Consider the following 55890-nt stretch of genomic DNA (forward strand, 5'->3'; position numbering starts at 1 on the left):
CGGGCGGCGGCCAGCGAGCCGTCGCTCTGGCCCAGGTGCACGCCGACGCCCAGGCGCGCGGCCAGCTCGGCGTCGTCGTTGATGATCAGGTCGGCACCGTACTGCCGGCACAGTTCGCGCAGGGCCTCGGCCTCGCGCAGGCGGCGGGCGGCATCGGCGCTCTTGTCGCGGTATTGCAGCAGGCGCGCGCCGCCTTTGAGAGCGGCTTCGACGTAGGGCAGCAGCTTGCCGTCAGCCAGCAGCTGGCTGTCGGTGATGGCATACAAACCGCGCAGTTTGCTGCTCACGAATGGCCCTTCATAGCGAGAAGTCCAGCGGCAGGCGACGTGGCACATACTGGCCACGGCCGGGTTGCTCGGCATCGCGCAGGGTGCGCCAGGTGTAATCCAGCGCCGAACGCACCGCGCTGACCAGCTCCTCGCCCAGTGCCAGACGGCCTGCCAGGGTGCTGGCCAGGGTGCAGCCGGAGCCGTGGTAGCTGCCGGGCAGGCGCACGCAGGTGAAGGTATGGCTGTCGCCGCCGCGCACATAGAGACGGTTGTGGATGTCGGTTTCGTCGCCGTGACCGCCGGTGATCAGCAGGTGCCGGCAGAAGGGCGACAGCTTCTCGGCGCATTCGTCCGCCGTGCCTTCCGGCAGCTCGGCCAGAATGCGTGCTTCCGGCAGGTTGGGGGTGGCGATGGCGGCGATCGGCAGCAGGCGTTCACGCATGGCATAGCCGACGTCATCCTTGCCCAGCGAGCCACCGCCACCAGCGCGCAGCACCGGGTCGCAGACGAGGGGGATGCCGGGTAGCTGCTGCATCAGTTCTACCACGGTATCGACCATCTCCACCGAGCCGAGCATGCCCAGCTTGACGGCAGCTACCGGCAGGTCAGCGATGATGGCTCGCGCCTGGGCCATGACCCAGGCGCGGTCGAGCACGCGGAAGTCGCTGACGTTGACTGTGTCCTGCACGGTCAGCGCGGTGATCGCCGGTGCGGCGTGACACCCCTGGGCTAGCAGGGCTTCGATATCCGCCTGTAGACCAGCTCCACCACTCGGGTCGTGGCCAGACAAACAGAGGACAACGGGGCGGGAAGGATAGGTATTCATGGCGGCGCAGCTTACCACCAACAGTGCGATAGACCGAAATCGACGTGACTGCCAGGTTCCCCTCTGTACCCCTTGGTATTACTGACAGCATGAACGAGCCGCGAGGCAGATTCAGAACATTTTCTGCAGCACGCTTGTGCTAAATTTCATCACTCCAACCTCCTTAGCGCCTGGAACCGGCTCGTCCCACCGTGCGCCGGAAATATGGTCATCGACGAGTGTGGCAATGCGCTATTTCCTAACCCTGTTATGTCTCTGCTGGGCCCAACTGGCTGGCGCAGTCAGCTTCGACGAGCATACCCGGCAGTTGCCGCTGGGCCGGGAAATTGCGGTATTCGAGGATGTGCGGGGCAATACGGCGCTGACCGACATCACCTCCGCAGCGCTGGAGCCGAGCTTCCGCCGGCATGACAAGGACGTACTCAATGCCGGTTACTCGCGTTCGGTGTTCTGGTTGCGTCTGGATCTTGAATACCAGCCGACGCAGGGGCGCGACAGCCGCGAGTTCCTTTTGGAACTGGCCTACCCACCGCTGGATCAGCTCGATCTGTATGTGCCGGATTTGTGGGGTGGGCTGCAGCGCGTCGCGCAGACCGGCGATGCCCTGCCATTTTCCTCGCGGCTGATCCAGCAGAACAACTACGTGTTTCCCCTGCAGTTCCAGGCTGGCGAGCGCAAGCGCGTCTATCTGCGTCTGCAGAGCCAGGGCTCGATTCAGGCTCCGCTCAACCTCTGGTCGACCCAGGCCTACCTGGAGGCCCAGCCGGGCCGCATCTACGTGCTGGGGATCATCTACGGCGTGCTGCTGGTGATGCTGGTGTACAACCTGTTCATCTACATCAGCGTGCGCGATACCAGTTACCTCTACTACATCCTCTATATCGCTTCGTTCGGCCTGTATCAGGTCTCGGTCAACGGCGCCGGGGTACAGTATTTCTGGCCCGACAGCCCCTGGTGGGCGAATGCCGCGACGCCGTTCCTGATCGGCTCGGCGGCCCTGTTCGGCTGCCAGTTCGCCCGCAGCTTCCTGCACACCGCCGAGCATAGTCCGTGGGTTGACCGCACTCTGCGCGTGATGATGTTTGCCGGCGGCCTGGTCATGCTGCTGTCGCTGGTGGCCAGCTATGCCCTGGCGCTGCGTCTGGCCACCCTGCTGGCGCTGGTGTTTACCCTGGTGATCTTCAGCGCCGGGCTGATCTCCTGGTCGCGCGGCATGCGCGTGGCGCGCTATTTCATCTTCGCCTGGTCGGCGTTCCTGATCGGCGGCCTGGTCAACACCCTGATGGTGCTGGGCTACCTGCCCAACATGTTCCTCACCATGTATGCCAGCCAGCTGGGCTCGGCGATGGAGGTCGGCCTGCTGTCGCTGGCACTGGCTGACCGCATCAATGCGATGAAGGAGGAGCGTGCGCGCATCCTGCAGGAGTCCAGCCGCAAGCTCGCCCTGCTCAACGAAGAGCTGGCCAACAGCAACCGGCTGAAGGACGAATTCCTCTCCACCGTGACCCATGAGCTGCGTACGCCGATGAACGGCGTGATCGGTTCGCTGGAGCTGATGCAGACGGTGAACATGGACATCGAGCTGGCCCAGTACCACAAGACGGCGGTCAGTTCGGCGCGCGACATGATGCACATGGTCAACGACATCCTTGCGCTCACCGAGCTGGAGGCCGGCAAGCTGTACCCGCGGCGCGGGCCGTTCAGTCTGCGCGCGCTGCTCGACAGCCTGCGCGTGCAGTTTGCCGGTCGAGCCCATGACAAGGGCCTGAACTTCGAACTGCAACTGGACGACAGCCTGCCCGATACCCTTGAGGGCGATGCCGCCAAACTGACTCAGGCCCTGGGTTACCTGCTGGATAACGCGGTCAAGTTCACCCAGCAGGGGCGCGTCATCCTGCGGGTGCGCGGCGAGCAGGTCAGCAGCAGCGGCCTGACCCTGTGCGTGCAGGTCGAGGACAGCGGCATCGGCTTTGCCGAGCAGGCCGGTGCTTCCCTGTTCCAGCGTTTCCGTCAGCTGGATGGCTCCATGACCCGTGAATACGGTGGGCTGGGCATCGGTCTGACGCTGAGCAGTCAGCTGGCTCTGCTGCTGGGCGGAGAGTTGCAGCAGCGCAGCGAGCCGGGCCGTGGCAGCTGTTTCACCCTGCGCGTGCCGGTCGGTCTGCCGCTGCGCACGCGCGCCGAGCAGGCGCCGGCCCGTCTGCGCCGCCAGGGCACGCCCGTGCGCGAGCCAGGTCAGTGCGTGGTGCTGGTGGTCGAAGACAACGCCATCAATCAGCTGGTGACCCGCGGCATGCTGCTCAAGCTCGGTTATCAGGTGCGCACGGCCGACAATGGCGCCGAGGCCATCGAGTTGCTGCGCCGCGAGAGGGTGGATGCGGTGCTGCTTGATTGCCAGATGCCGGTGATGGACGGCTTTGCCACCGCGCGGGAACTGCGCGCGTTGCCGGGCTGTGCCGAGGTGCCGGTGATTGCGGTGACGGCGCACAGTCACAGCGGCGATCGCGACCGCTGCCTGGCTGCCGGCATGAACGATTACCTGGCCAAGCCGGTGAAGTTCGCCGAGCTGCAGGTGCTGCTGCACGACTGGGTGCTCTGCACCGCGTCAGGCGAGGCCTCGGCCGTCAGCTGAGGTCTGTCGCTGTGTCTGCGCCGTGATCAGCCCTGGCCGGATCGGCCGGGCGCTTTGGCATAAATCCCCCTTTGCCTGTCCGGTTGTCCGTGATTCACTGCTGCAAAGTGTGAATCCGGATTCAGAGTATGGCTTACCGTACTACCACCGCCCGTCTCGAACGTGATCAGCAGCTGCGTGAGCACATTCTGGCCTGCGCCCATGCTCAGGTGGCGGCCGGCGGTTTTGCCGCTCTGACCATGCAGGGGCTGGCGGCCGAGGCCGGCATTGCCACAGGCAGCCTGTACCGTCATTTCAGCCGCAAGGGCGAGCTGGCTTCCGAGGTCTTTGCCCGCGCCAGTCAGCGCGAAGTGGATGCCCTGGCCGCGGTGTTCGGCGCGCCGGGCAGCCCTTGTGAGCGCCTGCTGGCCGGTGTCCGGGGCTTTGCCGAGCGTGCCTGGCACAGTCGTCAGCTGGCGTTTGCCCTGATCGCCGAACCGGTCGAGCCCGAGGTGGACGAGCAGCGCCTGCTGTTCCGCGAGGCCTATGCCCAGCTGTTCGTCCGTCTGCTGGACGAGGGACGGGTCCTGGGACAGTTTCAGGTGGACTCGCTGAGCCTGAGTGCCGCCTGTCTGGTCGGTGCTATTGCCGAGGCGCTGGTGGGGCCTCTGTCGCCCTCGGCCCGCGCCGCGCGGGAATCCGGTGAGCCCGGCATGGACCTGGCGACGGTCAGCCAGGGGCTGAGCAACTTCTGCCTGCGTGCCGTGGGTGCGTCCCTGCCATTGAACATTCGGTCCCCGGAAAACCCGCCTGTAGAAAACCTGCCCACGGAGATTGCCCGATGAGCCTGCACCAGTTCGCTGAAACCCATGAGGTGTTCAACCAGGTTCCCAGCCTGGATGGCGCCAACCTCTACCGCCTCGATCTGCCGCTGCAGGAGTGGAGCCGCCGCTTCGGTGCCGGCTGGGCCGAGCAGCGTCTGGACACTTACGGTGCCCTGGCCGGCGGGCCGCTGATGGCGGCGGGCTTTCTTGCAAACGAGCACAAGCCGCAGTTCAAGACCCATGACCGCTACGGCAACCGCATCGATCTGGTGGAGTTCCATCCGGCCTACCACGAGCTGATGCGTACGGCAGTCGAGCATGGCCTGCCGTCGCTGCCCTGGACCGAACAGCGCGCCGGTGCCCATGTCGCCCGCGCCGGTCTGACCTACCTGCACAGCCAGGCCGAGGCCGCCAGTGGTTGCCCGCTGACCATGACCTTCGCCGCCGTGCCTGCACTCAAGCTGCAGCCGGACATCGCCGAGCAGTGGCTGCCGAAAATCCTCGCCACCGAGTACGACCCGCGCAATGTGCCGATGGCGCGGAAGGCCGGCGTCACCATCGGCATGGCCATGACCGAGAAGCAGGGCGGCACCGACGTGCGCGCCAACACCACCCGTGCCTATCCGGTGGGTGCCGGCGGTCCGGGCCAGGCCTACGAGCTGGTCGGGCACAAGTGGTTCTGCTCGGCGCCCATGTGCGACGCCTTCCTCACCCTGGCGCAGACCGACAAGGGCCTGTCCTGCTTCCTCCTGCCGCGCCACCGCCCGGATGGCACGCGCAACCAGTTCTACGTGCAGCGCCTGAAGAACAAGCTGGGCAACTGGGCCAACGCCTCCAGCGAGGTCGAGTACCGCGGCGCCCTGGCCTGGATGATCGGCGAGGAAGGCCGTGGCGTGCCGACCATCATCGAGATGGTGGCCATGACCCGCTTCGACTGCATGGTGGGCTCCAGCAGCCTGATGCGTCAGTCGCTGACCCAGGCCACGCACCACTGCGCGCACCGTAAGGTCGGTGGCAAGGTGCTCGCCGAGCAGCCGCTGATGCAGAACGTGCTGGCCGATCTGGCCCTGGAAAGCGAGGCGGCGCTGGCGCTGTGCATGCGCATGGGCCGCGCGCTGGAAAACCCGCACGACGAGCAGGAAGCCAGGTTCGCCCGCCTGGTCACGGCCATCGGCAAGTACTGGATCTGCAAGCGGGCGCCAGAGATGGTCGCCGAGGCCAGCGAGTGCCTGGGCGGCGCCGGCTATGTCGAGGAAACCATCCTGCCGCGCCTGTACCGCGAAGCGCCGGTCAACTCCATCTGGGAAGGTTCGGGCAACGTGCAGTGCCTGGATGTGCTGCGTGCCCTGTCCAAGGAGCCGGGCGTGCTTGATGCGCTGTTCCATGAACTGGGCGATGGCCACGGCGACGCTCGTCTGGCTGCGCATATCCGCCAGCTCAGGAGCGACTTCAGCGACATGGCCGACATCCAGTACCGCGCCCGCCAGCTGACCGAAGATGTGGCGGTGGCGCTGCAGGCCAAACTGCTGCTGGAAGCCGGCAATGCCACGGTCAGCGATGCCTTTATCGCCAGCCGCCTGCAGGGTCGTGGCCGGGTCTACGGCACCCTGCCGCGTGGCGTGGATGTCGCGGCTTTGCTGGTGCGCAGCACGCCGCATCTGGCCTGACGACATTCTCTTGACGACGCGCGAGTGACAAACTGTCGCCCGCGCTGTCTGAGCAGACAGCCAACTGCGTGTCGTGGAGTGTCTGTGAAAGCCCTGAAGTCCCTTTCTCTGCTGGTGTTGAGTTCGGTGTTGAGCGCTGGCGTTCAGGCGGCCGGTTGCCCGGCCGGTCAGCAGCAGGTGTGCCTGCTGGCCTGTTTCTGTGCACCGCAGGACGCGCCGGGGCTGGATGATCTGCACCGCCTGGCCAGTACCGGCTTGCGTGACTGGATTGTGCAGTCGCGCCATCGCCTGCTGGCCAGCGGCGTGGAGCCGATTCCGCTGCATATCCGCGCCCAGCTGGAGCCCTACTTCGACTTTGCCGTGCTGGATTCGGTGCGCTTCAAGGTCGGCGATCCGGTGGAGCTGAACATGGCTCACACGCTGATGCAGAACCCGGATGTCAGTGCGGTGACCTTGATCGATGTGATTGTCTTTCGCGATGAGGCCGAAGCCCGTGACGACGTCGCCCTGTGGGCTCACGAGCTCAAACATGTGGAGCAGTACCGGCAGCTGGGTGTCGATCAGTTCGCTGCCCGCTACGCCCGGGATTACCGGGCTCTGGAGGCTCCGGCCTACCAGCTACAGGGTCAGGTGCGGCAGGCGCTCAAGGCGCGCGCGGTGGCCCGCCAGTAACTGCGTCGATGGAGGATGCAGCCGGGTCAGTTCAGGCGGTAGCGCGCCAGCTCGGCCGGTGACAGCACGCGCATGTTGCGAGGCTCGATGCGCTGCATGTCTTCGAGCAGGGCGGTGGGAATGTTCATCTCGCGGAAGTAGGCCGCCGGGCTGTAGCGCACGCCCTGGTAGGTCATCCCGGAAAATACCGAATCGCCGCTGGCGAAGGGTGGCTTGTGCAGGCCGACGTAGCCTTTCACGGTCTTGTCGCGGCCGGCGGCCAGCAGGTAGACGCAGGTGCCCTGGCATACACCGGTGGACGGCACCAGCGCATCGAACCCGGACTCGCGCAGCAGGCGACCCATGCGCATGGCTTCCGGCACGCTGCCGCCGATGTTGTCCAGCAGCACGATCTTCTTCACATAGCGGCCGGGGTTGCCGGTGATGCCGCGCAGGAGCACTTCGTAATCGCCGGGGCTGATTTCCTCGGACACCTTGGCCACCAGCATCGGCCCCAGCGTTTTGTGCTGAACAGGTTTGACCTCCACCTTGGCGAAACCGGTCAGGGGCAGGCAGAGCAGCAGGGAGCAGAGCAACGGGCGCAGCATGGTGCGGACTTCAGGCAGTGAGTGGGCGTCCAGCATACGGCATGGACGCCCGTCCTGCAGCAGTGGTCAGTGGCTGAAGGCGCGGCGCATCTGGGGCAGGGCCGCGAAGGCTGCCACCACAAACAGGCTGGCGCCCAGGCACAGCGACAGGGGCAGCCCCTGCGGGCCGAGGTTCATCAGCGCCCCGCTGAGCAGCGGTCCGATCAGGCTGCCCACGCCCCACAACAGGCCTACGCAGGCATTGGCCGTGACCAGATCGGGGCCGCGGAAGTGCTGGCCGATCAGCACCAGTGCCAGGGTGTAGATACCGCCGGCGGCGGCGCCCAGCACCACCAGGGCTGGCCACAGCGCTGCCGGTGTGCCGATCAGCCAGGGCAGGGCCAGGCCCAGCGCCAGGGTCAGCAGGCCACAGCCCAGGTGCAGCACCCGCCGTTCCATGCGGTCCGACAGCCAGCCCAGCGGCACCTGAAACAGCATGTCGCCGGCCAGGATCACGCTGGCCATCAGGGCGGCGATGCCCACGGCATAGCCATGACCGCTGGCGTACACCGGAAAGAGCGACAGCACCAGGCTGTCGAAGAAGGCGAAGAACAGCACCCCCAGGCACAGTGCCGGAGCCACCCTGATGAAGCCGAGCAGGGAGAAGCGCCGTGGCCCTTCGGCTTCCGGCTCACTCAGTTCGGCCGGCAGATGGCGCCAGAGCAGGAGCAGAATCAGGGCGTTGGCGGCGGCCACCAGCGAGGCCGGCCACGGCCCCTGGGTGCCGAACAGGCTGATCATGGCCGGACCACCCAGCTGGCAGCCGGTAAAGCAGGCGGCATAGAGCGCCACCACCTGACCCCGGCGGCGTTCGTCACAGAGTTCATTGACCCAGGACTCGCCGAGGATCACCAGTACGCCCATGGCCAGCCCCAGCAGCAGGCGGGCGGTGGCCAGCCAGAGCAGGGGCACGTGTGCGGGGATCAGTGGCAACACGGCCAGCAGGCACAGGGCAAAGCCGCCCAGGTACAACTGGCGGGCATTGAGGTGGCGGCACAGGCGGTTGACCAGCAGGGCGGCGAGCATCATGCCGGCGGCCGGCAGTGCAGACAGCACGCCGATGGTCAGACTGCTGGCGCCGGCCTCGTGCAGGCGCAGGGCCACCAGCGGCAGGGTGGCACCCATGCTCAGACCGACCACGGAAACGGCCAGAATCAGAAGGGCCAGAAGCCAGGAAGAACGCATTTGAAACTCCCATCCGCCGCGTGGCGGATCTACAGCGAAAATAACGGCGCCCCACGGCAAACGGGCCGCAGGGGGAATGCAGGATCGCGGGCGTCAGGCCCGGAGAATCAGCAGGCGGGAGGGGAGAAGGTGAAGGCGAACAGCACGCTGCGCCGGCGCTTGAGCTTGGCGTCGCCCGGCCGGGTGCGCGCCAGCAGCCGCGGATCGGGCTGGGCAAGGCAGGACAGGGCGGAAACAGGCAGCATTGCAGTCAATATCGGGCTTGGAGCGGGGCGCGCAGTCTAGGGATATGACCTGCGCAGGTCAAATCGGTCCGTCGGCTGGTAATGGTCACAAAGGCCGGCGCAAGATAGGGCTGTCCGTTACCGCAGGAGTGCATCCGTGAGCGCCATGCTGTTCAACGAGTTCGTCGTCGCGGCCACCGCCGAGGAGGCCGTCGAGCGCCTGTCTGTGCTGCACCGCCAGGCCCGTGAGGCCCTGAGTCAGGCACTCAGGCGCTATCTCAAGGAGCGCGCACAACCCAGCGCGCTGGAGCGCGAACAGTTCCGCTACCCCGAGCTGCGCCTGACCTACCACTGCCAGGGCGAGGTGCCGAGTACGGTGCGCGCCTATGCCAAGGTGCAGGTGCCGGGCACCTACAGCGTCACGGTTACCCACCCGGATGAATTCCGCCGCTACCTGCTGGACCAGCTCACCCCGCTGATGGCCGATTTCAGCGTGACCATCGAAGTCGGCCTGAGTCAGCAGAACATTCCCTATCCCTATGTGGTCGAGCAGGGTGACGAACTGGCCGGCTCCGGGGTGACCGCCGCCGAGCTGGCGCGGGTATTCCCCAGCACCGACCTGTCCATGGTCAGCGACGGCACGGCCGACGGCCTGTACGACTGGGCCAATATCGACCCGCTGCCGCTGGCCCTGTTCGACGCGGCGAGGGTGGATTTCTCCCTGCGCCGGCTGGTGCATTACACCGGCAGCGACTGGCGCCATGTGCAGCCGTGGATTCTGCTGACCAACTATCACCGCTATGTCGACCAGTTCATCCGCTATGGTCTGGATCAGCTGCTGGCCGACACCCGCTACGTGCGCATGGTGCTGCCCGGCAACGTGCTGGTCGAGCGCGGCATGGACGAGGGTGAGATGCAGGCGATCATCGAAGGCGTGGTCTGGCACCGCTACCAGATGCCGGCCTATCACCTGATCGCCGATGACGGCCACGGCACCACGCTGGTGAATATCGGTGTCGGTCCGTCCAACGCCAAGAACATCACCGACCACCTGGCCGTGCTGCGCCCGCACTGCTGGCTGATGATCGGCCACTGCGGTGGCCTGCGGCAGTCGCAGACCATCGGCGACTACGTGCTGGCTCACGCCTACATGCGTCGTGACGGCATCCTCGACCGGGTGCTGCCGCCGCACATTCCCATTCCGGCGCTGGCCGAGGTGCAGCAGGCGCTGCAGGAGGCTGCCGCCAAGGTCACCGGCGAGCGCGGCGAAGCGCTGAAGAAACGCCTGCGCACCGGCACCGTACTGACTTACGACGACCGCAACTGGGAGCTGCACTGGGCCCATGAGCGGGCGCTGATCAACCTGTCGCGGGCCGTGGCGGTGGACATGGAGAGCGGCACCATCGCCGCCCAGGGCTACCGCCTGCGGGTGCCCTACGGCACCCTGCTGTGCGTGTCGGACAAGCCGCTGCACAGCGAGATCAAGCTGCCGGGTTCAGCCACGGGGTTTTATCAGCGTGCGGTCAGCCAGCATCTCTCCATCGGCATCGCGGCACTGGACCTGCTGCGGGGGCAGCTCGATTCGCTGCACTCGCGCAAGCTGCGCAGCTTCGACGAGCCGCCGTTCCGCTGATCAGCCGGCCAGAGTCTGTTGCCGCCAGCGCAGTGGGCTCTGGCCATGCCACTTGGCAAAGGCCCGGCTGAAGGCGCTCTGCTCCGAGAAACCGAGCAGGGCGGCGATTTCGCTGAGCGGCAGTTGCGCGTCCTGCAGGTAGCCTTCGGCCAGTTGCCGGCGGGTATCGTCCAGCAGTTGCTGGAAGCTCAGCCCCTGTTCGCCCAGATGGCGCTGCAAGGTGCGCGGCGAGCGGTGCAGCTGGCTGGCCAGGTCGGCCAGGCTGGCCCGGCCATCGCGCAGCAGCGGGATCAGCGCCTGCTGGCATTGCTGCAGCAGGCCGCCCTGTTGCTGCTGGCGCAGGAATCCCTCGGCCTGAGCATCGAGCAGGGCCAGCAGGGCCGGGTCGGCCTGGCGCAGCGGCAGCTGCAGGTAGTGCAGGGGCAGGACGATGCGCGTGCTGCGCTGGGCAAAACGCACCGGACAGCCGAAGAACGCGGTGTAGGGGGCGGTGTCGGCAGGGGGCGGATTGACGAAATCCACGGCGCTCACCGGCAGCGTCTGGCCGGTCATGTTGCGCGCCAGTTGCACCAGTGCCGCCACACCGGTTTCATCGACCAACTGGCCCGGGCAGCCGCAGGCGATGCCCCATTCCACGATGACCTGCTCGCCTTCGAGGCGCAGCTGCGCCGGATTGACGTCGTACACCAGGGCATGAAAACGCTCCAGTCGTTGCAGCGCCTCGCCTAGGGTGGTGCAGGCCAGCGCCGCATAGCCGACCACGCCGAAGTGTCGCGGGCTGATGCCGGCGGCAATCTCCAGGCCCAGTGCCGGGCGTTGCAGGGCGCTGTCGGCGCGCTGCAGCAGGCTTTGCCAGAGTGGCATCGGGACCTGTCCGTGACTGCCGGCCGGCGGCGGGCCGAGCAGAGTCGGGCCGTCGACACCCAGCCGCGCGAGGTATTCGTAGAGCAGGGTGACGTAGCTGGTGGCGATGCGCATGCGGACTCGCAGGTTGGCGTGATTGGTCAAAAAGATAGCGGGGACGGTCAAGCCTGGCCAGCGCTTTTGCCGCACGCTTGGCGCACTGGAAAACCTTGTGGAGCCTGATCATGGAATTGCTTGCCGAGCTGTGGAGCGCCGTCGATGTGCGTCGCGACCTGCTGCTGATTCTGACCCCGCTGTTTATCGCCACCCTGGCCGCCGAGTGGCTGAAAATGCGCGAGCGCGGTGTCTACCGACTGGGTGACTCGCTGGCCAGCCTCGGCCTGGGCGGCATCTATCTGCTGGCCGACGCGCTGCTGGTACTGGTGCTGGTGCTGCCGGCCTACTATTGGGTGCATGCCCACCGCGTGCTGGACTTCAGCATGACGCCGCTGGCCTATGTGGTGCTCTTCTTCGGTCTGGAGCTGTGCTACTACGCCTTTCACCGCGCCAGTCACCGCATTCGCTGGTTCTGGGCGGCGCACGTGGTGCACCACAGCTCGGAGCACATGAACTTCACCACCGCCATGCGCCAGAGCCTGTTCTATGGCGTGGCCGGCAACTGGCTGTTCTACCTGCCACTGGTGTGGCTGGGCTTTGCGCCGGAGTGGGTGCTGTTCATGCTGTCGGTGAGTCTGGCCTACCAGTACTTCGTGCATACCCAGGCGGTGCACAAGCTGCCGCGCTGGTTCGAGTGGTTCTTCAATACGCCTTCGCACCACCGCGCTCACCATGGCCGCAACCCGCAGTACATCGACCGCAACTACGGCGGCATCCTGATTATTTACGACCGGCTGTTCGGCACCTTCGTCGAAGAGCAGGAGGCAGTCGACTACGGCATCGTGCGCCAGGTACAGAGCTTCAACCCGCTGTGGCTGAACCTGCACGAGTGGGTCGATCTGGCGCGCGACGTGGCGCGTCCCGGTCCTCTGTTACAGCGCTTCAGGCACCTGTGGATGCCGCCTGAGTGGCAGCGGCCTGAGACAGCTGAAGCCGCTCAGCCAGCCACTGACAGAAGCTGACGGTCAGCGGGTCTGCTTCGCTGTCGCGATGCACCAGCCAGCTCCAGCGCGGGCCGCGAACGCGCTGTTCGACCAGTGGCTGCAACGTGCCTTGTTCGCGCGCCGCGCTCGACAGCAGCTCGCTGGTCAGGGCAATGCCGAGGCCCTGGCTGGCGGCATCCAGCAGCAGGCCGGGGTCGGAAAAATTCAGTCCCTGGCTGTGTTGGCCCACGTTCGCGCCGCCCTGTACCTGCCAATGGCTCCAGTCCATTTCGCGCTCGCCATGCAGGGTGGTGCGTTGCTCGGCAGGCAGGCTCAGCACGCTGGGGTGAGCGACCGGCAGTAGGCGGTCTTCCAGCAGGACGCGGTAGCTGCATTCGGCCTGGGCGGTGAGATCGTCGCGTACCGCCACGTCGATGGTCTGGGTGGTCATGTCGGGCGCCTCGTCACTGGTAAACAGCCATAAGTCGATCTGTGGGTGCAGACGATGGAATTCCGCCAGATGCGGCAGCAGCCAGTGGCGGGCGAAGGCCGGGGTGGTGTTGACCACCAACTGATTGGGTTTGCGGTACTGCTCCAGCCGTCGGATGCCCACGGCCAGTTGCTGCAGTAGCGCCTGGGTGGTGCTGAGCAGATCGAAGCCCGCATCGGTCAGGGCCACGCTGCGGCCCTGGCGGAAGAACAGCGGTTGTTCCAGATAGCTTTCCAGGCTGCGGATCTGCTGGCTGATGGCCGACTGGGTAAGGTGCAGCTCCTCGGCGGCCTTGTGGAAGCTGCCCAGGCGGGCGGCCGCTTCGAAGCCGCGCAAGGCGTTCAGGGGAGGCCAGTGCTTGAGCATGATTGATAAGTCCTGCTAATCAGAATTGCGCAAAATCTATCGTTTGTTGCTGCATTTTTACAGGCCTAGCATGCAAGTCATTACCGCGTCTGCGGTTTTGTTTGATAACAAAGACTTAATTGATAGGCACTTTTATGCAGTTTGCTAGCGACGTACACAACGGCTGGGTAATGCCGGCTGAATGGGTTCCACATGCCGCCACCTGGATGGCCTTTCCGCACAATAAAGCGCTCTGGGAGTCGGGCTGGGGCGTCACTCTGGCTGAGGTGCAGGTTGATTTTGCGCGCGTGGCCAACGCCATCGCGCGCTTCGAACCGGTGAAAATGGTGGTCGACCCGTCCGCTGTGGCTCGTGTCCGCGAGCTGTGTGGTGCCAATATCGAGCTGATCGAGCTGGCCATCAATGACAGCTGGTGCCGTGACTCCGGCCCAAGCTTTGTCTGCCATCCGCAGTTGGGCCTGGCTGGTGTGAGCTGGCGCTTCAATGCCTGGGGCGGAAAATCAGCCCATGATCTGGACGAGAGCCTGGCTCGGCGCATTCTCAACGGCCTCGGTCTGGAGTGCTTTGGCACGCCGCTGAGCAACGAAGGTGGCGCCATCCATGTGGACGGCGAGGGCACCCTGATCACCACCGAGTCGGTGCTGCTCAACCCCAACCGCAATCCCGGTATGAGCAAAGCCGAGATGGAAGACATCTTCGCCCGCCTGCTGGGTGTGAAGAAGACCATCTGGCTGCCGGGCGATCCGCAATACGTTACCGGCGACATGACCGACGGCCATGTGGACGGTGTGTGCGCATTCGCCAAACCCGGCGCGCTGCTGGTCGATGCCACTCACGACAAGGGCTCGGTGTATGCCGAGGTTGTGCGTGAGAACCGTCGCGCACTGGAGCTGGCCACCGATGCCTGTGGTCGCCGCTTCGAGCTGATTGATCTGTATGAGGCCACCGATGCGGTGGATACCGAGGCGGAAGTCTTCTGTGCTTCCTACACCAACTTCTACATCTGTAATGGCGCCATCATCATGCCGGCTTACGGCATTGCCGCCGACGATGAAGCCGCCGCCACCTTGCGCATGGCCTTCCCGGGTCGTGAAGTGGTGCCGGTGCAGATCAACCAGCTGGCCCATGGCGGTGGCGGGGTGCATTGCATCACCCAGCAGCAGCCGGCCTGGCCGTTGAAGGGGTGAGGCCATGAGCAAGCTGACCGTCGCCACTACCCAGTTCGCCTGCAGCTGGGACCTGAAACAGAACCTGGACCGTGCCGAACAACTGGTGCGTGAAGCCGCCGCCCAGGGCGCGCAACTGATCCTGCTGCAGGAGCTGTTCGCTACCCCGTATTTCTGCATCGAGCAGGATCACAAGCACCTGGCGCTGGCCGAAGAGTACAAGAGCAGTCCGCTGCTTAAGCGCTTCGCCGCGCTGGCTGGTGAGTTGGGTGTGGTACTGCCGCTGTCCTGGTTCGAGAAGGCCGGCAATGCCTACTTCAATTCGCTGACCGTGGCCGATGCCGATGGCCGTCTGCTCGGGGTTTATCGCAAGACGCATATCCCCAACGCCATTGGCTATCAGGAGAAAGAATACTTCAGCCCCGGCGATACCGGCTTCCGTGTCTGGGACACCGCCTTCGGCCGCATCGGCGTGGGTATCTGCTGGGACCAGTGGTTCCCCGAGACGGCCCGCTGTCTGGCCCTGCAGGGTGCCGAAGTGCTGCTGTTCCCCACGGCCATCGGTTCCGAGCCGGGCGCTGCGGCGCTGGACTCGCGCGATCACTGGCAATTGACCCAGCGTGGTCATGCGGCCGCCAACATCATGCCGGTGATTGCCGCCAACCGTATCGGTCGCGAAGTCGCGACCACTGACCCGGCGTTGCAGATGAGCTTCTACGGCTCGTCCTTTATCACCGACCACAAGGGCAAGCTGCTGGCTGAAGCCGACCGCGACACCAGCGGTGTGCTGGTTCGGGAGCTGGACCTGGCAGCCATGCGCGAAGAGCGCCTGACCTGGGGTGTCTACCGCGACCGCCGGCCGGAAATGTATGGCCCGCTGCTCGGCCTGGACGGCCAGAAAACGCATATCCATTGGCAAACGCCGGGAGTCTGAGCATGAACGCATTGAACAAAATGTTGGTTGGCTCGTTGAGCCTTGCACTGGGCTGTGCGGTTCTTTCGGCCAAAGCCGAAGAGAAAACCCTGAAGCTGTATAACTGGGCCGACTACTTCGCCGAAGACACGCTGACCCGGTTCACCCAGGAAACCGGTATCAAGGTCATCTACGACGTCATGGACAGCAGCGAGACGCTGGAAGCCAAGATGATGTCCGGCCACAGTGGCTACGATCTCATCTTCCCAGGTGACACCGTGGCTGAGCGGCTGATGCGCGCCGGCGCGCTGCAAAAGCTGGACAAGAGCAAGCTGGAGCATCTGGACGACATCGAGCCGGGTCTGCGCACCCTGCAGACCAAGTACCCCTATTCGCGGCATGCCACGGTGCCTTACACCTGGGGATCGATTGGCCTGACCTACAACGTCGAGATGATCAACAAGCGCATGCCGAATGCGCCGACCAATAGCCTTGATCTGCTGTTCAAACCGGAGCTGCTGGCTAAGTTCGCCGACTGCGGTGTCTCCATGATCGACTCGCCTGATGAGGTGCTGGCCGTGGTACTCAATTACCTCGGGCATGAGCCGCGAAGTGGCAAGGCTGATGATCTGGCCGAGGCTACGGCACTGCTCAAGTCGATCAAGCCCTACATCCGTAAGTTCCAGTCGCAGCCGGTGACCCAGCTGGTCAATGGTGATATCTGCCTGTCGCTGGGTTACAGCGGCGACATGACCCAGGCTCAGCGCAGTGCTGATGCCGCCGGCAAGAAAGTGCAGTTTGCTTACCGCATCCCGCGCGAGGGCAGCACCATCTGGATGGACACCATGGCCATTCCCAAGGATGCCCAGCATCCGGAGTACGCCTACGCGCTGATCAACTTCATCATGCGCCCGCAGAATATGGCCGATATCAGCAACTTCACCGGCTATCCCACCTCCAGCGCCAAGGCCCGACCGATGGTGGCCGAGGACATGCGTGGCAACCCGGACATCTACGTGGATGAGGCGACCTACGCCCGGCTGATCCCCGGCAAGGACATCCCTCAACGCGATATGCGTGCCCGCATGCGCGCCTGGACGGCGTTCAAGACCGCCCAACACTGATCTCCATTCCCTGATTAGCCCTCACCGTCGCAGCTCCGGCTGCCGGCGGAGGGCTGTTTCATCCCGAAAACAACAACAAGAAGAGAGCGCTCCATGAAACCACTCGCCTCACTCAGTTTTGCCGCGGCGCTGTCCGCTGTGGCTTCGATCACTCAGGCCATCGAGTTGAACGAAGACTTCAGCCTGTACCTGGATGCCGGCGCCTACAGCGATTACCGCACACGCGGTATCTCGCAGACGCAGAACGACCCGGCCGTGCAGGGCTCGGCCACCCTGAGCCATGCCAGCGGGCTGTATGCCGGGGTCTGGAGTTCCAACGTCGACTTTGGTCTGGGCAGCGATACCCGCCAGGAGATCGACTACTTCGCCGGTTACAACTGGCAGATCAGCGATGACATCAGCCTGGATACCGCCTACTACAAGTACGCCTATCCAAGGCAGGGCGACCTCAACTACAGCGAGGTTTTCAGCAAGCTCAGTGTCTATGGCTTCCAGCTCGGCGGCTACTACTCGGACGATCTGGGCGGCAACCAGAGCATGTTCTACAGCTTCGTCGGCTACAGCCATGTGCTGCCGGCGGATATCGGGCTGGACCTTCGCTATGGCCTGGCCGACTACAAGGACCCGCTGTTCATCGACGACCAGGGCGACACTCGTGACAGCTACCACGAGTGGCAGGTCAAGCTGAGCAAGGAGCTGCTGGGCCTGAACTGGTCAGCCAGCTATGTCGACACCGACCTGTCCGACAGTGAGTGCCTCAATTACATGGGCTTCGACGACGTCTGCTCGGCGACCCTGGTGCTGGGTGTGAACAAGACCTTCTAACGCTTCGAGGGAGCCGCACGCCAGGGAGGGCGGCGCCGGGCCTCAGAGTCGGTCGCGGGCGTCAGCCAATCACTACCAACGGAGAGAGCAGCAACATGTCGACACGTCGTGAATTCATCAAACAGCTCACCCTCGCGGCCGGCGTGGGTGCGGTATCCACTCTGGGGCTGGGCCTGAGTGCGCCGCGCGTGCGCGCAGCGCTTGCGGGCAGTTGGTACATGCCCGATGAGCATGCGCTGCAGGAGCGCGTCTTCCTTGCCTTTGCCGCGTCCACCTCAATCTGGGAAGACTGGGCTACCCCGGTCAATAACTGCATTGCCCTGTTGGCCAAGACCATCGCTAAGTATCAGCCGGTGACGGTGCTCTGCCGTGCCAACCAACTGAGTCTGGCCAAACAGAAGTGCGGCACCACCAACATCCAGTTCCTGACCATGCCCCTTGATGACATCTGGGTGCGCGATTATGGCGGTTGTTTCGTCGTCGATGGTCAGGGTGGGCGTGGTCTGGTCGACTTCAACTTCAACGGTTGGGGCGGTAAGCAGGCTTCTGGCAGCGATACGCAGGTGGCCGACAGCCTTAGCTACGAGCTGGATGCGACCTACATTGGTAGCCAGTTGACCGGTGAGGGTGGTGGCATTGAGGTCGATGGCCATGGCACGGCGATCATGACCGAAAGCTGCTGGGTCAACAGCAACCGCAATCCGGGCATGAGCAAGGCGCAGATGGAGGCTGAGCTCAAGGCCAATCTGGGGCTGCGCAAGATCATCTGGTTGCCGGGTATCAAGGACAAGGACATCACCGATGCTCACGTCGACTTCTACGCGCGCTTCGTCAAACCGGGCGTGGTGATTGCCAACCTGGACAACGATCCGAAGTCCTATGACTACGCAGTAACCCGTACCCATCTGCAGATCCTGCAGAACGCCACTGACGCCGATGGTCGCAAGCTGGTGGTGCACACCCTGCCGCCGCCTCTGAAAAAGCGCAGCAACGTGTACACCCAGAACAATCCGGATTTCGCTCCGGGTTACATCAACTATCTGCCGATCAACGGCGCGGTAATCGCCCCGCAGTTCGGCGACGCGGCGGCCGACAAGTACTGCAAGGACCTGCTGACCAAGCTCTACCCAGGGCGTGCCATCGTGCAAGTCAACATCGACCCGATTGCCGCCGGTGGCGGAGGTATTCACTGCGTGACCAAGAATATGCCGCGGGTGTGATCTTTACTTGCTCCAATGAGGGGTGAAGTGTGCCCCTCCCTTTCCCCATGCCTGGTTGATGCGCAGCACCATCCCGGTATTGCTGGTTGTGCGCTCCCACACCTCGGACTGGCGCCTGCCGCAATACTGGCTGCGGATTAGCCCGGCATGGCTTTTTTGAGAGGTCTTGTGCCATGCAACGACTTGTCCTGTCCTGCTTCACTCTGGTCGCTTTCTGTGCTTTTGCCGAGGAGCAGGCTGCCAGCCTGGTGCTGCACAACGCCCGTATCCATACCGTCAACGATGAGCAGCCTTGGGCGCAGGCCCTGGCCATCGACGGGGACGGACGCATCATGGCGGTCGGTAGTGATGCCGAGGTCGAGGAATATGCGGATGAACGGACCGAGTTCGTCGATCTGAAGGGGCGTCTTGTGCTGCCTGGGTTTCAGGATACTCATGCCCATGTTCTGGATGCCTCCTCGGAGGCTCAGGCTGACTGTCCGCTGCAGGCCGACGAGAGTCTTAAACAGTGGCTGGACACTATCGGTGAGTGCAGCGACTCCGCGTCAGGGGAGTGGTTGCTGGGCAGCGGCTTTGCCTTGCATACCCTGTTGCAGAGCGGGCAGAGCCCACGTGCACTGCTGGACCAGATTGCGCCAGATCGGCCCGTGGCGATCATGGAAGAGACTTCGCACGCTTACTGGCTGAACAGTGAAGCTCTGCGCCTGGCCGGTTTCGAGCAGGCTCAGGATGATCCTGAGGGTGGGGTGATTCTGCGGGATGCCCAGGGACGGCCCAGCGGTGTTGTCCTCGACAACGCCGGGGACCTGGTGATGGACAAAGCACTGCCTCCCTCCAAAGCACTGCAGGAAACCTACTATCAGGCCGTATTGGCCGGCCAGGAGGAGTTGGCTCGTAACGGCATCACCTCAGTGGCCGATGCTCGGGTGTTCTGGCGTCGTGGGCATCTGCAGGCCTGGAAACGTGCGGCGGATGCCGACCAGTTGCTGGCACGGACCAGCCTTGGACTCTGGGCCTATCCGCAGTTGGAAGACGACGATCAGTTGGAGGCATTGGCGGATCTGTATGACGCAGGGCGCGAAGATTCACTGCTGCGCGTCAATCAGATCAAGCTGTACGTGGATGGCATCGTGCACAACACCACCGCCCGTTTGCGCGAGCCTTACCAGAGCAGTTTGCCGGGAGTCGATCCACGGGGGCTGTATTACTTCACGCCTGCGCGGCTGCAGCGCTACGCCCGCGAGCTGACCGCTGTGGGCTTTGATCTGCATATTCACACCATCGGTGATCAGGCGGTGAGAGATGCGCTGGATGCCATCGAACAGGCCGACAAGGGGCGTCATCGCCTGACCCATGTGGAGTTGGTGGATCGGGCGGATATCGCACGTTTCCGCCAGTTTGGCGTGATCGCCGATTTCCAGCCCAGTCCGTACTTCACGCCCTCGTTTCTCAAGGACAATCAGCCGCTGATTGGCCAGCGGACCTACCGCATGCTGCCAATGCGCGAGCTTTATGACAGTGGCGCGCATGTGACCCTGAGTTCTGACTGGGATGTGAACCCCTTGTCGCCCTTGGGCATCCTGCAAAATGCGCTGAGTCTGGGGCCTCGCAGTCTGCCGAGCCTGGAGGCGGCGGTAAGGGCCTATACCCTCGATGCGGCCTATACCCTGCGCCAGGAGCAGGACACCGGCTCGCTGGAGCCGGGCAAGCAGGCCGATCTGGTGGTATTGGACCGTGACATCTTCAAACTGCCGGTCAACCAGATCAGCCAGGCCAAGGTGCTCTGGACCCTGCTCGGCGGCGAGGAAACCTACCGCGGGTCCTCTTTCTGATCACTGTCTGCCGGCAGTACAGGCACCTGCCACTGCTCGCCCGGCTTGGGCGCGCGGAACTGCTCGGCCGGCACCTGCCAGTCGAGCAGCGCCTGGTGCAGAGCCTGAGGCGGGGCGAACTGGTTTTCGTCACTGAGGTTAAAGGTGCCGAAGTGGATGGCCATGCTCTGCTGGCTCTCCAACTGACGGTGGGCCTGCACGGCGTCGTCAGGGTTCATGTGGTTGTCGCGCATGAACCAGCGTGGCGCGTAGGCACCGATCGGCAGGGCGGCAAAGCGCATGGGGCCGAAGCGCTGGCGGATCAGCTTGAACTCCGGGCCGAGTCCGGTATCGCCGGGAAACAGCACCGGGCCTTGTGCCGAGTCGAGGACAAAGCCCAGCCACAGGGTCTGATTGACGTCACTGCGGGTACGGGATGACCAGTGTTGTGCCGGCACGGCATGCAGGGTCAGCTCATCGTTGAGTGTCAGTGATTGCCACCAGTCCAGTTCGGTGATGTGCTGCAGGCCGCTCTGGCGAATCAGGGCGGCATTGCCCAGACCGGTGACCACGCGCGCGCGCGGGTAGCGTTCGGCCAGCAGGCGCAGAGTGGCCAGGTCGAGGTGATCGTAGTGATTGTGGCTGACCAGGATCACGTCGATCGGCGGCAGCGCATCCAGGGCCACGCCCGGCGGGTGAAAACGCTTCGGTCCGACCCAGCTGAACGGACTGGAGCGCTCGCTCCACAGGGGATCGGTGAGGATGTTCAGGCCATGCTGCTGGATCAGCAGGGTGGCGTGGTTCACGTAGGTGACGTGCAGCTCGTCGCCGTCTACCCGTTCGGCGAGGCGCGGTGGTTCGGCCGGGCCGGGTTGCGGCAGCCATTCCACTTGCGGTTCACGGTTGAACTGCCATTTCAGGAAGCTCCAGAAACTGTGGTGTGGCTTGGGCTCGATATTGTGGAAACGCTGGCCATCGAAGTGGTCGCTGACCGGGCCCTGATAAGGGCTGCTGCAGCCAGCCAGTGTCAGCAGGCTGATCAGCCAGGTGGGACGCAGAGCGCGTGACATGTGTCGTTTCTCGCTTGCCGGGGTAACGGAACAGACCCTAGCATGCGCGCCAGCACTTCTGCCCAGCCAACTGTTTGCCAGTCATGTCACGTCCACCGCGTCCCCGCTCGCCGCAATCCAGACCTGCTTCTGCGCCACGGTCCGCGCCTCGCGCGGCATCACCTGCAGGACGACGAGTCGCCAAGCCGGCGCAGGCAGAGGCGAAGCTGATCCTGCTGAACAAGCCGTTCGACGTGCTTACCCAGTTTCAGGATGACCAGGGGCGCGCCACGCTCAAGGACTTTGTCGATGTGCCGGGTGTATATCCGGCCGGGCGTCTGGATCGTGACAGCGAGGGCCTGTTGCTGTTGACCAACGATGGCCAGCTGCAGGCACGCATTGCCGACCCTAGGTACAAGCTGAGCAAGACGTACTGGGTGCAGGTCGAGGGTGAGCCCTGCGAGGCTCAGCTGCAGCAGCTGCGTGACGGCGTGCAGCTCAACGATGGGCCGACTCTGCCGGCCGAGGCGCGGCAGATTGAAGAACCTGACCTGTGGGAGCGTCACCCGCCGGTCCGCTTTCGCAAGAGCGTGCCGACTGCCTGGCTGGAGCTGGTGATTCGCGAGGGGCGAAACCGTCAGGTGCGGCGTATGACGGCTGCCGTGGGCTTGCCGACCCTGCGTCTGGTACGGGTGCGTATTGGCCCCTTTGCTCTCGATGGCCTGCAGCCTGGTCAGTGGCGAGAGGTACCGGCACGCTTGCAGTGAGGTGCAGCAGCGCCCGGCTCAGGCCGGGCCATGCGATTTGGGTTACTCGCCGCCCAGCGCGGCCAGCTCACGTTCCAGCAGGCTCAGGTCGCCGAGGTTGAGTTCGACCAGGCGACGCAGATGGCTGATCGACTCCAGGTCGATGTGCCGGCAGACAAAACCGAGCATCGGGCCGTCCTGGCGAGTCAGCACCACCTCCATTTCTACACGGATATCCGTGCCCAGGGTGATGATGGCCTTCAGCGGTTGATTGGTGTCGGCATTCCATTGCGCCGGCGCATGCACCATCAGGCCTTTGAGCGACACGTCGTGCAGTTGCACCGGCCAGTACCGTTCACCCTGTTGCAGCTCAGTGAGGGCATCGAAGGCAATGCGCTGAAAGCGCCGGCGCTCTGAAACAGACTCGGTCATGGCGGGACTCCTGATGGGTTTGCTTCACTATAGACCCTGGCTGCGGGTGCGGCGACGCCACCAGGCGATACTGCCGGCAAATAGCACTCCTGCGACGCCGAACAAGGGCCACTTCCACTGACTCAGGTTGTGGCGGACACCGTTGAGTTGTTCCCGCCATTGGCTTGTCTGTGCCGCTGTGAAGTCTGGCTCCTGGCACTGGTGGCCGAAGTTGGCGGCCCAGGGCACATAGGGGCCGTTTTCCACATACTGCCGATAGAGGCGCCGGGCGCTGGTCAGGTCGACATACTCCACCCAGCCTGTGCCCTGGCAGAGAGTAGCGGCATACGCCTGGCTGGAGTGAGGCAGACGCTCGGCGGCCTGCTCGGCCAGCGTGGCGGCCAGATAGCGGTAGTGGTAACGCAGGTTGGGTTGGGGCAAGTGTTCAAGCTGGCGACTGGCTTCGGCCTTGCTCAGCCAGGGGCTGGGCTGCAGTTGCACGGGGCCGAAGGAATAGCTGCCACCGAGGACCTGATAGTCGGGCCCCATTTCGCTACCCAGCAGCTCCATGCCGTGTTGTCGTGCTAGCAGGCCGGCGCGGTACAGCGCTTCTGCCTGGCCGATTGCACTCCAGCGCGACTGCCCCTGCTCGCGGGCTTCGGCATAGTCATGGGCCTGTTGCTGCAGTTCGGCGCGGGCGAAATAGTCCGCCGCCTCGTCCCAGTGTTCGGCGCGCAGCAGGCGCCGGCCCAGCAGTTCACGCAGGCGGGCGGCGACGGGCAGGGGTTCATAGCTGTCGGCGGCCGGGATCTGCTCGGGCGTCGGGGCGGGTACGTGCTGGTCGACAAAACGCTTCAGTTCGTCGAGGGTCAGCACCCGCTCAGCCACTTCGGCGGTGTCATACCAGTACAGATCGCCACTGGCATAGAGCAGCTCGAAGGCTTGCAGGTAATCTCCTCGTTCCAGGGCAAGAATGGCGCTTTCACCTTCGACCCGGCAGCGCGGTTTGACCGTCTCGTGGCTCCAGTCCGGGGCGCGGCGAAAGCCCCATTGTTCGTCATCCGGGAATGCTTTGGCGGCTTTGGCGTAGGCGTCGCGCGCGGCATCCTTGTCGCCGTCCTGCAAGGCCAACTTGGCCCGCAGCCACCACGCCAGGCCGCTGTCGCCGGCGCGCTGGAGAAACTGGCGAGCCCCTTGGTAATCACCATGCTGGTAGCTGAGGGCGGCCAGGCGGTCGGCTTCGGCCAGCAGGCCATCGCCGCGTTGCAGCAGGCGTAGCACGTAGTCCGCACGCCCCTCCGGCTGCTCGCCATAAGACCAGTCCAGGTGGCTGAAGAGAAAGGCGGTGAGCAGGCTGGCGACGGCCGGTTGCTGCAGCAATGGGGAGAGTTGCTCCTCGGGCATCTGTCCCAGTTCGCGAGCCAGTTGCTTGAGCGAGCTGTAGCCGGTGGGCGAGTCGTGCTGCATCTGGCTGGCATAGAGGCGGATGGCGCCGTCCCAGTCGCCGGCCTGGCGCTGCAGGCGGGCTTGCTCGCCGAGGCTGGCGATGCCCAGCTCCAGCGGGTCGGCAAAGCCGCTGCTGCTCAGGGCGCGGGTTTGGGCGAAGGCGGCGCTGGCTTGCTCGCGCAAGGCCTGCTGGCGGGCCTGGGCATCTTCGGCGTTGCTGGCCGTCTCGCTCTGGTAGGTCAGCGCACGTCCCAGGGAGTAGGCGGCCCAGGTGCTGCGCAGGGAGCGCTCGCTGGCAGGCAGGGCGAGCAGGCGACGGAAGTAGTCGGCGGCCAGCGGCCAGTCGCCCTGGGCGAAGGCAACGGCGCCGGCGCTGTACAGGCGCAGCTCGGCGGGCAGGTCGGACGCGGCGGCTTCTGCGGTGGCTGGGTCGGTCAACCGGCGCAGTTCGGCCAGGCGTGCGGCTTGTTCGGAACTTAGGCCGACCTGTTCCTGTTCGTCTCGCTGTTCGATATAGCGCTGGTTATCTTCATCCCACCAGGGTTGCAGGGTGGCTTCGCTGGCCTTGCCGAGTCCGGCAACTGGTTGGCCGAGGCGTGCTGCCTCAGCTGCAAAGTTACCTTCGGGCAGGTCACTGAGACTGAGCTGGCGATCGCCCAGCAGGCGCAGCTGGAAGTCGGGGCCGCAGGCCAGTGTGGCGCTGCTGCCGATAATCAGCGCGCTGCCCAGCAGGGCATGGCGCCAGTCAGGGTTGTGCATTCCATCCTCCTTGATCGATTTCTTCGCAGCGTGCCCAGCCCAGTGCCAGTCGTGCGCCGGGGCGCAGTTCAGCAGGCTGCCGGCGGATAAACAAGAGCTGCGCCGGTTGGCGCTGCAGCTGGTAATGGCGCAGGCCGTCGGCTGCGCTGCACTGGCTGGCGGGCAGCTGCAAACGGGCGGGCAGTGGCCAGGGCAGATTGCCGCGGTTGTACAGACTCAGCTGGCTAAGGTCGTTCTCACGGTGGACCTGCAGCTCACCCTGCGGCTGCAGCGCCTCGCCACGGGCGACGGCCAGTAGTGTTGCCAGCGGCCAGCTGCGGCGATCGTCTGCCAGGGGTAGGCGAAACCAGATCAGCCCCTGCAGGTGTGGTAGAGGATGCTCGCTTAATTGGCGTAGCAGTAGAGCCATAGCGTGTGGGTCGCTGCGCAACTCGCGGCGAGGCGCGCGGCTGTCCACGGGTGCTTCGGCTTCGATCAATGGCCGTCGACCGGCATTGTCCAGCAAGGCTACCGAATAGGCGGGTAGAGCCAGCACAAAGGGTGTCTGGCTGCTCTGGCTCCAGCGCTCGGCCCATTTTCGGGCCTGAATGCTATCGAACAATCCCTCGCTGGCCGGCTGTACCGCATGCACCTGCAGCACGCTCTGCTGCACGCTACCGAGCAGGGCGGGCAGCTCGGGGCTATCCAGCCAGGCGGGTAGGGCTGTGATGGAGAGGCGAATGCTTTTCGGCAACTGCTGACGTAGAGCGATTAGCAGTTGGCGATAGCGACTCAGTTGCGCCGTCCCGGCATCATGGTCCAGCTCCAGTCCGACCAGCGGCAGGCCGGCTCTTCGCCAGTGTTCGAGGAGTGCCCGGCTTTTCCGGATTACCTCGTCCTGTTCTTTTGGCAAGCGGCCGTCCAGGCGTACCACTGCGACCAGTGGTCGGCCATCGGTCCGCAGCAGCGTCAGGTCGGGACGGGCCGCGCTCCAGCCCGCCTGCGGGTGGTACTGCAGAGCGAGCACGCGCAGCTGGCTGAAGGTTTCGCGCGTCTGCTGCAGTGCTTCGGCGTGGCTCGGCCGCCACTGCCGCTGCCAGATGTACAGCTGCTGGTCGAGCTCGGCGGGCGGCGTGCAGCCACTCAGCAGGCAGAGCAGGAGCAGCAGGGTTATCGGCTTGGGCATGATCACATCCATTTGGTCGGCAGAGTCTCCCTGCGGTTTGACAGGGTGGCAAGCCTGGTCAAGGCTCAAAACGCCTTTCCTCTCGCTAGATGGAGCACATGATGAACAAGCAACTGCTGGGCAAGGGATTGATGGTGGCGGTACTGGCAAGCATGAGCCTGGGCGCTCACGCGGCAGCGGCCGGCGGTAACGGCTGCGGCTGGGGCAATATGCTGTTCGAAGGCCAGAGCGGCATGGCTCCGCACTTCCTCGCCACGACCACCAACGGCACCTCGGGTAATGCCACCTTCGGCATGACTTCGGGGACCAATGGCTGCGACACCAGCGTCAAGCTGGGCTATGGCGGCCGCTCCATGCTGGCGATGAACGGCATGCTGGAGACCATCGCCGAAGACATGGCCCAGGGCCAGGGCGAGGCGCTGGACGCCTATGCCACCCTGCTGGGCATCGAGGCGCAGGACCGGGCGCATTTTGCCCAGGTGACCCAGCAGCACTTTGGCGAAATCTTCAGTAGCCAGGGCGCCACCGGTGATCAGGTGCTGGCGGCCACTCTGGAGGTGATGAGCCGCGACGCCAAGCTGGCCCGATATACCCGTCAGCCCGCCTGACGCTTTCAGGCGAGCACAAAAAAGCCCGGCATCTGCCGGGCTTTTTCTTGAACAGGCGGGACGCTTATTTGCCGTATACCGGCAGACGGGCGCAGACGGCCTTGACCTTCTCGCGTACGGCGTCGATGACCGACTCGTCGCCCATGTTCTGCAGGATGTCGCAGATCCAGCCGGCCAGCTCGCGGCACTCGGCTTCGCCGAAACCACGGGTGGTAACGGCCGGAGTACCGATGCGCAGGCCGGAGGTGACGAAGGGCGAGCGCGGATCGTTCGGCACGCTGTTCTTGTTCACGGTGATGTAGGCACGACCCAGAGCAGCGTCGGCGTCCTTACCGGTGATGTCCTGCTTGATCAGCGACAGCAGGAACAGGTGGTTCTGAGTACCACCGGAAACCACGTCGAAACCGCGCTCGATGAACACGGCTGCCATGGCCTGGGCGTTCTTCACCACCTGCTGCTGGTAAGCCTTGAACTCAGGCTGCAGCGCTTCCTTGAAGCACACGGCCTTGGCGGCAATGACGTGCTCCAGCGGGCCGCCCTGGCCGCCCGGGAAGACGGCGGAGTTCAGCTTCTTCTCGATCTCTTCATTGGCCTTGGCCAGGATCAGGCCGCCACGCGGGCCGCGCAGGGTCTTGTGGGTGGTGGTGGTGACCACGTCGGCGAACGGTACCGGGTTCGGGTACACGCCGGCGGCAACCAGACCGGCCACGTGGGCCATGTCGACGAACAGGTAGGCACCGACCTTGTCGGCGATGGCGCGGAAGCGGGCGAAGTCCAGCACCTGCGAGTAGGCGCTGAAGCCGGCGATGATCATCTTCGGCTGGTGCTCGACGGCCAGACGCTCAACTTCGTCGTAGTCGATCAGGCCGGCGTCGGTGATGCCGTACTGCACGGCGTTGTAGATCTTGCCGGAGAAGTTGACGGTGGCGCCGTGGGTCAGGTGACCGCCGTGGGCCAGGCTCATGCCCAGTACGGTGTCGCCCGGCTTGACCAGCGCCTGGAATACGGCAGCGTTGGCCTGGGAGCCTGCGTGCGGCTGAACGTTGGCGTAGTCAGCGCCGAACAGCTGCTTGGCGCGGTCGATGGCCAGCTGCTCGACGATGTCGACGTACTCGCAACCACCGTAGTAGCGCTTGCCCGGGTAGCCTTCGGCGTACTTGTTGGTCAGCACGCTGCCCTGGGCTTCCATGACGGCCGGGCTGGTGTAGTTTTCCGAGGCGATCAGCTCGATGTGATGTTCCTGGCGCTGGGCTTCTTGCTCCATCGCGGCAAACAGGTCGGCGTCGAAACGGGCGAGGGTCAAATCACGGCTGAACATGGGCGGTCACCTGGAAAATCAGCTGGGCGGAAGAAATAAGAACCTGTTCAAAGCCTGCTGCGCGTCGGAAAAACTGCGTTGAAAGTGGCTTCGGAATGCTCATTTACAACTCGTAAACTCCGCTTCCTCAGCCACTTTCGCCTTGTTTTTCTCTAGCTCGCGAGGCTTTGAACAGGTTTTAAGGGGGCGAATTCTAACCTATCTGCCCGTCCCTGGCATATGAATGGCCGTCATGTCGCAGACAAGCGGGGCTCATCGGCAGGGCCGGCAGGGTTCGCCTCAGTTGAGCATGAACAGCGCCGGGCCGCTGAACAGCTGGCTGAACTGGCTGGCCGGCATCGGCTTGCCGAACAGGTAGCCCTGCACCTGATCGCAGCCATGCTCGCGGAGGAAGTCCAGCTGGGCCTGGGTTTCCACGCCTTCGGCGATCACCGCCAGATTCAGGCTGTGGGCCATGGCGATGATGGCGCGGGCGATCTGCGCATCCTGCTCGCCGTCGGGCAGACCGTCGACGAAGCCACGATCGATCTTCAGCACGTCGATGGGGAACTGCTTGAGGTAGTTGAGCGAGCTGTAGCCGGTGCCGAAGTCGTCTACGGCAATGCACAGGCCGAGGCGCTTGAGGCCGGCGAGGATCTGCAGGGTCTCGGCCACGTCATGCATCAGAATACTTTCGGTCAGCTCCATTTCCAGTGCGGTGGAGGGGAGCTGGTGCTCCAGCAGGATGCGCGAGATGCGCAGGGCCAACTGGCCATCAGCAAACTGCCGTGCCGAGAGGTTTACCGAGACCTTGGGAATGTTCATGCCGGCAGCCTGCCAGCGTTTCATCTGCGCGCAGGCTTCGGCCAGTACCCAGTCGCCCACCTGCACCACCAGACCGAGCTCTTCCAGAACCGGGATGAACTCTGCAGGTGGTACCAGACCGCGGGTCGGATGCTGCCAGCGCAACAAGGCCTCGGCGCCGGTCAGGCAGCGGCCGTCACCGGAAAACTGCGGCTGGTAGTAGAGCGTGAACTGACCTTGTTCAAGGGCATGGCGAAGGTCACTCTCCAGCTCGAGGCGTTCCAGAGCCCGGGCGTTCATCTCGGCCTGATAGAACTGGAAGTTGTTCTTGCCCATTTCCTTGGCGTGGTACATCGCCGTGTCGGCGTTCTTCATCAACTGGCTCAGTTCCTGGCCGTCCTGCGGGCTCAGGGCGATGCCGATACTGGCCGTGACGAAGAACTCACGTCCTTCCAGGAGGAAGGGCTGGGCCATGCTGGTGAGAATGGCTTCTGCCACGTGGATGGCGCGATTCAGCGCGCCCTCGCGGGTGCTGCGCGAGGCCAGCAGCAGGGTGAACTCGTCACCGCCCATGCGCGCCACGGTTTCCTCTTCATCGACGCAGCCGAGCAGGCGCGCTGCCACTTCCTTGAGCATGCGGTCGCCGGCAGCATGGCCGAGGGAGTCGTTGATCGGCTTGAAGCGGTCTAGGTCAAGGAACATCAGCACCAGCCACTCACCATGCCGTTCGGCATGCTGCAGGGCACTGTGCAGACGGTCCTGGAACAGGCTGCGGTTGGGCAGTTGGGTCAACACATCGTAGTAGGCCAGACGGTGAATACGTTGCTCGCTGGCTTTGCGCTCGCTGATGTCGCTGAAGAAACACACGTAACTGACCAGATCGCCTTCGTCGTCACGGATGGCGGTGATACCGATCCATGCAGGGTACAGGTCGCCCTGTTTGCGCTTGAGCCAGATCTCGCCTTCCCAGCTGCCACGCCGCTCCAGGTGATCGATGATGTACTGCAGGGCGCCAGCTTGCTGATGGTTGGCCGTGAGCACGCCGGGGTGTCTATCGAGCACTTCGCTGGCCTGATAGCCCGTAATACGGGCGAAGGCGTGGTTGACCTGAACAATCGCGCCAGTAGGGTCGGTGACCAGGATTGCCGCCGTGGAGTGCTCGAACACCGTGGCGGCCATGCGCAGGTCTTTTTCCGCCCGACGCTGCTGGCTGATGTCGCGGGCGATACAGTGCAGACCGAGGAAGCGACCGCGCTCATCCCACATCAGCATCAGGCGCACTTCGACGGGAATTTTCTGTCCGTCTGCGCGCAGGCAGTCAAAGAAGAACTGCTGCGAGCCAAGCTGGCGCAGTTGGTTTAGCGCCTCGGGTTGTCCCGCTGCGGCTCGGATACGCTCAAGCAATTCAATGATGCCGGTGATCTGTGCCGGGTTGGCCGCGGTCTGCAACATGCCATGCTGCATAATCCATTCGCTGCTGTAACCGATAGCTTCTTCGACAGAGGAGCTGACGTAGTTGAGCTGCAATTGGGCGTCAGTGGTGTAGATAACGTCACTGGTGCTCTCGGCCAGCAGGCGGTAGCGCCGCTCGTTCTCGCGCAGCGATTCGCGGTCTTCGATCTGTGCGGTGATGTCCTTGGCGATGCCGATGAGACGACTGACGCGTCCCTGACTGTCGCGCGCCAGTGCCTGCTCGCGGATGTCGAACCAGTGCCAGCTGCCGTCTCGATGGCGCCAGCGCAGTTCGAACTGCATCAGTACCTGATTGCCAACCACCTGCTGGATGTTGCGCATGCGCTGGTACAGCTCGACATCATCGGGGTGGAGAATCTTTTCCCACAACTTGTCGCCCAAGGCGCGCAGTTCGGCCTTGCTGTAGCCGAGCTGTGGGCCGAGGTGGTTGTTGCTGAACATCACTCGTTTGCCGGGGATGTCATGAACGTAGAGCGTATCCGGCACCGCGCGCACCACCTCGGACCAGAAGCGCTCGCGCTCGATCAGCGAGACTTCGATGCGCTTGCGGCTGGTGATGTCGCTGAAGCCCAGGGTTACCGCGTGGTAGTCCTGAAGCATCTCCGGCAGGCGCATCACCAGCCACAGGTGGCGCTCGTGACCCTGCGGCGTGTGGATACGGGTTTCCAGTTCCAGCTGGGTCTGTCCACTGATCACCGCCGTAATCAGTTGGAAGGTATGACCGCCGCTAGCCAGGCTATCGCGCTGCAGCAGGTACTGATTAACCTGGTTCTGCTCGGCAATGCCCAGTAGGCGCAAGGCGATCTGGTTGGCTTCGGTGATGCGCAGCTGGGCCAGCAGCTCGTCGTGACGTTCTGGGTGATCGTTCAGCCAGCGTTCCAGGGCGGTGGCGCTGAAAATGCGTTGCTGGTGGAGGAACTGGCGAAGACCGAGCAGATCCAGCACGCACAGAGCGGTACTGCTGCCCTCGAAGATGTCCTGATAGCGTCGGCGGGTCTCCTGCATAACACGCAGCGCCTGCTGCTGTTCGGTGACGTCGCGTAGCACCCAGACATAACCGAGCAGGCGGGCATTCTCGCTGAGTTCGCTGCGGGTCACGGCGAATTGGCGAGCCTGGCCGTTCTGCAGAATCTGGATGATCTCCGGCTGCTCTTCACTGAATAGCGCACTGGCACTGAGTAGCAGTGGGTCCAGACCCGGAACCAGGCTGCGCAGTGGTCGCCCGCTGGCGTGGGCGCTGGACAGACCGAACATGGCCTCGGCCTGAGGGTTCAGGTAGGTCAGAAGGCCATCTGGGTCGCTGACCAGTACGCGCTCTTCAATCGCGCCGAGGGCGCTGGCGGCCTGATGCAGACTGCGCCGCGAGGCGGCGTTGAGCTCGCGCAGGCCGCGCTGCTCACGTTGCAGGCCATACAGGGTGATCAGGGTCAGGGCGCTGATCAGGGTGAACAACAGCAGTTTCCCCGCCATGCTCGGCAGCAGCCTAGCCTGCAGGTTGCGTGGGTCGAAGAGGGTGCGTAATTGCCAGTCAGTGCCCTGTACGTTCTGGGTGCTCAGGGTTAGCCCTTGGTCTTCGGCGCTCACCGGCACGCTGATGGGGCTGCTGCGTGCCTGGCCGAGGCTGCGGGTGAGGATGCGTTCGCTGGGCTGATCTTCGAGCAGCCAGGCATATTGCTGTCGCTCGCCCAGCTGCAGGGTTTGACTGAGTAGCTCCAGCGGCAGGCGCAGAACCCAGGAGGCGCTTCTGCCATCGTCCGGGTGTTCCTGCAGCAACAGGTAGATCATGCCGCCACTCTCACCGCTGAAGGCGTAGTGATAAGGCTGTGAGTGGTGGATGCGGTGCAGGCGTTGAATAAACTGCGAGTCGTTGACCTGATGACTGTCGTAGAGGCGCTGACCCTGATGGTCAAGATAGGTCAGGCTGTGCAAGCCGGGAAAAATACTGGTCAGTGCAGCTGCCAGTTGCAGACGATCATGGTTGTCGTTCTGGCGAATGATGGCCAGAGCCGAATGGGCCTTGAACTGCAAACTCAGCTCCAGATCCTGGCCCAGGTGGCTGACGTATTCCTCGCTGCGTTCGCGCTGATTGTTTTCCAGTTGCTGGAACTCGGCACGTAATTGCCAAACCAGCACGCCCAGCATCAGCAGCACCAGGGCGACCAGAGCGCCTTTCAGCGGGCCGCGCACAGGCAAACCGCTGGCATCGGTCAGGTGGCGAGGTGGGCGCTGGTGAGCGGGAACTTGCACGTTATAGGCCTGCTTCTACGGCGATTGGGCAGGAAAGCGGGAGCCACTGGCATCGGCTGCTTGCAAGCATGCCTGCTAGCGCGGCGAAGTGCCAGTACAGGCGACGAGCGTGGTTTGCCCGCGGGCCTGCATTCCGGTAGCTTTGCGCCACGCGCGCGGGCAGGCGACCTGAACAGCACAGGCCGCCCCCGGCAGTTCCTCATTTTTCCGCAACAAGGTCAGTCATGGCTCAATACGTCTACAGCATGCACCGGGTGAGCAAGGTCGTTCCCCCCAAGCGTGAAATCCTCAAAGACATCTCCCTGTCGTTCTTCCCCGGCGCCAAGATCGGTGTGCTGGGCCTGAACGGTGCCGGTAAATCCACCCTGCTGCGCATCATGGCCGGCGTCGACACCGAGATCGACGGCGAAGCCCGCCCGATGCCCGGCATCAAGGTCGGCTACCTGCCTCAGGAGCCGCAGCTAGACCCGCAGAAGACCGTGCGTGACATCGTTGAAGAGGCGGTCGGCGAGATCAAGCAGGCTCAGGCCCGTCTGGACGAGGTCTATGCCGCCTACGCCGAGCCGGATGCCGACTTCGATGCCCTGGCTGCCGAGCAGGCCAAGCTGGAAGCCATCCTGCAAAGCGCCGACGGTCACAACCTGGAGCGTCAGCTGGATGTGGCTGCCGATGCCCTGCGCCTTCCCGCCTGGGACGCCAAGATCGAGCACCTCTCCGGTGGCGAGAAGCGCCGCGTGGCGCTGTGCCGTCTGCTGCTGTCGGCCCCGGACATGCTGCTGCTGGACGAACCGACCAACCACCTGGACGCCGACTCGGTGGCCTGGCTGGAGCACTTCCTCCACGACTTCCCCGGCACCGTGGTGGCCATTACCCACGACCGTTACTTCCTCGACAACGTCGCCGGCTGGATCCTCGAACTGGACCGCGGTCACGGCATTCCGTATGAGGGCAACTACTCTGGCTGGCTGGATTCCAAGGCTGCCCGTCTGGCTCAGGAAGCCAAGCAGGAGTCGTCCCACGCCAAGGCCATGAAGGCCGAACTGGAGTGGGTGCGCCAGGGCGCCAAGGGCCGTCAGGCCAAGTCCAAGGCCCGTCTGCAGCGCTTTGAGGAAATGCAGTCGCAGGAATTCCAGAAGCGCAGCGAGACCAACGAGATCTACATCCCGGCCGGTCCGCGTCTGGGTGACAAGGTCATCGAGTTCAAGAACGTCTGCAAAGGCTACGGCGACCGCGTACTGATCGACGACCTGTCTTTCAGCATCCCCAAAGGCGCCATCGTCGGCGTGATCGGTGGTAACGGTGCCGGTAAGTCGACCCTGTTCCGCATGATCATGGGCAAGGAGCAGCCGGATTCGGGCAGCATCGAAATCGGTGAAACCGTGCAACTGGCCAGCGTCGATCAGAGCCGCGACAACCTCGACGGCAGCAAGACCGTTTGGGAGCAGGTCTCCGACGGCTTCGACATGATCAAGGTCGGCAACTACGAGGTGCCGTCGCGTGGTTATGTCGGTCGCTTCAACTTCAAGGGCGCCGACCAGCAGAAGTTCGTCAAGGACCTCTCCGGTGGTGAGCGCGGCCGTCTGCACCTGGCCCTGACCCTGAAGCAGGGCGGCAACGTGCTGCTGCTCGACGAACCGTCCAACGACCTCGACGTGGAAACCCTGCGTGCCCTGGAAGAAGCGCTGCTGGACTTCCCGGGCGTGGCCGTGGTGATCTCCCACGACCGTTGGTTCCTCGACCGTATCGCTACCCACATCCTCTCCTACGAGGACGATGGCAAGGTGTACTTCTTCGAAGGCAACTACACCGAGTTCGAAGCCGACCGCAAGAAACGTCTCGGCGATGCGGCCTCCCAGCCCCATCGTGTGCGTTACAAGAAGCTGGCGCAGTAAGCGTTCAGCTGCAAACAAGAACGGCGCCGCAAGGCGCCGTTCTTGTTTGGGTGTTTGGTTGCGTGGGCGAAGCGGTACGAGTCGCCAGAGTGGTGATGACGTCCTGTTGAGGCTGCGTTTGGGGCGATACCCTGGCCCGGCCATCTATGGCCGGGCGAAGCAGTGCTTCGCCTGATCGGGCTCACCCTGCCTGGTTGATCAACACCTCTGAGGCGCCGCGCTCGAAGGCGTCCCGAATGTCTTGCGGAATCGGCGTCTTCTGGAAGGTGGTGGCATCGACCATCACGTAGGTGGTGTCGGCTCGCGCTACGGGGCGCAGGCCGTTCTCGGCGCGGATTTCGAAGTGCAGGGTGAAGGACGTGGTGCCCAGGCTCTGGCACTGCACGCCAATCAGCAGCACCTCGTCAAAGCGTGCCGGTCCCTGCCATTCAATGAGCTGACGTACCACCTGGCTGTCCAAGCCGCGTTCGATCAGCGCCTGGTAGCTGCCGAACAGGGCGCGGTAGAACTCGGTGGCGGCGATGTCGATGTAGTCGCCGTAGCGCGCATTGAACACCACCTGCTGTGCATCGCACTCGCCATAGCGCACCCGCAGGCGCAGGCGAAAGGGCGCGCTCATCAGTACAGAGCCTGATACAGCTTGCGCCGGTAGGCGGTGACCAGCGGGTGATCGCTGCCGAGCAGGTCGAACACCTGCAGCAGGGTTTTGTGCGGCAGGCCGTTCTCGTAGCCGCGGTTGCGCACGAACAGCCGCAGCAGGGCATCCAGCGCCGGCTCGTACTGCTGGCGTGCCAGTTGCCAGATGGCCAGCTGGTAGGCCGCCTCGTCATCCTGCTCGTTCTGCGCTAGGCGCGATTTCAGCGTGGCAGCCTCCGGCAGCTGCTCGACCTGGCGCAGGAAGGTCAGCTGCGCCTTGGCGCCGGCCAGGGCCTGCTTGTGTTCGTCGCCCTTCACCGCATTGAGCACGGCCTCGGCCTCGCCCAGCTCACCACGTTCGGCCAGGCAGCGGGCGTAGAGGATCAGTGCCGCGCCGTTCTCGTTGTTCTCGGTCAGCACCTGCTTGAGCAGGGCTTCGGCTTCACCGATGCGGCCTTCGGCGAACAGCGCCTGGGCGGCTTCCATCGGGTCGGCGGCCAGGGGTGCCGGTTCGGTCACATGGGGTTTGAGCATCTCGCGGATGGCAGACTCCGGCTGGGCGCCGGCAAAGCCGTCAACCGGCTGGCCGTCTTTGAACAGCACCACGGTCGGCAGGCTGCGGATGCCGAAGCGCATGACGATGTCCTGTTCGATATCGCAGTTGACCTTGGCCAGCAGCAGTTCGCCGCGGTACTCCTCGGTGATCTTGGCCAGCAGCGGCATCAGAGCCTTGCACGGCGCACACCACTCGGCCCAGAAGTCCACCAGCACCGGCTTGTGGAAGGAGTTCTCGATGACCAGCTGTTCAAAGCTGGCACTGCCTGCGATGTCGAAGATGTAAGGGGTGTCGCTCATGTCGGATCTCAGATGGAGGCGAGGGCAATGCGGCTAAAGATGCGGGCTATGGCGCCGGTATACAAGGGTTAGCGGCGGGCGTGATACAGGCTGACGTTGCGGAATTCGGCCGGCTCGGCCAGGTCCGGCCAGGTGCAGGCGTCCAGCATGCCCAGACGTTGGTAGAGCGGGTGCTGAAAATCCTTGACCCGCGAGTCGGCGACCAGAGCCTCGCGGCCGCGGCTGAGAAAATGATCAAGCAGCGGCAGGTTGGCGCGGTCGTAGAGCACGTCGGCGACGATGATCAGGTCGAAGCGGTCATCCTCGGCGAAGAAGTCCGGCGAATAGCTCAGCTCAACGCCATTGAGCGCCGCGTTGGCGCGGCAGGCTTCGATGGCCAGGGGGTCGAGGTCGCAGGCTACCACCTCCAGGGCGCCGGCCTTGGCCGCAGCAATGGCCGCCACACCGGAGCCGGCGCCGAAGTCCAGCACGCGTTTGCCGCGCACCCATTCGGGCCGTTCGGCCAGCCAGCGGGCCAGCGCCAGGCCGCTGGCCCAGCAGAAGCACCAGTAGGGCGGCTCTTCGAGGATGCGCCGGGTTTCCTCGGCATTGAAGGCGCGATCCATGTTCAGCGCATCGATCAGCCACAGCCTGAGATCGGTGCCGGGCAGGGTTTCGATGCTGAGCCGGGCATCGCCGAGCAATTGCTGCAGCGGTTGCAGCAGGCTGAGCGGGGCAGTCATGGTGCACGCACCAGCTGCAGCGGGCCGAAGTCGCGGCTCTGGGTCGGATTCAGGGCTTGCGGTGGCAGGCGCAGAATCAGCCGGCCGGACTGGCTGACCCGGGCGCGCAGTTCGAAACGGCCGTCACCCGGCAGGCTCTGCGGATCAAAACTCAGCGCAAAGGGCAGGGCGCCGCCCTGGCCCAACAGGCGCTGGCTGGCATAGCTCTTCAACGGACGGCCCTTGCTGTCGACCTGCAACAGGGCGATCTCGGCTTCGGCGTCGGCGGGAATGCCCAGCAGGCTGCCGCTGAGCTGGCGCAGGTGACCCGGCAGCGGCGCGGCAATGGCCTGCTCGGCGCTCGGGCGTTTGGGCTTGGCCGGTGCCGGCGAGGCTTTTTCCGGCTGGCTACTGCAGGCGGCCAGCAGCAGGGCGAGGGACAGCAGCACAAGGCGGTGCGGGGACATGGGCAGGCTCCCGGTGAAATCGACGGGCGCCTGTATACCGCAAAGTGGCTGGCTTGTCTTGAGAGTGGGATCGGCTACCATGGCCGCTTCATTTGCCACTGCCAGTTGCCGCCATGCATTGTCCGTTCTGCGGTGCCCACGACACCAAGGTCATCGATTCCCGTCTGGTCGCCGAGGGCGAGCAGGTGCGCCGCCGGCGCGAGTGCCTGGCCTGCGAGGAGCGCTTCACTACCTTCGAGACCGCCGAACTGGTGATGCCGCGCCTGATCAAGTCCGATGGCAGCCGTCAGCCCTTCGACGAAGAGAAGCTGCGCGCGGGGATGCAGCGGGCGCTGGAGAAGCGCCCGGTCAGCGTCGAGCGTCTGGAAGAGGCCATTGCCCATATCAAGCACAAGCTGCGCGCCACCGGCGAGCGCGAGGTGAAGTCGCGTGTCCTCGGCGAGCTGGTGATGACCGAGCTGTCCAAGCTCGATGAGGTGGCCTATATCCGCTTTGCCTCGGTCTACCGCCGCTTTCAGGACCTCAACGAGTTCCGCGAAGAGATCGAGCGCCTGTCGCGGGAGCACGACTGAGTGCAGCTGTCCGATCAGGCGTACATGGCGCGGGCGCTGGAGCTGGCGCGCAAGGGACTGTATTCCACTCATCCCAATCCGCGCGTCGGTTGCGTGATCGTTCGTGATGGGCAGATCGTCGGCGAGGGCTGGCACGCCAAAGCCGGCGAGCCCCATGCCGAAGTGCACGCGCTGCGCGCCGCCGGCAGCCGGGCTCATGGTGCCACCGCCTATGTGACGCTGGAGCCGTGCAGCCACTTCGGTCGCACTCCGCCCTGCGCCAATGCGTTGATCGAGGCTGGTGTGGCGCGGGTGGTGGCAGCGATGCAGGACCCCAATCCGCAGGTGGCTGGGCAAGGGCTGGCCCGGCTGGCCGAGGCCGGCATCGAAGTGGTCTGTGGTGTGCTGGAAAGCGAGGCGCGGGCAGTGAATGTCGGCTTCATCAAGCGCATGGTGCACGGCCTGCCGTTTGTCCGGGTCAAACTGGCGATGAGCCTAGACGGGCGCACGGCCATGGCCAGTGGCGAGAGCCAGTGGATCACCGGCCCTGCCGCGCGGGCGGCGGTGCAGCGTCTGCGCGCCCAGTCCAGCGTGGTCATCAGTGGTGCCGATACCGTGCTGGCCGATCAGGCACGGCTGACGGTGCGTGCCGAGGAGCTGGGGCTGAACGCCGAACTCACGGCCCTGGCCATCGACCGGCCGCCGCTGCGCGTGCTGATCGACGGGCGCCTGCGCGTGCCGCTCGATGCGCCTTTCTTTCAGGCTGGCAGAACGCTGGTGGCGACCTGCGCGGTGGCCTCGGCGCGGCAGCGCTATCAGGAAGAGGGGCATGAGTTGCTGGCCATTCCCCACGCCCATGGCCATGTCGATCTGCGCAAGCTGTTGCAGGAGCTGGCCGGGCGCGGCGCCAACGAGGTGCTGGTCGAGGCCGGGCCGAAACTGGCCGGCGCTTTTGCCCGCGCCGGGCTGGTCGACGAGTACCAGCTGTTCGTCGCCGCCAAGTTCCTCGGCTCCTCTGCCCGCCCGCTGCTGGACTGGCCGCTGGCGCGGATGGCCGAGGCGCCGCAGCTGAAAATCACCGATATGCGCGCCGTGGGCGATGACTGGCGGATTACCGCCGTGCCCATCACCAGCGCCTAGTGCGCTCCCGTGGCGCGGCAATCTGTGGTAAAACTGCCGCAGCCACGCGAGTGGCCATAACGTTCTCAGGGCGGGGTGCAATTCCCCACCGGCGGTAATGCAGCGCAAGGCTGCTAGCCCGCGAGCGCTCCCACGGCTTACCCGCCGACGGAGGTCAGCAGACCCGGTGTGATTCCGGGGCCGACGGTCATAGTCCGGATAAAGAGAGAGCGGGATTGCGTGACGGACGCGCCTGGCGTGTGTCCGGTCCATCCCTTTCGATTCTTGTGCCCTGTTTTTCTCAAAACAGGAGTTTCAACCGTGTTCACCGGCATTATCGAAGCCATTGGCACCATCCGCGCGCTGAGCCCCAAGGGCGGCGATGTGCGTGTCTATGTGGAAACCGGCAAGCTGGATCTGGCGGACGTCAAACTGGGCGACAGCATTGCCGTCAACGGCGTGTGCCTGACTGCCGTGGAGTTGCCCGGCGACGGCTTCTGGGCTGACGTCAGCCGCGAAACCCTGGCGCGCACCGCCTTTATCGATCTCAAGACCGGCAGCAAGGTCAACCTGGAAAAGGCCCTGACACCGAGCAGCCGCCTGGGCGGTCATCTGGTCAGCGGCCATGTGGACGGCGTGGGCGAGATTCTCAAGCGCGAGGACAATGCCCGTGCCATCCAGTTCACCGTGCGCGCCCCGCGCGAACTGGCCAAGTACATCGCCCTCAAGGGCTCAATCACCGTCGACGGCACCAGCCTGACGGTGAATGCCGTCAATGGCGCCGAGTTCGAGCTGACCATCGTGCCCCACACCCTGGCCGAAACCATCATGGCCGACTACCGGCCCGGACGGCAGGTCAACCTTGAAGTCGATCTGCTGGCGCGCTATCTGGAGCGTCTGCTGCTCGGCGACAAGGCCGCCGAGCCGGCCGCTTCCGGCATCAGCGAAAGCTTTCTGGCCGAACACGGCTACCTCAAATAAGTAAGGACTGGCCCCATGGCTCTGAATACCGCTGAAGAACTGATCGCAGACATCCGCGCCGGCAAGATGGTCATCCTCATGGATGACGAGGACCGCGAGAACGAAGGCGACATCATCATTGCCTCGGAATGCGTCACCGCCGAGCACATCAACTTCATGGCCCGCTTTGCCCGTGGCCTGATCTGCATGCCGATGAGCCGCGAGCGCTGCGAGCTGCTCAAGCTACCGCTGATGGCGCCGCGCAACGGTTCCGGTTTCGGCACCAAGTTCACCGTCTCCATCGAGGCCGCCGAGGGTGTGACCACCGGCATTTCCGCGGCCGACCGGGCGCGCACCGTGCAGGCTGCCGTGGCTAAGGGCGCCGTGGCCGACGATATCGTCAGCCCGGGCCATATCTTCCCGCTGATGGCGCAGCCCGGTGGCGTACTGGCCCGCGCCGGTCACACCGAGGCTGCCTGCGACCTGGCGCGTATGGCCGGTTTCGAGCCGAGCGGTGTGATCTGCGAGATCATGAACGACGATGGCACCATGGCCCGCCGCCCTGAGCTGGAAGTGTTCGCCGCTGAGCACAATCTGAAGATCGGCACCATCGCCGACCTGATCCACTACCGCCTGATCCACGAACGCACCGTGCAGCGCGTCAGTGAGCAGAAGATCGACAGCGAGCTGGGTCAGTTCAATCTGGTCAGCTACCGCGATGCTCTGGATGACAGCGTGCACATGGCCCTGACCCTGGGCAGCATCTGCGCCGAAACGCCGACTCTGGTACGCGTGCACAACGCCGACCCGTTGCGCGACCTGTTCATGGTCAGGCAGGCCGGGCGCTGGAGCCTGCGTGCGGCCATGGCCGAAGTGGCCAAGGCCGGGAGCGGCGTGGTGCTGCTGCTGGGTAATCCGATCAACGGTCCGGAACTGCTGGCTCAGCTCGAGCGCGGTCAGGGCACTGAAAACAAGTCGGCCAGCCCGGCCACCTACAGCACCGTGGGCGCCGGCTCGCAGATTCTGCGCGATCTGGGCGTACGCAAGATGCGTCTGCTCAGCTCGCCGATGAAGTTCAATGCGATATCCGGCTTCGATCTGGAAGTAGTAGAATACGTGCCCGCTGAATAAGCCGGTCTGCCGACCCGCTGTTCATATCCTATGTTTACAGTGCGCTGTGAGTGGCGCACTGGCTCTTTAACGCCATACGAGACTCGCCATGACCCTGAAGACCATCGAAGGTACCTTCATCGCCCCCAAGGGCAAGTACGCCCTGGTAGTGGGCCGCTTCAACAGCTTCGTCGTCGAAAGCCTGGTCAGCGGCGCCGTTGACGCCCTGGTGCGCCACGGTGTGAGCGAAAGCGACATCACCCTGATCCGTGCACCGGGCGCTTTCGAAATCCCGCTGGTGGCCCAGAAGGTTGCCCAGCGTGGCGAGTACTCCGCGATCATCGCCCTGGGTGCGGTGATCCGTGGCGGTACCCCGCATTTCGAATACGTGGCCGGTGAGTGCACCAAGGGTCTGGCCCAGGTGTCCATGGAGTTCGGTGTACCGGTCGCTTTCGGCGTGCTGACGGTCGATTCCATCGAACAGGCCATCGAGCGTTCAGGCACCAAGGCTGGTAACAAAGGCGCCGAAGCCGCGCTCTCCGCTCTGGAAATGGTCAGCCTGCTGGCGGCCCTGGAGGCCAAGTGAGCCTGAATCACGATATCGACAGCCCCGAGCAGCCCGCCGGTAAGCCGGCCAAGGGCAAGACCGCGGCGCGTCGTCAGGCCCGTAGCCTGGCCATGCAGGCCCTGTATCAGTGGCACATGGCGGGCCAGTCGATCAACGAGATCGAGGCGCAGTTCCGCGTCGACAACGATTTCGCCAATGTCGACGGCGCCTACTTCCGCGAGATTCTGCACGGCGTGCCGGCGCAGAAGAGCGAGATTGATGCACTGCTGGAGCCGCATCTGGACCGCCCGATGGCTGATCTGGACCCGGTCGAGCTGGCCATCCTGCGTCTGTCCAGCTTCGAACTGCGCAATCGTCTGGATGTCCCGTATCGCGTGGTGATCAACGAAGGCATCGAGCTGGCCAAGGTCTATGGCGCCACCGACGGGCACAAGTTCGTCAACGGCGTGCTGGACAAGCTGGCTCCGAGCCTGCGCGCGGCTGAAGTCAAAGCCAACAAGCGTTGATTCAGGAAGACCCGGGACGGTGAGCGAGCGGAGCGTGGAGCTGGGCATGAAATGCGCTGCATGCAAGTGCCGCACAGCATTGCCCCTCGCCTTTGCGCCTGCCGGCCCCGGGCTTTCGAATGGGTGAGTTTGAGCTTATCCGCCGCTTCTTCGCCGCCGCGTCCTGTGCTCAGGCCGGCGGCGAAGTCGCATTGGGCATCGGTGACGACTGTGCCCTGCTGACGGTGCCGGCGGGCGAACAGCTCGCGGTGTCGACCGATACCCTGGTGGCCGGGGTGCACTTTCCCGACCCCTGCGATCCTTCTCTGCTGGCCCAGCGCGCCCTCGGTGTGACGGCCAGTGATCTGGCGGCCATGGGCGCCACACCCATCGGCTTCACCCTGGCTTTGACTCTGCCACAGGCGGATGCCGGCTGGCTGGAGGCCTTTGCCGATGGGCTCAATCAGGCCGCTGGGCGGCATGGTTTGCGCCTGATCGGCGGCGATACCACGCGTGGCCCGCTGAGCCTGACGCTGACCGTGTTCGGCCGAGTCCCGGGCGGAGTAGCGCTGCGCCGCAGTGGCGCGCGGCCTGGTGATCTGCTCTGCGTGGGGGGAAGCCTTGGTGATGCCGCAGCGGCCCTGCCGCTGGTGCTGGGCCAGCAGCAACTGCCTGCCGAGCTGGCTGAGCCCCTGCTGGCGCGTTACTGGCAGCCGCAGCCGCAGCTGGCATTGGGGCAGGCGCTGCGCAGGCTGGCCACCGCGGCACTGGATATCTCCGATGGCCTGCTGGCCGATGCAGGGCATATTGCCGCGTCTTCGAATGTGACACTGTGTATCGAGCTGGCGCGTGTGCCGCTGTCGCCTGCGTTGCAGCAGCTTTCCCGCGAGCAGGCATTGAACTGTGCGCTGAGTGGTGGCGATGACTACCGCCTGCTGTTTACTCTGCCTCCCGAGCATCTTTCCACTCTGCAGGCCCAGTGGCCTGAGCTGGCTGTTTTGGGGTGGGTGGAGGCCGGTTGTGGCGAGGTAAGGCTGTTGGCCGAGGATGGCCGCGAGCTGCAGCAGCCTGTGGGCGGCTATCAACATTTTGGACAGAATCGTGACTGACAATGCTGTAACGCCCATTCCACCGTCCGTGTGGCGCAATCCCTGGCACTTTCTCGCCTTCGGCTTCGGTTCCGGCACCTTGCCCAAGGCGCCGGGCACCTGGGGTTCTCTGGTGGCCCTGCCATTCATGCCTTTGTGGCAGATGCTGCCGGACTGGGGTTACTGGCTGATGCTGGGCGTGACCATGCTGTTCGGCTTCTGGCTGTGTGGCAAGGTGGCCGATGATCTGAGGGTGCATGACCACGAGGGCATCGTCTGGGACGAGATGGTCGGCATGTGGATTACCCTGTGGCTGGCGCCCGCCGGCTGGCAGTGGTTGCTGCTAGGCTTTCTGGTGTTTCGTCTGTTCGATATTCTCAAGCCCTGGCCGATCCGCTGGATTGACCGCCATGTGCATGGCGGGGTTGGGATCATGCTCGATGATGTCCTGGCCGGGGTCTTCGCCTGGCTGAGCATGCAGTTGATCATCTGGAGTTTCACCTGACAGGAGGCTGCATGGGCAAGTGGTGGTTGCTGTTAGGCGCTCTGGCGCTGCCGCTGCTGGCGCAGGCTGAGCCGCTTCAGCGGATCAATCTTGTCACCGAACAGTGGCCAGGGCACACCAATCCAGACGGTACAGGATTGGCCTTCGATCTTTTGCGTAAGGTCTATGAGCCTGCAGGTATTGAGCTTCACTACCGCATAGTGCCTTACACGCGGGCTATTGGCTTGGTGCAGCGTGGCGAGGCAGACGCATTCGTCGGCGCCTATCCCAATGAAGTGCCGCAGGTGTTTTTTCCGCGCTGGCATTACGATGCTGACCAGATCAGCGCTCTGAGTCTGACTGATAAGCCTGTTCCGACCCTCGAGACCCTTGGGTTTTACCGCTTGTCTTGGGCGAGAGGGTATAGCTACGAAAAGTATCTGCCGAATGTGCGCGAGTTCCGCGAGGTGCACCGGCGTGGCGGTATTCTCGCCATGCTCGAACGCGGGCATGCCGACTTCTTCATTGATGCCAGTACTGAGGTTGAAGATGTGCTGGCAGGGTCGGATCGTCCGCAGGACTACCGGATTACCCCACTGACCCGTTTGCCGCTGTACTTGGGTTTTGTCGATGATGCCCGTGGCCGTGAGTTGGCAGCTATCTATGATCAGCGTCTGCAGGTGCTAGTGCGCTCTGGTGCGCTGCGGCCGCTGTTCAAGCGCTGGGATGCGCCGTACCCCTTCGACAAGGAATTGGAGAAACCTTATGCGTTGCCGTAACACCCTGTCGCGCCGGCTGCTGCCCCTGTTGCTGGTTTGGGCGCCGCTGGCCGGTGCCGCGCCTGCCGTTCAGGTGGTTGGCCTGTTTCCGGGCGCAGCCGTGCTCAATGTCGACGGCGTGCGCAAGCTGGTCAAGGTTGGTCAGGCCGGGCCCTCAGGTGTGCAGGTGGTCAGTGTCGACCGCACCGGTGCGCAACTGCGCGTCGAGGGAGTCGAGCGTCGCTATGAGCTGAGTCGCGACTACTCCCAGGGCTACAGCACGCCGGAGAAACAGCAGCTGAGCATTGCCCAGGGCGCTGGCGGGCATTATTGGGTGGCCGGAGCGATCAAGGGGCAGCCGGTGCAGTTTCTAGTCGACACGGGGGCGACCTCGGTGGCCATGAACGAGGCCCAGGCTCGGCGTCTGGGTCTCGATTTTCGCGTCAGTGGCCGACCCATGGTGGTCAATACGGCCAGCGGTGTGGCCAAGGCCTGGCAGATCACGCTGCCCAACGTGAAAGTCGGCAGCATCGAAGTGCTCGGTGTCGAGGCTGCCGTGCTTGAGGGTGATGCGCCGACCGATGTGCTGCTGGGCATGAGTTTTCTCAATCGCGTGCGCTGGCGCGAAGAGCAGGGCGTTCTGCAGCTGGAGTCGAAGCTCTGACCCTCTGCTGAGCATTCCGGCGAGCCCGTCATTCAGCCAGGCAATTGCCGCTATCGGCATGACCCCAGGGCCAGGCGCTGCTGTTACAATGCCCGCCCTGATTTCCACCTGCTGCCGATTTCCAGGAGCTCCCGGTGTCTGTCGTTTTTGTCGCCGCCTCGCAATTGCCCACACCCTTCGCGGTGTTCACCATGCATGGCTTCCTCGATGAGGCCAGCGGCAAGGAGCATGTGGCTCTGACCCTGGGTAATGTCGCCGATGGTGCCCCGGTGCTGGGGCGTCTTCACTCCGAGTGCCTGACCGGCGATGCCCTGTTCAGCCAGCGCTGCGACTGTGGCGCGCAGCTGGAAGCTGCCCTACGGGCGATTGCCGCTGAAGGTCGTGGTGTATTGCTGTACCTGCGCCAGGAAGGTCGCGGCATTGGGCTGCTGAACAAGATCCGCGCCTATGAGCTGCAGGATGGTGGTGCCGATACGGTGGAGGCCAATGAGCGTCTGGGTTTTGCCGCCGACCAGCGTGACTACTCGATCTGCCAGCCGATGCTCGATCACCTGGGTATCAGCAGCGTCAAGCTGATGACCAACAACCCGCGCAAGGTCAAAGCCCTGGAAGGCTTTGGCGTGCGAGTGGCTGAGCGCGTTCCGTTGCAGGTTGGCCTGAACCCGCACAACAAACTGTACCTGGCCACCAAGGCCGGCAAGTTGGGGCATATGCTCGGCCTCAAGCATCAGGAAGAAGAATGACCCGCGGCGAGGTGCGCCGGCGTCTGGCTGTACAGTGGTGGCGTCAGCTGCTGTTGAGCCTGGCGCCCTTGCTGGCCATGAGTCTGATCTTCGGCGGTGAGTCCAGCTTGCTGGCCATACTGGAAATGCCGCTGTTCATCGGTGCACTGGCCTCTCTGTTCGTGACCCTGCCGCTGTTCTCCGGGTACAAGCGTGCCCTGATTGCCACCGAGCGCAGCCTCGATACCGATGCCGAACATGACGCCTGGCTGGCCTTGGCGCGTCAGCGCAGCAAAGGCCTGTTGGCGGCAGGGTTGCCGGCCTGGATCGGTGCCCTGGCGGTGCTCGCCGGGCTCAATGCGGTGGCCCTGACCCTGCTGGCACTGGCCAGCGTGGTGTTGCTGTGGCTTTATCGCCTCCCGCCCCAGCTGGGCTGAAAGCTGCCCTGGCGCTGAGCGCCTTGCTGCTGGCGCAATCGCTGGCAGCCGCGCCCAGAGTGATTACGCTGGCGCCCTCGCTCGCTGAAATCATGGTCGAGCTGGACAGCGCCGATCTGGTGGTCGGTGTGCTGGACTCGGGCGTGCGTCCCCGTGAGTTGGCCGGTCGGCCCTCGGTTGGACGGCATGCCCAGCTGGAGCTGGAAAGCCTGCTCAGCCTCAAGCCCGATCTGGTGCTGCTGTGGCCGGACAGTATTTCCCGCAGCCAGCGCGAGCAGCTCGAAGGCCTGGGCATCCCGCTGTATGTGGCCGAGCCCCATGATCTGGACCAATTGGCCCGGCAGTTCCGGGAGATTGCTGTGCAACTGGGGCGGGCCGAGGTAGGTGAGCGCCTGTCGGAGCGCTTCACACGCGGTCTGGCCGACTTGCGTCAGCGCTATGCCGGGCGCGAGCCGGTGACGGTGTTCTATCAGGTCTGGCACGAGCCTCTGTTCACCCTGGGCGGGCAACAGATTGTCAGCGATGCACTGCGCGTATGCGGCGCGCGCAATGTGTTCGCCGACCTGTCCCTGCCGGCGCCGCAGGTCAGTGTCGAGTCGGTATTGGCGCGTGATCCGCAAGTGATTCTGGGGGGCAGCGACGCTCAGTTGGAACCCTGGCAACAGTGGCCGACCCTGCAGGCCGTGCGTAAGCAGCAACTCTGGGAAGTGCCCGACAAGGGACTGGAGCGACCGAGCTTTCAGATGCTCGGTGCGCTGGAAAAGCTCTGCGCAGTCCTGCACAAGGCCCGTTAAGCAGGCATCAAACAAAAGGCCCCTTTCGGGGCCTTTTGTTATTGAGTGGCATCAGAAACGGTAGCCGACACTCAGCTGCACATCTTCCTCGGCCGCCGGGTACAGACCCTTGCTGCCGGGAACCCAGTTGGCATAGGTGGCAAAGCTGTCGTAGCGCTTGCCGGTGAGGTTGTTGACCCGCAGCTTGCTGGTGAACTGCTGATAGTCGTAGCTCAGTGCGGCATTGAACAGGGTGTAGCCACCTTCGCGCGGCATGGCGTGGCCGTCATCGCTGGCCAGGTAGCGGGCGCCCGTGTACTCCGACTCCAGATAACCCTTGAGTCCGGGGAGGATCAGGTAGCTGACATGGGCGCTGGCGCTATGGCGGGAGACCCACGGCACTTCATTGCCCTGATAGTTGCCGTCGCGGTATTCGGAGTCGGTGAAGCTGTACTGACCGCCGACGGAGAGGCGGCTGGTTAGCTGACGTTCGGCTTCCAGCAGCAGGCCGTCGCGGCGGGTCTTGTCCAGGTTGATATTGGCGCCGGGAAAACCGGACGGGCCAGCAGCTAGAGGGTCGTACATTAGCTCGTCGGTGAGGTCCAGGCGGTACAGGGTGGCCTGGTAGCGCTGCACGCCATCCTGCCATTCCAGGCCGCTTTCCCAGGAAGTGCCGGTCTGCGGTTTGAGGAAGTCCACGCCCGGACTGACGAAGCCGTTTTCATCGACGTTGGCCCAGCGCAGCACGTCCTCACGCTTGATGAAGGCGCGCAGCTGTTCGTCGACCTGCCAGTTCAGGCCCAGGCTGCTGCTACCTTCACGGTCGGTGTGGGTCTTGTCCAGGCTCTTGTTACGGTCCTCGGCCTCGCTGGCGCGGTAGCCGGCGGTGAGGCTGACGCTGTCTGTCAGCGGCTGGGTCAGCTGGCCGTACCAGTCGCGCAGGGTCTGGCGGAACAGGGTTGCGCCAAAACTGGAGCGGTATTCATAGTCGCTCTGGGTGTGGTCATGACCGAACAGCCAGTCGCTGCGCCCCAGGCTGCTGTCGAAGTGGCCGGACAGGCGCGGGCTGAAGGTTTCCACGCGGGTACCCTGGGTGAACGGGGATTCGCCCCAGGCGCTGTTGTAGGCGCCCTTGCCATCGGTGTCGCGATGGCTGTAGTCGAGGTCGGCGGTCAGCCAGTCATTCAGTGATTGTTGCAATGCCAGGCGGTGAACCTGGGTGTTGCTGTCATTCCAGCCGTTGGAGTTGGCGGCGTAACTGGCCTTGCGGTCGGCGCGGCGCTGGGCTGCGGTCAGGTAGCCGGGAAATTTCAGCTCATCGTCGATGCTCTGGTATTCGTAGAGGGCATGGCCGCCTTCGTGGTCGTGGCGCAGGCGCAGGAAGGCGTCGTCATAGCTGGCGTTGTTGTGGTCGCGGTAGCCGTCGCTGTTGCGTGCTTCGCCGCTGGCATAGGCGGAGAAACCCGCGCCGAGCTGCTGGTAGACATGGCCGCGATAGGCTTCCAGGTCATGGCTGCCGATGCTGCTCTCGACATAGGCCTCGTTGTCTTTGGGTTGACGGGTGATGATGTTGATCACCCCGCCGACGGCCTGGTCGCCATACAGCACAGTACCGGCGCCGCGCAGGACTTCGATGCGTTCGATATTGGCCAGCGGCACGCTGTTGAGGTCCGGCCCCTGCAGGCTGGGGTTGTTCAGGCGGCGGCCGTCGACCAGCACCAGGGTGTTGTTGGCGGCGTTCTCGCCGAAACCGCGCAGGCTGACGCCGACACGGTTGCCATCGCCCAGAGTGTCGCGAATCTGCAGACCGGCCTGACCGCGCAGTACATCCACCAGCGCGCTGGCGCCACTGGCTTCGATCTGCTTGCGGTCGATGACCTTGACGCTTGCCGGGGTGGTTTGCTGAATCGGCGTGGCGCGGGTAACCACCAGTGGCGGGATTTCCAGCGCCGGCTGAGCGTCAGCCAGGGCCAGTGTGGGAGCTAGGGAGATGGCCAGGGCCAGTTGGGACAATTTCATCAGGAAGCCTCAAAAGCGGAAATGAACTTTTGAGGAGGGCAGACAAGAACAGCCCTGCAGGTGCGGGCTGTGCTTGACGGTGCTGCCCTCCGCAACACCAGTCGACTCCATCCAGGCCGGTCTCCGGACTCTCGAGGCTCAGTCGTTCGCCTTCCCGGGAGATTCCCAGTGGCTTGCTGAACGCCTGTGCAGCTTTCTGGCTGCGCTCGATTACCGTTGCGGGGGCAGTGCCGGAATAGCTCATGATGAGCGCACCGGCTTCCCGATTATCGCCAGCCGTGGGGCTGGCGCACCTGGGTGGAACTACAAACGCCGCGCACCTTAAGGGGCGCGGCCATGAAAAACAAGCAGATCAGATCGGGTTTAGCGTGAATTCTGCTCAAGCAGCGCCAGGCGCTGGCGGATGCTGGCTTCAATGCCGGCGGCATTCAGACCGCACTCGGCGAGCATGTCTGCCGGCTTGGCGTGTTCCACGTAGTAGTCCGGCAGGCCCAGGTGCAGCATGGGTTTGATCCGGCCTTCGGCGGCGAGGAATTCGCTGACGGCACTGCCGGCGCCACCCATGATGCTGTTTTCCTCGATGGTCACCAGCAGCTCGTGGCTGTCGGCCAGTTCCCGTAGCAGGGATTCGTCCAGTGGCTTGACGAAGCGCATGTCGACCACGGTGGCATCCAGCGCTTCGCCGACCTTGAGGGCCTCGGCCAGTTGCACGCCGAATACCAGCAGGGCGGTTTGGCGGCCGCTGCCGTTCTGGCCCTGGCGGCGTACCACGGCCTTGCCGATTTCCAGCGGCAACAGCTCTGTCTCGATGGGCGCATTCGGGCCGCTGCCACGCGGGTAGCGCACCGCCGCCGGGCCGTTGAACAGATGGCCAGTGGTGAGCATGCGGCGCAGTTCGTTTTCGTCGCTGGGGGTCATGATCAGCATGCCCGGGATGCAGCGCAAATAGGACAGGTCGAAGCTGCCGGCGTGGGTCGGGCCGTCTTCGCCGACCAGACCGGCGCGGTCGATGGCGAACAGCACATCGAGGTTTTGCACGGCCACGTCGTGGATCAGCTGGTCGTAGGCACGTTGCAGGAAGGTGGAGTAGATCGCCACCACCGGCTTGATGCCGTCGCAGGCCATGCCGGCGGCCAGGGTCACGGCGTGCTGCTCGGCGATGGCAACGTCGAAGTAACGCTCCGGGAAGCGCTCGCTGAACGCCACCAGATCAGAGCCTTCCTTCATCGCCGGGGTGATGCCAACCAACCGAGGATCTTCGGCGGCCATATCGCACAGCCATTGGCCGAACACGCTGGAGTACTTGGGGCCGGAGGGCCGCTTCGAGATAGAGGGGGGGGCGGCCTCGGCGTGGAGCGGCTCCAGTTTGGTGATCGCGTGGTAGCCAATGGGGTCGGCCTCGGCCGGGGCGAAGCCCTTGCCCTTCTTGGTGATCACGTGGAGGAACTGCGGGCCTTCCAGGTCACGCATATTGCGCAGGGTCGCCAGGAGGGTCGGCAGGTCATGACCGTCGATCGGGCCAACGTAGTTCCAGCCCAGCTCCTCGAACAGGGTGCCGGGCACCAGCATGCCCTTGGCATGCTCCTCGACCTTGCGGGCAATTTCCCAGGCGCCGGGCAGGTGCGAGAGGATCTTCTTGCTGCCCTCGCGCATGCTCGAATAGGTGCGGCTGGAAATGATCTTGGCCAGGTAGTTGGACAGACCGCCGACATTCTTGGAGATCGACATGTCGTTGTCGTTGAGGACCACCAGCATGTTGGCCTTGACGTCGGAGGCGTGATTCAGCGCCTCGAAGGCCATGCCGGCTGTCAGCGCGCCATCGCCGATCACCGCCACGCTCTTGCGCTTGCTGCCCTGCAGGCGCGCAGCGATGGCCATGCCCAGCGCCGCGCCGATGCTGGTGCTGGAGTGGCCGACGCCGAAGGTGTCGTATTCGCTCTCGCTGCGGCGCGGGAAGGCGGCCAGACCATCTTTCTGGCGCAGTGTGCTCATACGATCACGGCGACCGGTGAGAATCTTGTGTGGGTAGGCCTGGTGGCCGACATCCCACACCAGGCGATCATCCGGGGTGTCGAAGATGTAGTGCAGGGCGATGGTCAGCTCGATCACGCCGAGCCCCGCGCCGAAATGTCCACCGGTCTGGCCGACGCTGTACAGCAGGTATTGGCGCAATTCGTCGGCCAGGGTTTCCAGCTCGCTTTCCGCCAGGCGACGCAGGCCGACCGGGGTATCGGCGCGGTCGAGCAAAGGTGTGACGGGGCGCTCGCGGGGGATCTGGTGGAAGGTCGTCGGCATCAGGCGGATCGTTATAGGTATGCAAAGATGCGCAGTTTAACCGAAAGCACCGCCCTTCGGCAGCGCGGCGCAGGGCCACGCTGCCGCTGTATCTCGAGGTTTCGACAAATGGCCGCCGTTGGCCGGCTCGTCCGGTAACTTGCCGGGCAAGGATTGCGTGATTCGGCAATTCCCGGCCAGACTGCCCACTTGCACCAACCTCAAGAGAGGCATCAATGCCAGAGATTCTGTACGACCTGTCCTGGGTGCTGCCCCTGCGCCATGACTGGCTGACGCCACTGATGAATGGCTTTACCCAGCTGGGCTACGAAAAATTCATTCTCTTCTTCCTGCCGCTAGGTTACTGGGCCTGGAGTAAGCCGTTGTTCCTGCGCTTGTTCCTGCTGGTGGCCTTTACTGCGGTGCTCAATGCGTTCTGCAAGGATCTCTGGCAGGACCCGCGTCCGGCTCTGGACTATCGTCTCGATCACGAAGTGGGAGAAAGTTTTGGTTTACCCAGTGGCCATGCGCAGATCGCGGTAGTGCTATGGCTCTGGTTGGCTTATGAGTTGCGACAGGGCTGGATGTGGCTACTCAGCGCGGTGGTGGTCAGTGGCATTATTTTCAGCCGCCTGTATCTGGGGGCTCATGATCTCGAGGATGTGCTGGGTGGGGCGTTGCTTGGCGCGCTGACGCTGATCGGTTTCGCACTGCTGCAACCGCTGCGCTGGTGGCGTGAGGCAAATGCTTTCTGGCACCTGGGGTTGATTGTGTTGCTGGCCTTGGGCTTTCAGCTGGCCTGGCAGGGTACGGCGCCGCATTACGTGCCATTGCTGGCAGCCATGCTGGTTGGTGTGCTGCTCGGTTACCGCCTGGAAGGCCGCTGGCTGGACAGTCACTCGCAGGTGGCTACCTGGCGCCGGCTTTTGGCGGCGACGCTGGGGGCTGGAGCATTTCTACTGTTGCAGGCGGCGCTGAAGGCGCTGGCAGATTTGTGGCCGCTGCAGGATTGGCTGTGGCAGGTGGTGCGCGGCCTGATTATGGGTCTGTTTGTCGCTGCCTTGATGCCGTGGGTCCTTGTGCGCTTGCAGTTGCTTGGCGCGCGGGCTCATCAGAGTTTGGCTTCAGAGGCGCTCGATTAGTGCGTCAAGATTGGCGCTGTTGTTTTCATCGATGTCGATGATGTGGAAGCCGGCCCAGCAGTGTTGGTTGTCAGCGCCAGGGCGACTCCAGAGACAGTCAGCACCCAATTCGACCGGTGGTAGCTCATCCAGTGGTGGGCAGGGTTGCAGGCGACACTCCCATACGGAGTCGGTTGCAATCAGGTCTTCACTGAATAGCATGAAACCATCCATCGATAGGTCGACAATGCGGCCCAGTCGGCGCCCACTGTGCACATCAAAGACCTCCAGCGTCACGTCTGCGGCGTGACGGCTGTGCAGGCGTCGTTCATCCATTCTCGCTCCTCAGGCCGTACACGGCCGGATTGCATCAGGTATTCAGTGGGCTGTACTGGGTGTACGTCCGGTGAAGCGTTGCAGGGCGCGGTAGATGGCGCCGAGCGCGCGATCCACCAAGGGGGCGTTACGTTCGCGCGGCAGCAGGCGAGCTTTGCCTTGCTCCATCTCTTCTGCCAATTGGCTGATGGGTTTAACCGCCACACGCTGCCCTGCATGGTCCACGAACATGTAGTTGCGTGTGGTCGGGCTGAACCAGGAAAGCTTCAGGGTTTGCGTCGTATCACCGTTGACGAACTCGAACCAGGTGCCGAACTCCAGCGATTCCAGTTCCTTAATGAAGCTTTGTGCGCGAGCTGAAAGTGCGCCTTTCGGGCGTGGTGTCTTGGCCAGTTCGGCATCTTCGCCGAGCATGGCGCCGAGAGCGCTTTCCTGTAGTTGCGGCTTGAGCTTGGCGGCCAATTGCGGCTGTTTGGCTTGCACTGCGTGCTGGCAGGCGACGATGTCCTGCAGCAGGCGGCGTATACCGTCTTCGTGGTAACCACCAAGTAACTCCAAACCCTTGCGCAACTCTTCGAGCAGTCCGATACGCAACTGACCCAGCTGTGCACGGCCGCCTTCGTCCAGCGGCGTACCGCTCCAGGCTAATTGTTCTGCAGCCTCGCAGGCTTTTTGCCACTCGCCATTGCGTTCTCCTCCTCGCAGAAGGATGAATACCAAGACGTCGGTCCAGGTCAGTTCGAGGAAGTTTTTAAGCAGAGGGGGCAGCTCGCGGTCATTCAGGCATTTTTCAATGGCTTCCACGGCCTGCTGGCGTGCTCCTAGCAGCTTATCGCGCCCCTTAGCTGCTTCTACGGCGCGCCGCTCGCGCAGTTCGACCTTGTGTTTAAGTGTCGCTACATATTCATTGAACTCTTCGAGCAGGCTATCGAACAGTTGCAAATCGCCGTTGAAACTATGGATCACTCGTTCGACGACCCAGTGCATCTTTGCCAGCAGTCCGCGGTCATCGCCTTCGCCGCCGTACAGCACGCCTGCTTGAGCCATGCTGTTGAGCAGCTGACGTGCAGGGTGGTGATGTTGGGTAAACAGTGCTTTATCGTGCAGGGCGACTTTCAGGTAGGGTGTGTGCAAGTGCGAGAGCGCGGTCTTGCAGTTGTCTGGCAGGTTGTCGTCATCAAGGATGAAATCGAAGAGCATGCCGACGAGGTCGATAACGTCGGCTTCTTCGTCGGCCAGTTTTTGCTGGCCTGGTAGCTGGCTGATTGCTTCAAGCTGTTCGTGCAGCTCGGCTTTCAGACCTTCTACGGCTTGGGGTTGCTGCAGGCGGCTCTGCAAATCCTGGCCTGAGTTTTGTTGCAGTCGATTAAGCGCGCTGAGTAGCTCGCTTGCGCTATAGGTGCTGTGTGCTCCCTGAGGCGCATAGCTGGCAATACTGCGCGAGCCGCCAAACAATGGGGCGTGTGGTGCCTGTTGGCGATGTTCGGCTATCAGCGAGCTGAGGTCGGAAAACAGCTGCGATGGGCTCTGTTCACCTGCTTGAGCGCTATTCTCGCCCGGTGGGTTATAGCCAGGGGAAGTGCTAGTACTCGGCACAGCATTATTGCTACCCAAGGGGTTGAAGCCGCTGTAGCTCGTCGGTGTTGTCGATGTAGTGCTGGGCTGCGTGGGTGAGCTATTGCCAGTTGGCTCTGTTCCAGTTTGATGTTCGGCAGTTGCGGTAACAGGTGAATTGCTGCGGCCAGGTGCTTGGGTTGGGCGGTACTTCAGATTGGGTAGCAGGCCAGCCTCGATCAATTTCTGGTTGAGCTCGGCAAACAGGCTGTCCAGGCTGCTCATCAGGTACTGATCAAACAGTTGGTACAGGGTCAGGCGAATGCTCAGCGGGAAAGGCGAGTTTTTCAGCGATTCACGGAAGGCTTGGGCGATCAGGCGTGGACCGAAGGGATTGTCTTCTTCGCGAGGTTTGAGACCGTTGTTGAGCAGTGCCAGGCGTTGCTCCAGGCCGAACAGGGGTTGTGCGCAGCGCGCATTGACCCGGCTGGTCATGTTCGTGACCTGCAGGCTTTCCTCGTAGTCATCGTTTTGCACCAGACTCAGGTCGTCCAGGGCGACCTGTTCGTTCTCGACTGTCTGGCACTTACCTTCGGCAAATGCACTGAGTTTCTGGCCCAGCCATTGGTGATAGGCGCGCTCAAGGTGTACGCGCTGCTTGCGGATTTCGCGCATGCTATCGAAATACAGCGTCTGCTCACTGTTGCTGCTGGCTTTGTCGGCGCAGTCGAAGAGCGCGTCGTCTACGCCAGCAAAAACCAGATCCAGTTGTTTGGCGAGATGATTCAGCAGCAACTGGCGGCAGCTTTGAAGCAGTTCACCAAAGCGCGGTTGTGCAATTCGGCTGCTAAGCGATACGACGTTTGGCTTGCTGTCCTGTTCATTCATGAGGCTTTCCTGCGGAGCAGGCCATTGAGGCGGTAAGGGCACATATCGATCAGGGCAGAGAAAGTGACGTCTGGTGTTTAGAGTGTGTGCTGAGTGCACATCTGTGCTTGTGATCACATCTGGCCTAGATATAGCAGCTCGCGCAGTGGCCTGCAAAGAATAAGAGCGAGTTGTAAATCAAGGGGTTGACAGCGTTGCGTGGAAACGTAAAATGGCGCGCCTCAGATGCGGGAACGGATTAAACCGGTACGGCAGCTGAGATTGGAAGGCCGAAGTTCCGCGATAGCTCAGTCGGTAGAGCAAATGACTGTTAATCATTGGGTCCCTGGTTCGAGTCCAGGTCGCGGAGCCAACTTCCAGCCGGGGTATAGCGCAGTCCGGTAGCGCGCCTGCTTTGGGAGCAGGATGTCAGGAGTTCGAATCCCCTTACCCCGACCATTTTTGGGTCGTTAGCTCAGTCGGTAGAGCAGTTGGCTTTTAACCAATTGGTCGTAGGTTCGAATCCTACACGACCCACCATATAGAAGTACAAAAAGCCCGCCTTGTGCGGGCTTTTTGTTGTGCGCGAAAAGTCTATGCGCCTTGTGCGGCTGTTGAGCGTGTCTGGTGTTCAGGCGAGCTGGCTAAGCAGTCGGCTGAGCATGCCCAGAGCAATCACCGTTATCAGCACGACGGTCAGCAGTCGCCAGGGGCGGAAGGGTTGGCGCTCGACTTGATGTTGGGGGGCGCTGAGGTAGAGGTCTACCTTGGCCTGGTCTTCGGGGCTGAGTTGGCTGGGCATGCGGTCCTCGCTGTAGTGGTTGCGCTCAGGTGGTGCAGAGGCTTCAGTCAATAATAGACAGCTGATCCTGCAGGCGAATGATGCCGCTCTGTAACACGCGGGCGGTGATGCCCCCGTGGCCGCGTACGGCCTGGAATGTGCCGCTGCCGAGTCGTGCCTCCAGGCGGGCGCAGGGCTGACACCAGCCGGTGGTTTCCAGAATGGCCTGACCCAGGCGAAAGCGCCGGTTTTTCAGGCTGAACAGGTT

The 55890-nt window shown here is 63.7% G+C and carries 52 protein-coding genes, 3 tRNA genes and 2 riboswitches (1 of these 57 only partly in view); of the genes, 32 read left to right on the forward strand and 23 right to left on the reverse strand.

Annotation, left to right across the window (positions count from 1 at the left end; genetic code table 11):
• Together CK486_RS11020 and CK486_RS11025 are read right to left on the reverse strand one after the other, a co-directional pair.
• A partial coding sequence (locus CK486_RS11020; RefSeq protein ID WP_256574410.1) for a thiamine phosphate synthase occupies positions 1-287 on the reverse strand: 287 nt, incomplete at its 3' end.
• A gap of 10 nt (positions 288-297) precedes the next feature.
• On the reverse strand, positions 298-1095 hold the full coding sequence (locus CK486_RS11025; RefSeq protein ID WP_095940363.1) for a hydroxymethylpyrimidine/phosphomethylpyrimidine kinase: 798 nt from the start codon (positions 1093-1095) through the stop codon (positions 298-300).
• Between the two features lie 226 nt (positions 1096-1321).
• On the opposite strand from CK486_RS11025, the gene CK486_RS11030 reads away from it, so the two are divergent.
• From CK486_RS11030 to CK486_RS11045, 4 genes are all read left to right on the forward strand, one after another.
• Positions 1322-3727: a hybrid sensor histidine kinase/response regulator gene (locus CK486_RS11030; protein WP_095940364.1), complete on the forward strand. Its 2406-nt coding sequence runs from the start codon at positions 1322-1324 to the stop codon at positions 3725-3727.
• Positions 3728-3855: 128 nt separating this feature from the next.
• A complete protein-coding gene (locus CK486_RS11035) occupies positions 3856-4551 on the forward strand; it encodes a TetR/AcrR family transcriptional regulator (RefSeq protein WP_095940365.1) in 696 nt (231 codons plus the stop codon).
• Complete coding sequence (locus tag CK486_RS11040; RefSeq protein ID WP_095940366.1) at positions 4548-6197, forward strand: acyl-CoA dehydrogenase family protein; 1650 nt, start codon at positions 4548-4550, stop codon at positions 6195-6197. The genes CK486_RS11035 and CK486_RS11040 overlap by 4 nt, the downstream gene beginning before the upstream one ends.
• 78 nt (positions 6198-6275) lie before the next feature.
• Positions 6276-6869 (forward strand): DUF4157 domain-containing protein, encoded by a 594-nt coding sequence (locus CK486_RS11045; RefSeq protein ID WP_095940367.1) that lies wholly within the window; start codon positions 6276-6278, stop codon positions 6867-6869.
• Between the two features lie 26 nt (positions 6870-6895).
• Here CK486_RS11045 and CK486_RS11050 read toward each other — a convergent pair whose 3' ends face one another.
• The 3 genes from CK486_RS11050 to CK486_RS18080 form a co-directional block, all read right to left on the reverse strand.
• Entirely contained in the window at positions 6896-7492 is a 597-nt protein-coding gene (locus CK486_RS11050; protein ID WP_371915500.1) for a hypothetical protein, read from the reverse strand.
• A 30-nt stretch (positions 7493-7522) separates the two neighbouring features.
• Complete coding sequence (locus tag CK486_RS11055; RefSeq protein WP_095940368.1) at positions 7523-8680, reverse strand: MFS transporter; 1158 nt, start codon at positions 8678-8680, stop codon at positions 7523-7525.
• Positions 8681-8787: 107 nt separating this feature from the next.
• Positions 8788-8925, reverse strand: a complete 138-nt coding sequence (locus CK486_RS18080; RefSeq protein WP_176481696.1) for a hypothetical protein — start codon at positions 8923-8925, stop codon at positions 8788-8790.
• Between the two features lie 145 nt (positions 8926-9070).
• On the opposite strand from CK486_RS18080, the gene amn reads away from it, so the two are divergent.
• A complete protein-coding gene (gene amn / locus CK486_RS11060) occupies positions 9071-10537 on the forward strand; it encodes an AMP nucleosidase (protein ID WP_095940641.1) in 1467 nt (488 codons plus the stop codon).
• On the opposite strand, the gene CK486_RS11065 is transcribed toward amn, so the two are convergent.
• A complete protein-coding gene (locus CK486_RS11065; protein ID WP_095940369.1) occupies positions 10538-11515 on the reverse strand; it encodes an AraC family transcriptional regulator in 978 nt (325 codons plus the stop codon).
• A gap of 110 nt (positions 11516-11625) precedes the next feature.
• On the opposite strand from CK486_RS11065, the gene CK486_RS11070 reads away from it, so the two are divergent.
• Complete coding sequence (locus tag CK486_RS11070) at positions 11626-12519, forward strand: sterol desaturase family protein (protein WP_095940370.1); 894 nt, start codon at positions 11626-11628, stop codon at positions 12517-12519.
• Here the strand turns inward: CK486_RS11070 and CK486_RS11075 are convergent.
• The gene (locus CK486_RS11075; protein WP_095940371.1) at positions 12440-13336 is read right to left on the reverse strand and encodes a LysR substrate-binding domain-containing protein; all 897 of its coding nucleotides are present in this window, start codon (positions 13334-13336) and stop codon (positions 12440-12442) included. The genes CK486_RS11070 and CK486_RS11075 overlap by 80 nt on opposite strands.
• A gap of 134 nt (positions 13337-13470) precedes the next feature.
• On the opposite strand from CK486_RS11075, the gene CK486_RS11080 reads away from it, so the two are divergent.
• The 6 genes from CK486_RS11080 to CK486_RS11105 all read left to right on the forward strand — a co-directional run bounded on the left by CK486_RS11080 (position 13471) and on the right by CK486_RS11105 (position 20416).
• Positions 13471-14523 (forward strand): agmatine/peptidylarginine deiminase, encoded by a 1053-nt coding sequence (locus tag CK486_RS11080; protein ID WP_095940372.1) that lies wholly within the window; start codon positions 13471-13473, stop codon positions 14521-14523.
• 4 nt (positions 14524-14527) lie between these two features.
• On the forward strand, positions 14528-15436 hold the full coding sequence (aguB, locus tag CK486_RS11085; protein WP_095940373.1) for an N-carbamoylputrescine amidase: 909 nt from the start codon (positions 14528-14530) through the stop codon (positions 15434-15436).
• A 2-nt stretch (positions 15437-15438) separates the two neighbouring features.
• A complete protein-coding gene (locus CK486_RS11090) occupies positions 15439-16539 on the forward strand; it encodes an extracellular solute-binding protein (RefSeq protein ID WP_095940374.1) in 1101 nt (366 codons plus the stop codon).
• A 93-nt stretch (positions 16540-16632) separates the two neighbouring features.
• Positions 16633-17364: a TorF family putative porin gene (locus tag CK486_RS11095; RefSeq protein WP_095940375.1), complete on the forward strand. Its 732-nt coding sequence runs from the start codon at positions 16633-16635 to the stop codon at positions 17362-17364.
• A 95-nt stretch (positions 17365-17459) separates the two neighbouring features.
• Positions 17460-18584: an agmatine/peptidylarginine deiminase gene (locus CK486_RS11100; protein WP_095940376.1), complete on the forward strand. Its 1125-nt coding sequence runs from the start codon at positions 17460-17462 to the stop codon at positions 18582-18584.
• Positions 18585-18757: 173 nt separating this feature from the next.
• A complete protein-coding gene (locus tag CK486_RS11105; protein WP_095940377.1) occupies positions 18758-20416 on the forward strand; it encodes an amidohydrolase in 1659 nt (552 codons plus the stop codon).
• Here CK486_RS11105 and CK486_RS11110 read toward each other — a convergent pair.
• Positions 20395-21465, reverse strand: a complete 1071-nt coding sequence (locus CK486_RS11110) for an MBL fold metallo-hydrolase (RefSeq protein ID WP_095940378.1) — start codon at positions 21463-21465, stop codon at positions 20395-20397. The genes CK486_RS11105 and CK486_RS11110 overlap by 22 nt on opposite strands.
• An 83-nt stretch (positions 21466-21548) precedes the next feature.
• On the opposite strand from CK486_RS11110, the gene CK486_RS11115 reads away from it, so the two are divergent.
• Positions 21549-22211: a pseudouridine synthase gene (locus CK486_RS11115; protein WP_095940379.1), complete on the forward strand. Its 663-nt coding sequence runs from the start codon at positions 21549-21551 to the stop codon at positions 22209-22211.
• Positions 22212-22253: 42 nt separating this feature from the next.
• Here CK486_RS11115 and CK486_RS11120 read toward each other — a convergent pair whose 3' ends face one another.
• The 3 genes from CK486_RS11120 to CK486_RS11130 are packed head-to-tail and all read right to left on the reverse strand — an operon-like array spanning position 22254 to position 25971.
• Positions 22254-22622 carry a PilZ domain-containing protein gene (locus tag CK486_RS11120; RefSeq protein ID WP_095940380.1) on the reverse strand — a complete coding sequence of 123 codons (369 nt, stop codon included), beginning with the start codon at positions 22620-22622 and terminating at the stop codon, positions 22254-22256.
• Between the two features lie 27 nt (positions 22623-22649).
• A complete protein-coding gene (locus CK486_RS11125) occupies positions 22650-24806 on the reverse strand; it encodes a hypothetical protein (protein WP_095940381.1) in 2157 nt (718 codons plus the stop codon).
• Positions 24793-25971, reverse strand: coding sequence for a DUF3142 domain-containing protein (locus CK486_RS11130; RefSeq protein WP_256574411.1), 1179 nt, complete (start codon positions 25969-25971; stop codon positions 24793-24795). The genes CK486_RS11125 and CK486_RS11130 overlap by 14 nt, the downstream gene beginning before the upstream one ends.
• A gap of 101 nt (positions 25972-26072) precedes the next feature.
• On the opposite strand from CK486_RS11130, the gene CK486_RS11135 reads away from it, so the two are divergent.
• Positions 26073-26579 carry a DUF3015 domain-containing protein gene (locus tag CK486_RS11135; protein WP_095940383.1) on the forward strand — a complete coding sequence of 169 codons (507 nt, stop codon included), beginning with the start codon at positions 26073-26075 and terminating at the stop codon, positions 26577-26579.
• Between the two features lie 64 nt (positions 26580-26643).
• On the opposite strand, the gene glyA is transcribed toward CK486_RS11135, so the two are convergent.
• Both glyA and CK486_RS11145 read right to left on the reverse strand, forming a co-directional pair.
• Entirely contained in the window at positions 26644-27897 is a 1254-nt protein-coding gene (glyA, locus tag CK486_RS11140; RefSeq protein ID WP_095940384.1) for a serine hydroxymethyltransferase, read from the reverse strand.
• Positions 27898-28176: 279 nt separating this feature from the next.
• Positions 28177-32295: an EAL domain-containing protein gene (locus CK486_RS11145; RefSeq protein ID WP_095940642.1), complete on the reverse strand. Its 4119-nt coding sequence runs from the start codon at positions 32293-32295 to the stop codon at positions 28177-28179.
• Between the two features lie 329 nt (positions 32296-32624).
• Between CK486_RS11145 and ettA the strand changes: the two genes are divergently transcribed.
• Positions 32625-34292: an energy-dependent translational throttle protein EttA gene (gene ettA, locus CK486_RS11150; protein ID WP_095940385.1), complete on the forward strand. Its 1668-nt coding sequence runs from the start codon at positions 32625-32627 to the stop codon at positions 34290-34292.
• A gap of 181 nt (positions 34293-34473) precedes the next feature.
• On the opposite strand, the gene CK486_RS11155 is transcribed toward ettA, so the two are convergent.
• The 4 genes from CK486_RS11155 to CK486_RS11170 all read right to left on the reverse strand — a co-directional run bounded on the left by CK486_RS11155 (position 34474) and on the right by CK486_RS11170 (position 36951).
• Entirely contained in the window at positions 34474-34911 is a 438-nt protein-coding gene (locus CK486_RS11155) for a thioesterase family protein (protein ID WP_095940386.1), read from the reverse strand.
• Positions 34911-35783 carry a thioredoxin gene (gene trxA, locus CK486_RS11160; RefSeq protein ID WP_095940387.1) on the reverse strand — a complete coding sequence of 291 codons (873 nt, stop codon included), beginning with the start codon at positions 35781-35783 and terminating at the stop codon, positions 34911-34913. The genes CK486_RS11155 and trxA overlap by 1 nt, the downstream gene beginning before the upstream one ends.
• A 68-nt stretch (positions 35784-35851) precedes the next feature.
• Positions 35852-36505, reverse strand: a complete 654-nt coding sequence (locus tag CK486_RS11165) for a methyltransferase (protein WP_095940388.1) — start codon at positions 36503-36505, stop codon at positions 35852-35854.
• Complete coding sequence (locus CK486_RS11170) at positions 36502-36951, reverse strand: YbaY family lipoprotein (protein ID WP_095940389.1); 450 nt, start codon at positions 36949-36951, stop codon at positions 36502-36504. The genes CK486_RS11165 and CK486_RS11170 overlap by 4 nt, the downstream gene beginning before the upstream one ends.
• A 113-nt stretch (positions 36952-37064) precedes the next feature.
• Between CK486_RS11170 and nrdR the strand changes: the two genes are divergently transcribed.
• The 13 genes from nrdR to CK486_RS11235 all read left to right on the forward strand — a co-directional run bounded on the left by nrdR (position 37065) and on the right by CK486_RS11235 (position 46691).
• The gene (nrdR, locus tag CK486_RS11175; RefSeq protein WP_095940643.1) at positions 37065-37523 is read left to right on the forward strand and encodes a transcriptional regulator NrdR; all 459 of its coding nucleotides are present in this window, start codon (positions 37065-37067) and stop codon (positions 37521-37523) included.
• Positions 37524-38642, forward strand: a complete 1119-nt coding sequence (gene ribD, locus CK486_RS11180) for a bifunctional diaminohydroxyphosphoribosylaminopyrimidine deaminase/5-amino-6-(5-phosphoribosylamino)uracil reductase RibD (protein WP_256574412.1) — start codon at positions 37524-37526, stop codon at positions 38640-38642.
• 57 nt (positions 38643-38699) lie between these two features.
• Positions 38700-38857, forward strand: a riboswitch (FMN riboswitch).
• Between the two features lie 85 nt (positions 38858-38942).
• On the forward strand, positions 38943-39602 hold the full coding sequence (locus tag CK486_RS11185; RefSeq protein WP_095940390.1) for a riboflavin synthase: 660 nt from the start codon (positions 38943-38945) through the stop codon (positions 39600-39602).
• 15 nt (positions 39603-39617) lie between these two features.
• Positions 39618-40712 (forward strand): bifunctional 3,4-dihydroxy-2-butanone-4-phosphate synthase/GTP cyclohydrolase II, encoded by a 1095-nt coding sequence (gene ribBA / locus CK486_RS11190; protein WP_095940391.1) that lies wholly within the window; start codon positions 39618-39620, stop codon positions 40710-40712.
• An 88-nt stretch (positions 40713-40800) separates the two neighbouring features.
• On the forward strand, positions 40801-41277 hold the full coding sequence (gene ribE / locus CK486_RS11195) for a 6,7-dimethyl-8-ribityllumazine synthase (RefSeq protein WP_095940392.1): 477 nt from the start codon (positions 40801-40803) through the stop codon (positions 41275-41277).
• Positions 41278-41291: 14 nt separating this feature from the next.
• Complete coding sequence (gene nusB / locus CK486_RS11200; protein WP_256574421.1) at positions 41292-41765, forward strand: transcription antitermination factor NusB; 474 nt, start codon at positions 41292-41294, stop codon at positions 41763-41765.
• Between the two features lie 119 nt (positions 41766-41884).
• Positions 41885-42853 carry a thiamine-phosphate kinase gene (gene thiL, locus CK486_RS11205; protein WP_095940394.1) on the forward strand — a complete coding sequence of 323 codons (969 nt, stop codon included), beginning with the start codon at positions 41885-41887 and terminating at the stop codon, positions 42851-42853.
• Positions 42846-43337: a phosphatidylglycerophosphatase A gene (locus tag CK486_RS11210; protein ID WP_256574413.1), complete on the forward strand. Its 492-nt coding sequence runs from the start codon at positions 42846-42848 to the stop codon at positions 43335-43337. The genes thiL and CK486_RS11210 overlap by 8 nt, the downstream gene beginning before the upstream one ends.
• An 11-nt stretch (positions 43338-43348) precedes the next feature.
• Positions 43349-44095, forward strand: a complete 747-nt coding sequence (locus CK486_RS11215; protein ID WP_176481697.1) for an ABC transporter substrate-binding protein — start codon at positions 43349-43351, stop codon at positions 44093-44095.
• The gene (locus CK486_RS11220) at positions 44082-44738 is read left to right on the forward strand and encodes a TIGR02281 family clan AA aspartic protease (protein WP_095940395.1); all 657 of its coding nucleotides are present in this window, start codon (positions 44082-44084) and stop codon (positions 44736-44738) included. Before CK486_RS11215 ends, CK486_RS11220 begins: the two co-directional genes overlap by 14 nt.
• Positions 44739-44872: 134 nt before the next feature.
• Complete coding sequence (gene ribA, locus CK486_RS11225) at positions 44873-45481, forward strand: GTP cyclohydrolase II (protein ID WP_095940396.1); 609 nt, start codon at positions 44873-44875, stop codon at positions 45479-45481.
• Complete coding sequence (locus CK486_RS11230) at positions 45478-45897, forward strand: MFS transporter (protein ID WP_095940397.1); 420 nt, start codon at positions 45478-45480, stop codon at positions 45895-45897. The genes ribA and CK486_RS11230 overlap by 4 nt, the downstream gene beginning before the upstream one ends.
• Positions 45864-46691: a cobalamin-binding protein gene (locus CK486_RS11235; RefSeq protein WP_256574414.1), complete on the forward strand. Its 828-nt coding sequence runs from the start codon at positions 45864-45866 to the stop codon at positions 46689-46691. Before CK486_RS11230 ends, CK486_RS11235 begins: the two co-directional genes overlap by 34 nt.
• A gap of 51 nt (positions 46692-46742) precedes the next feature.
• Here CK486_RS11235 and CK486_RS11240 read toward each other — a convergent pair whose 3' ends face one another.
• Together CK486_RS11240 and dxs are read right to left on the reverse strand one after the other, a co-directional pair.
• Positions 46743-48689 (reverse strand): TonB-dependent receptor, encoded by a 1947-nt coding sequence (locus CK486_RS11240; RefSeq protein ID WP_095940398.1) that lies wholly within the window; start codon positions 48687-48689, stop codon positions 46743-46745.
• A 96-nt stretch (positions 48690-48785) separates the two neighbouring features.
• A riboswitch (cobalamin riboswitch) is annotated at positions 48786-49001 on the reverse strand.
• Positions 49002-49052: 51 nt separating this feature from the next.
• Entirely contained in the window at positions 49053-50984 is a 1932-nt protein-coding gene (dxs, locus tag CK486_RS11245; RefSeq protein ID WP_095940399.1) for a 1-deoxy-D-xylulose-5-phosphate synthase, read from the reverse strand.
• Positions 50985-51199: 215 nt separating this feature from the next.
• Between dxs and CK486_RS11250 the strand changes: the two genes are divergently transcribed.
• Positions 51200-52105: a phosphatase PAP2 family protein gene (locus tag CK486_RS11250; protein WP_095940400.1), complete on the forward strand. Its 906-nt coding sequence runs from the start codon at positions 51200-51202 to the stop codon at positions 52103-52105.
• On the opposite strand, the gene CK486_RS11255 is transcribed toward CK486_RS11250, so the two are convergent.
• On the reverse strand, positions 52088-52420 hold the full coding sequence (locus CK486_RS11255; protein WP_095940401.1) for a PilZ domain-containing protein: 333 nt from the start codon (positions 52418-52420) through the stop codon (positions 52088-52090). The genes CK486_RS11250 and CK486_RS11255 overlap by 18 nt on opposite strands.
• Before the next feature lie 42 nt (positions 52421-52462).
• On the reverse strand, positions 52463-54862 hold the full coding sequence (locus CK486_RS11260) for a DUF1631 domain-containing protein (RefSeq protein ID WP_095940402.1): 2400 nt from the start codon (positions 54860-54862) through the stop codon (positions 52463-52465).
• Between the two features lie 276 nt (positions 54863-55138).
• On the opposite strand from CK486_RS11260, the gene CK486_RS11265 reads away from it, so the two are divergent.
• From CK486_RS11265 to CK486_RS11275, 3 genes are all read left to right on the forward strand, one after another.
• A tRNA-Asn gene (locus tag CK486_RS11265) sits at positions 55139-55214 on the forward strand.
• Between the two features lie 9 nt (positions 55215-55223).
• Positions 55224-55300 (forward strand) — tRNA-Pro (locus CK486_RS11270).
• A gap of 5 nt (positions 55301-55305) precedes the next feature.
• Positions 55306-55381 (forward strand) — tRNA-Lys (locus CK486_RS11275).
• A gap of 91 nt (positions 55382-55472) precedes the next feature.
• On the opposite strand, the gene CK486_RS11280 is transcribed toward CK486_RS11275, so the two are convergent.
• Entirely contained in the window at positions 55473-55643 is a 171-nt protein-coding gene (locus CK486_RS11280) for a DUF3094 family protein (RefSeq protein WP_095940403.1), read from the reverse strand.
• Positions 55644-55686: 43 nt separating this feature from the next.
• A protein-coding gene (locus tag CK486_RS11285) for an MOSC domain-containing protein (protein WP_256574415.1) crosses the window boundary here: on the reverse strand, positions 55687-55890 show its 3' portion. It continues 273 nt past the right edge of the window; 204 of the gene's 477 nt are visible here — the last part of the coding sequence; the start codon falls outside the window, past its right edge; it ends in the stop codon at positions 55687-55689.

The organism is Pseudomonas sp. HAR-UPW-AIA-41, from assembly GCF_002304225.1.
Classification (GTDB): Bacteria; Pseudomonadota; Gammaproteobacteria; order Pseudomonadales; family Pseudomonadaceae; genus Aquipseudomonas.

Bases quoted from the DNA above. Each gene is read 5' to 3' on its own strand.
- CK486_RS11025 (WP_095940363.1), bottom strand. From the start codon at position 1,095: ATGAATACCTATCCTTCCCGCCCCGTTGTCCTCTGTTTGTCTGGCCAC.
- CK486_RS11030 (WP_095940364.1), top strand. From the start codon at position 1,322: ATGCGCTATTTCCTAACCCTGTTATGTCTCTGCTGGGCCCAACTGGCT.
- CK486_RS11035 (WP_095940365.1), top strand. From the start codon at position 3,856: ATGGCTTACCGTACTACCACCGCCCGTCTCGAACGTGATCAGCAGCTG.
- CK486_RS11040 (WP_095940366.1), top strand. From the start codon at position 4,548: ATGAGCCTGCACCAGTTCGCTGAAACCCATGAGGTGTTCAACCAGGTT.
- CK486_RS11050 (WP_371915500.1), bottom strand. From the start codon at position 7,492: ATGCTGGACGCCCACTCACTGCCTGAAGTCCGCACCATGCTGCGCCCG.
- CK486_RS11055 (WP_095940368.1), bottom strand. From the start codon at position 8,680: ATGCGTTCTTCCTGGCTTCTGGCCCTTCTGATTCTGGCCGTTTCCGTG.
- CK486_RS18080 (WP_176481696.1), bottom strand. From the start codon at position 8,925: ATGCTGCCTGTTTCCGCCCTGTCCTGCCTTGCCCAGCCCGATCCGCGG.
- amn (WP_095940641.1), top strand. From the start codon at position 9,071: ATGCTGTTCAACGAGTTCGTCGTCGCGGCCACCGCCGAGGAGGCCGTC.
- CK486_RS11065 (WP_095940369.1), bottom strand. From the start codon at position 11,515: ATGCGCATCGCCACCAGCTACGTCACCCTGCTCTACGAATACCTCGCG.
- CK486_RS11070 (WP_095940370.1), top strand. From the start codon at position 11,626: ATGGAATTGCTTGCCGAGCTGTGGAGCGCCGTCGATGTGCGTCGCGAC.
- CK486_RS11075 (WP_095940371.1), bottom strand. From the start codon at position 13,336: ATGCTCAAGCACTGGCCTCCCCTGAACGCCTTGCGCGGCTTCGAAGCG.
- CK486_RS11080 (WP_095940372.1), top strand. From the start codon at position 13,471: ATGCAGTTTGCTAGCGACGTACACAACGGCTGGGTAATGCCGGCTGAA.
- aguB (WP_095940373.1), top strand. From the start codon at position 14,528: ATGAGCAAGCTGACCGTCGCCACTACCCAGTTCGCCTGCAGCTGGGAC.
- CK486_RS11090 (WP_095940374.1), top strand. From the start codon at position 15,439: ATGAACGCATTGAACAAAATGTTGGTTGGCTCGTTGAGCCTTGCACTG.
- CK486_RS11095 (WP_095940375.1), top strand. From the start codon at position 16,633: ATGAAACCACTCGCCTCACTCAGTTTTGCCGCGGCGCTGTCCGCTGTG.
- CK486_RS11100 (WP_095940376.1), top strand. From the start codon at position 17,460: ATGTCGACACGTCGTGAATTCATCAAACAGCTCACCCTCGCGGCCGGC.
- CK486_RS11105 (WP_095940377.1), top strand. From the start codon at position 18,758: ATGCAACGACTTGTCCTGTCCTGCTTCACTCTGGTCGCTTTCTGTGCT.
- CK486_RS11110 (WP_095940378.1), bottom strand. From the start codon at position 21,465: ATGTCACGCGCTCTGCGTCCCACCTGGCTGATCAGCCTGCTGACACTG.
- CK486_RS11115 (WP_095940379.1), top strand. From the start codon at position 21,549: ATGTCACGTCCACCGCGTCCCCGCTCGCCGCAATCCAGACCTGCTTCT.
- CK486_RS11120 (WP_095940380.1), bottom strand. From the start codon at position 22,622: ATGACCGAGTCTGTTTCAGAGCGCCGGCGCTTTCAGCGCATTGCCTTC.
- CK486_RS11125 (WP_095940381.1), bottom strand. From the start codon at position 24,806: ATGCACAACCCTGACTGGCGCCATGCCCTGCTGGGCAGCGCGCTGATT.
- CK486_RS11130 (WP_256574411.1), bottom strand. From the start codon at position 25,971: ATGCCCAAGCCGATAACCCTGCTGCTCCTGCTCTGCCTGCTGAGTGGC.
- CK486_RS11135 (WP_095940383.1), top strand. From the start codon at position 26,073: ATGAACAAGCAACTGCTGGGCAAGGGATTGATGGTGGCGGTACTGGCA.
- glyA (WP_095940384.1), bottom strand. From the start codon at position 27,897: ATGTTCAGCCGTGATTTGACCCTCGCCCGTTTCGACGCCGACCTGTTT.
- CK486_RS11145 (WP_095940642.1), bottom strand. From the start codon at position 32,295: ATGCTGGGCGTGCTGGTTTGGCAATTACGTGCCGAGTTCCAGCAACTG.
- ettA (WP_095940385.1), top strand. From the start codon at position 32,625: ATGGCTCAATACGTCTACAGCATGCACCGGGTGAGCAAGGTCGTTCCC.
- CK486_RS11155 (WP_095940386.1), bottom strand. From the start codon at position 34,911: ATGAGCGCGCCCTTTCGCCTGCGCCTGCGGGTGCGCTATGGCGAGTGC.
- trxA (WP_095940387.1), bottom strand. From the start codon at position 35,783: ATGAGCGACACCCCTTACATCTTCGACATCGCAGGCAGTGCCAGCTTT.
- CK486_RS11165 (WP_095940388.1), bottom strand. From the start codon at position 36,505: ATGACTGCCCCGCTCAGCCTGCTGCAACCGCTGCAGCAATTGCTCGGC.
- CK486_RS11170 (WP_095940389.1), bottom strand. From the start codon at position 36,951: ATGTCCCCGCACCGCCTTGTGCTGCTGTCCCTCGCCCTGCTGCTGGCC.
- nrdR (WP_095940643.1), top strand. From the start codon at position 37,065: ATGCATTGTCCGTTCTGCGGTGCCCACGACACCAAGGTCATCGATTCC.
- ribBA (WP_095940391.1), top strand. From the start codon at position 39,618: ATGGCTCTGAATACCGCTGAAGAACTGATCGCAGACATCCGCGCCGGC.
- ribE (WP_095940392.1), top strand. From the start codon at position 40,801: ATGACCCTGAAGACCATCGAAGGTACCTTCATCGCCCCCAAGGGCAAG.
- thiL (WP_095940394.1), top strand. From the start codon at position 41,885: ATGGGTGAGTTTGAGCTTATCCGCCGCTTCTTCGCCGCCGCGTCCTGT.
- CK486_RS11215 (WP_176481697.1), top strand. From the start codon at position 43,349: ATGGGCAAGTGGTGGTTGCTGTTAGGCGCTCTGGCGCTGCCGCTGCTG.
- CK486_RS11220 (WP_095940395.1), top strand. From the start codon at position 44,082: ATGCGTTGCCGTAACACCCTGTCGCGCCGGCTGCTGCCCCTGTTGCTG.
- CK486_RS11230 (WP_095940397.1), top strand. From the start codon at position 45,478: ATGACCCGCGGCGAGGTGCGCCGGCGTCTGGCTGTACAGTGGTGGCGT.
- CK486_RS11240 (WP_095940398.1), bottom strand. From the start codon at position 48,689: ATGAAATTGTCCCAACTGGCCCTGGCCATCTCCCTAGCTCCCACACTG.
- dxs (WP_095940399.1), bottom strand. From the start codon at position 50,984: ATGCCGACGACCTTCCACCAGATCCCCCGCGAGCGCCCCGTCACACCT.
- CK486_RS11250 (WP_095940400.1), top strand. From the start codon at position 51,200: ATGCCAGAGATTCTGTACGACCTGTCCTGGGTGCTGCCCCTGCGCCAT.
- CK486_RS11255 (WP_095940401.1), bottom strand. From the start codon at position 52,420: ATGGATGAACGACGCCTGCACAGCCGTCACGCCGCAGACGTGACGCTG.
- CK486_RS11260 (WP_095940402.1), bottom strand. From the start codon at position 54,862: ATGAATGAACAGGACAGCAAGCCAAACGTCGTATCGCTTAGCAGCCGA.
- CK486_RS11280 (WP_095940403.1), bottom strand. From the start codon at position 55,643: ATGCCCAGCCAACTCAGCCCCGAAGACCAGGCCAAGGTAGACCTCTAC.